Here is a 47,574-nt window from a genome sequence, read left to right as displayed (position 1 = left end):
AAGTTATCCCCAAAAGATCATCAAAAAGAGGTGTATTCTATAGCGAGATCTCAATGATCGCTATCCTTAAAAAATAATTATCCCCAACAAGATCATTCTATGGAGATATCCCCGATCATCAAAGATCAAATTCGATCCTTTTATTCAACAAATAGGGCAAATCCCGCTTTATTAAGCGATCCACATTGATCTATAATGGCGCCCCTTTGATCTCTTGATAGATCCCCTTCACTACTACATGTAGTGCCAATACACAGAGTTATCCACATCTTCTGGTGTATGCGGGAAATTGATCAAAGGATACACGGGCAGAAATAAGCCACTTGCTGACTTTCGTTGTTGACGGGGACAGGTAAAGTGATTACAATTCGGCCTCTTTTTTACCCTTACCTCTGTCACCAGAGATAAGGATATGTTCACTTATAACAAAGACGGATTGCCATCATGAGTAAACGTACTTTTCAACCTAGCAACCTGAAGCGCAAGCGTTCTCACGGCTTCCGCGCTCGTATGGCTACTGCAGGCGGCCGTAAGGTGCTTGCACGTCGTCGTGCGAAAGGTCGCGCTCGTTTATCTGCTTAATAAGTTAAGTAGGTAACTAGTTGACTAGCTATACCTTTACGCGGGAGTTACGCTTGCTAACTCCCGCGCAATTTAAATCTGTATTCTCCAATCCCATCAAAGCTTCTTCTGCTGAAATCACTCTGCTTGCCATTCCTAATTCGGAACAACATCCGCGTTTGGGTCTTACTGTAGCTAAACGCTATGTAAAACGCGCCAATCAGCGTAATCGCATTAAGCGAGTTATCAGAGATAGTTTTCGCCTCAATCAACACGACATCCCTCACCTTGATATTGTTGTGCTGGTCAGAAATGGGGTGATGGAAATGGAAAATGCAGAGATCAACAAGTTGATAGAAAAGCTATGGCGCAAACTCAGTCGCCGCTACAATGGCTAGCAACCACGTTTATTCGTGGCTATCAAATCTTCATCAGCCCCCTCTTAGGGCCTCGATGTCGTTTCAATCCCACATGCTCGCATTACGCCATTGAGGCAATAAAAGTGCACGGAACCGCGAAAGGTTGTTGGTTTGCATTGAAACGCATATTAAAATGTCACCCTTTGCATCCCGGCGGTAGTGATCCCGTCCCCTCTAAAAATGACAGGTGTAATAAATAGGCTATGGAATCTCAACGCAATATATTGCTAATAGGACTACTGTTTGTCAGCTTTTTGCTGTGGCAACAGTGGCAAGCAGACAAAGCTCCAAAACCCGTTGCAACCGAATCGTCTGTAGTGGCGAATGCAACCACAAATCACAGTGCTGATGTTCCAGAAGCAGACACAGGTGTCCCAGCAGCCTTAACGGCAACGCAAAATCTGATCACAGTTAAAACCGATCAGCTCGATGTACAAATCAACCCTGTGGGTGGTGACATCGTTTTTGCGGCTCTGGTTTCACACAAACTGGAACAGGGTAAAGACCAGCCATTTGTTTTGCTTGAGCAAACCAAAGATTTCACCTATATCGCTCAGAGTGGCCTGATTGGCCGTGATGGTATAGATAGCAGTGCTAAAGGTCGCGCCGCATTTGCTGCCAGCAAAACTGAATTCACCTTAGCCGATGGCCAAGACACTTTAGAAGTACCACTGACCTATGTGGCTGATAACGGTGTGACTTACACCAAAGTGTTTGTCTTCCATCGTGGCAAGTTTAACGTTGATATCGATTACAAAATCAACAACACCTCAGCTGCTCCATTGCAAGTTCAGATGTACGGTCAGATTAAACAGACCATCAAGCCATCTGAAAGTAGCATGATGATGCCAACTTACCGTGGCGCCGCGTTCTCGACTCAAGATGTACGTTACGAAAAGTACAAGTTTGAAGATATGAGCAAGAGCAACCTCAATCAACCGACTCTCGGTGGTTGGGCGGCGATGCTGCAACATTACTTCGTATCAGCTTGGATCCCACCAGCAACCGATAGCAACACCATTTTCTCGAGTGTCAGTGCTGGCGGTTTAGCTAACATTGGTTTCCGTGGCGCGGTATATGATATTGCACCAGGTGCGACTCAAGAAATTAGCTCACAGTTTTATGTTGGTCCTAAGGATCAAAAAGCGCTATCTGCGTTATCTGATACCTTAAACCTGGTTGTTGATTACGGTTTCCTTTGGTGGTTAGCCGTGCCAATCCACTGGTTATTGATGTTCTATCAATCATTTGTGGGTAACTGGGGTGTGGCGATTATTCTGATCACCTTAACCGTTCGTGGTTTACTGTTCCCGCTGACTAAAGCGCAGTACACCTCAATGGCGAAGATGCGTAACCTACAGCCAAAACTGCAGGATCTGAAAGAACGCTTCGGCGATGACCGTCAAAAGATGGGTCAAGCCATGATGGAACTGTACAAGAAGGAAAAAGTGAACCCTATGGGTGGCTGTTTACCTATCCTGCTACAGATGCCAATCTTCATTGCCTTGTACTGGGTATTGTTAGAAAGCTTCGAGCTGCGTCACGCGCCATTTATGTTATGGATCCACGACTTATCTGTACAAGATCCATACTACATTCTGCCGCTGCTGATGGGTGCGTCTATGTTTGTGATGCAAAAAATGCAACCCATCGCACCGACTATGGACCCAATGCAAGTGAAGATGATGCAATGGATGCCAGTGATCTTTACCGTATTCTTCCTGTGGTTCCCATCGGGTCTGGTACTGTACTGGTTAGTGGGTAACATTGTTGCCATCATCCAGCAGAAGATTATTTATGCAGGTCTAGAGAAAAAAGGCTTAAAATAAGCCCAAGCGCTAGATAAGAGCTAACGGCTCAGCATATGCAAAAAGGCGGCTTAATGAGCCGCCTTTTCCTTTAGATGATTTGATCGATATTAATGGGTATTTCCGTGACAACTGACACTATCGTGGCACAGGCCACCGCGCCCGGACGGGGCGGCGTGGGTATCATTCGTATCTCTGGTGATAAGGCAACCGATGTGGCCATGGCCGTATTGGGTCGTTTACCTAAACCCCGTTACGCCGATTACTGCGACTTTAAAAATGCTTCAGGCCAAGTGATAGACCAAGGTATCGCACTGTTTTTTAAAGGCCCTAATTCCTTCACTGGTGAAGATGTATTAGAGCTGCAGGGGCACGGTGGTCAAATCGTCCTCGATATGCTGATCAAGCGCGTATTAGAAGTCGAAGGCATTCGCATCGCCAAACCAGGCGAGTTTAGCGAACAGGCCTTTATGAACGACAAGCTGGACTTAACCCAGGCCGAAGCCATTGCCGACCTTATCGATGCCACCAGTGAGCAAGCCGCCAAAAGCGCGCTGCAATCACTGCAAGGTGAGTTTTCGAAGGAAGTCCATGAGCTGGTGGATCAAGTCACCCATCTACGTTTATACGTCGAAGCCGCGATTGATTTCCCCGATGAAGAAGTCGACTTTTTAAGTGATGGCAAAATTGCCAACGCGCTCTACAAAATCATCGACAAACTCAGCGCCGTCCAAGCCAGTGCCAAGCAAGGCTCGATTATCCGTGAAGGCATGAAAGTCGTGATTGCCGGTCGCCCCAATGCCGGAAAATCTAGCCTGCTTAATGCGCTCGCAGGTAAAGAGTCAGCGATTGTCACCGAAATTGCCGGCACCACCCGTGACGTATTACGCGAGCATATCCATTTAGATGGTATGCCACTGCATATTATCGACACCGCAGGCCTGCGTGACACCACAGATACGGTTGAACAAATCGGTATCGAACGGGCGTGGAACGAAATCAACAGCGCCGACCGCGTGTTATTTATGGTCGATGGCACCACTACGAATGCGGTCGATCCCCACGATATTTGGCCCGATTTTATCAATCGCCTGCCCGCCAATTTAGGCGTGACCGTTGTCCGCAATAAGGCCGATCTCACCGGTGAAAACCTCGCGATGACCGAAGAAAAAGGTTACAGCGTGTATAGGATCTCGGCCAAAACCGGTCTGGGCGTTGAGGAATTAAAGCAACACCTTAAATCCTTGATGGGTTATCAGAGTAATCTTGAAGGTGGCTTTATCGCCCGTCGTCGTCACCTCGAAGCATTAGATGTTGCCGCAAGCCATCTGCAACTCGGTAAGGAACAATTAGAGATTTACCTCGCAGGTGAATTGTTAGCAGAAGAACTGAGAATGGCGCAATTAGCCCTGTCTGAAATCACCGGCCGCTTCACCTCTGACGATCTACTGGGCAAAATTTTCAGCTCATTTTGTATCGGCAAATAATTTCGCTTTAGCGGTTAGTTAAACACGCTATAAAAAATCAGCCCACTAAGTTCGCTTAGGGGCTGATTTTTTTATTTAAAAGCGCTTTGTCTTAAATGGTTTATCTAGACTTGGCGATAATGGTCCTGCATTTGATAGGACCTAGCATAGAGCGCGAAGATGACCGCCGCCAATATAGCAAATCCTGCAAAGAAGAACATTTGGAATGCCGTCACACTCATCCCGGTTTGAATAATTTGTTCCGTCACCGCAGGGCTTTTTACACTCACATTGGCGAGTAATACCCAAAGGTTACCGACGGTAACCGATAAGGTCCAAAAACTCATAATCGTGCCCTTCATAGCCTTAGGTGCTTGGCTGTAGGCAAATTCTAAACCCGTCGCCGAAACTAATACTTCACCAAAGGTCAGTAAGGCATAGGGTAAGATCTGCCAGAAGATAGATAACGCCGAGCCACCGTCCATCATCAACTGAATCGTCCCAACCACAATCCAGCTTAAGCCAGTTATCGCGATCCCCGCCCCCATTTTACGAAGTGCAGTTAATTTCACGCCCATACGCTCAATAGCAGGATATAAAACGAAGTTATTGAATGGGATCAATAGCATCACTAACAGTGGGTTTAATGCCTGCATCATCGCCGGTTCAAACCACGAAGGTTTAACCATATCGTTAGCCTGCAAAATCCAGGTCGACGCCTTTTGATCGAACAATGACCAGAATGGTGTGACTAAGGCAAACAACACTAAAATACGCAGCACAGAACGCACGCCATCCACGGCCGCATCAGGATGAAGCCCTCTCGCGCGCTCAAGCTGCAATGACGCCCCAAGGCCAACAAATCCCATCAGCAGCACCATAGCGCTACACAAACCAGCCACAATCCCTAGGGTCGGAATATTCACCAGCGCATAAGCGGCTGAAACACCACCAATTAGGGCTAACACTAAACCGATATTAGCTTTGCCTTCGACCTTAGTAAGCAAGGCGCTGCGGATCACAGGTAAAAATCCATGGGGATCCTTAGGCTCTGGTGGCATATGCACATAACGTTTGCGGCCTAACCAGAAAAATACCGTGGCGATAAACATCAACACTCCGGGGATCCCGAAAGCCACTGCAGCGCCAAAATTCTTGAGTAACAATGGCATAGATAAGGATGCGAAGAAGGAACCGAAGTTGATCGTAAAATAGAACATATCGAAGGCTTTTTGCGCCAAAGACTTGTTGCTCTGATCAAACTGATCGCCCATAAACGAAGAAACTAAAGGCTTAATCCCGCCTGAACCTAAGGCAATTAAAAATAAGCCTGTGTAAAAGCCTTGCACGCTGTGCTCAAAAATCGCCAAAAACGCATGGCCCACACAGTAAAGTAAGCTTAACCACAGAATCGTGTTGTACTTACCAAAGAATCTATCTGCAATCCAACCACCGAGTAAGGGGAAAAAATACACCCCAATTACGAACGAGTGGAACACATCCTTGGCCACAGCTCCGCGAAGATCTTCGGGAATAGAGAGCAAAAGTGCCGTCATCAAGAATGGTGTTAGAATGTTGCGCATGCCATAAAAACTGAAACGCTCACACGCTTCACTGGCAATAATATAGGGTATTTGGCGTGGCCACTTTGGCGCATCGGCAGGAGTAGTCATCTGTTATCCTATTATAATTGTTATAAAAATTTACAGTCATAGGTTTAAAACCTCGATTGCAGCCAAAGATACTAGCAGACTGCAAATCAATAGTGAGTAAATTTATACAGCAAAACACTGTAAGTAGATGTAAGCCCCAAAAATGATAGAAATTAACGACCACAGAGAGCAGTAACAATGACCAAGATCGCGATATTAGTTGGCACCACCCTCGGCAGCAGTGAATATATAGCGGATGAAATGCAGGCCCAGCTCACTCCATTAGGCCATGAAGTCGATACCTTTTTGAGCCCAACATTGGATGAATTGCAATCATATCCCCTTTGGATCATCGTTTCGTCGACCCATGGCGCCGGCGATCTGCCCGACAATTTACAGCCATTTTGTAAAGAACTGCTGCTAAACACACCGGATCTGACCCAAGTTCAGTTCGCCTTATGTGCGATTGGCGATTCAAGTTATGACACCTTTTGCCAAGGCCCAGAAAAGTTAGTTGAAGCGCTGGAATACAGCGGTGCAAAAGTCATTGTGGATAAGATCCAGATCGATGTACAACAGGATCCAGTGCCAGAAGACCCAGCTTTAGCGTGGTTGGCACAATGGCAAGATCAAATTTAAGATCCTCTCTTGGAAAACATACCAAACCACCCACAGTTTAGATCTTATTTATCCACAAAAAACTACTTCAATGTATATTTTTGTGGATAAACTATTATTTAGATCTGATCAACCTCTGTGCTATTCACAACCTCATCTGCTTAAAGATCCACCTTGTGGATAAATAGCCGATCTATCCCCACCTTTTCTGGCAATAGATCTCGGCTAGATCACAAGAATAAAAGCTCGTTACTGTTTGATAAAAATAAGAAAATAACCTTACCCACAGGAAAGTGCGATCCTAATAGTAAACATAATAAGAAGATCTATATAAAGATCTTAAGATCTATTAGTCCCGATCCTATGGATCCATTTTCTAAAAATGATCATTCACCTCATTCAAAGCAAATGCTAAAATGATCGGCTCACGTTGGGTCTCTTAAGTTACTAAAGGTAGGGTCATGCATTTTCATGAACGGTTTGATGTTATTGTTGTAGGTGGTGGTCATGCCGGAACTGAAGCCGCATTGGCTGCAGCAAGAATGGGCTCTAAGACATTATTGCTGACGCATAATCTTGATACTTTAGGCCAAATGTCATGTAACCCTGCGATCGGCGGTATTGGCAAAGGTCATTTGGTAAAAGAAATCGATGCATTAGGCGGTGCAATGGCGATCGCAACCGACTATGCAGGGATCCAATTTAGAACTCTAAACTCGAGCAAAGGCCCAGCAGTAAGAGCAACTCGTGCTCAGGCTGATCGCGCTTTGTATCGTCAGAAGATCCAAAATATTCTGCAAAACCAAGCCAACTTACGTATTTTCCAACAAGCCGTTGATGATCTGGTTGTTGAGAACGATCGCGTAGTCGGCGTAGTGACCCAAATGGGCTTAGCCTTCGAAGCATCCGCTGTGGTCTTAACCGCAGGTACTTTCCTCAGTGGTAAAATTCACATTGGTTTAGAAAACTACAGTGGCGGTCGTGCTGGCGACCCACCATCTATCGCACTCGCCCACCGTTTACGTGAGTTGCCAATTCGTGTTGGCCGTTTAAAAACCGGTACGCCACCGCGTATCGATGCCAATACCATCGATTTTACCCAGATGACAGAGCAAAAAGGCGACACGCCATTACCTGTGATGTCGTTTATGGGCGATGTGAGCCATCACCCGAAACAAATTTCTTGTTGGATCACCCATACCAATGAAAAGACACACGATATTATTCGTGGTGGCTTAGATCGCAGCCCTATGTATTCAGGCGTGATCGAGGGGATTGGTCCACGTTACTGCCCCTCTATCGAAGACAAGATCCATCGTTTTTCAGATAAATCATCACACCAGATCTTTATCGAACCAGAAGGCTTGAACACAAACGAGATCTACCCTAACGGTATTTCCACCAGCTTGCCTTTCGATGTCCAGTTAAATCTGGTTCGTTCGATCCAAGGTATGGAAAATGCTGAGATTGTTCGCCCTGGTTATGCGATTGAGTACGATTATTTCGATCCAAGGGATCTTAAAAACTCGTTAGAAACCAAAACCATCAATGGCTTGTTCTTCGCGGGTCAAATCAACGGTACCACGGGTTACGAAGAAGCTGGAGCCCAAGGTTTACTCGCGGGGATGAACGCTGCACTGCAGGTTCAGGGTAAAGAAGCTTGGTGTCCTCGCCGTGATGAAGCCTACATAGGTGTATTGGTTGACGATTTATCAACCTTAGGGACTAAAGAACCCTACCGTATGTTTACCAGCCGCGCCGAATACCGCCTATTGCTGCGTGAAGACAACGCCGATCTGCGTTTAACCGCAAAAGGCCGTGAACTGGGTCTGGTGGATGATGCCCGCTGGGCCTCTTTCAGTGAAAAAATGGAATCGATCGAGTTAGAGCTGCAACGTCTACGTAGCCAATGGATCCATCCAAATTCACCATTGGTGCCAGTGTTAAATCCGCATTTAAACACGCCGATCTCCCGTGAAGCGTCGTTTGAAGAGTTGCTGCGTCGTCCAGAAATGGATTACAGCAAGTTGATGCAGATTGAAGGTTTTGGTCCAGGGCTTGCCGATCCACTCGCTGCCGAGCAAGTACAGATCCAAGTGAAGTACTCTGGCTATATCCAACGTCAGCAGGAAGAGATCAACAAAGCAGTACGCAATGAGAACACAGGTTTGCCATTGAACCTTGATTATAAAGAGGTTCCAGGGCTTTCAAATGAGGTGATTGCTAAGTTAAATAGCCATAAGCCCGAAACCATTGGCCAAGCATCGCGTATCTCAGGTATTACGCCAGCAGCGATTTCAATTCTGCTGGTGCATCTGAAAAAACGCGGTTTATTACGCAAGAGCGCGTAAAAGCTAGCTTAATCGCCAGTTTGGTCGCAGAAGGGAAGCATTCAGGCTTCCCTTCGACGTTTCAGGGCTTCATAATAGCCAGCGAGTTTATAATCGTATCTTTATTGAGGTTGTTCAGTGTTATCTGCCCAGTTAGAGGCCTATTTAGCCGAAATTAATCTGCCCGCCACGGCTGAGCAGAAAAAACAACTGCTTGATTTTGTTGGCATGCTCAACAAATGGAATAAAGCCTATAACCTAACCTCGGTCAGAGATCCTGAGGCAATGCTTGTTCGCCATATCATGGACAGCTTAGTGGTGTCGCCCCATTTGCAGGGCGAGCGCTTTATCGATGTAGGTACTGGCCCTGGGCTGCCCGGCATTCCCTTAGCGATTATGAATCCAGATAAAACCTTTGTGTTGCTCGATAGCTTAGGCAAACGTATCCGTTTTCAAAAGCAAGTGGCCTTTGAACTCGGAATCCACAATATTAGTTCGATAGAGAGCCGAGTCGAGGCCTATCAACCCGAGCAAAAGTTCGATGGAGTGCTCAGCCGCGCCTTTGCCTCAATCCATGATATGTTGACATGGTGCCATCACTTGCCTGCCGTGCATGGACAATTTTATGCGCTCAAGGGACTACTGAGTGATGAAGAGATGCAACAAATCCCCGCTGGATTTGTGGTGACCGAAACCATCGAACTCCAAGTGCCTAGACTCGATGAGCAAAGACATTTACTCAAAATAATCAAAGAATAACAGGCTTAAAGCTCCTCATTTCATATGGATTTTTAAGTAGGCAATAAACCAGAATTTACATACAGGGTGACATTGTGGGTAAAGTAATTGCCGTGGCCAACCAGAAAGGTGGCGTAGGGAAAACAACAACTTGTGTCAACTTAGCCGCCTCTTTAGCCGCGACTAAGCGTAAAGTGCTGCTGATCGATCTCGATCCTCAGGGCAATGCCACCATGGGCAGCGGTGTCGATAAATACGAAGTCGAAAACACGGCTTACGAACTGCTGGTTGAAGAAAAGCCCTTCGATGAGATCGTGGTCAAAGACACCACGGGAAAATACGATTTGATTGCCAGTAATGGCGATGTGACCGCGGCTGAAATCAAACTCATGGAGTTTTTTGCCCGTGAAGTGCGGTTACGTAATGCGCTCGCACCGATAAAAGATCAATACGATTATATCTTTATCGATTGCCCGCCTTCGCTCAACATGTTGACGGTGAATGCCATGTCGGCGGCGGATTCCGTGCTGGTGCCAATGCAGTGTGAGTACTTTGCACTGGAAGGCTTAACCGCCTTGATTGATACCATCACCAAATTAGCGGCGGTGGTGAATCCTGGTTTGGGTATTGAAGGGATTTTGCGGACCATGTATGACCCGCGTAATCGCCTGTCTAATGATGTGTCCGATCAGCTAAAACAGCATTTTGGTGATAAGGTTTATCGCACTGTGATCCCGCGTAATGTGCGTTTGGCCGAGGCGCCGAGCTTTGGTGCACCCGCCATGTACTACGACAAATCGAGTGCGGGGGCTAAGGCATATTTAGCGTTAGCGGGCGAGATGATCCGCCGTTCCGAACAGAAAACTCAGGCTAAGCGAGCGTAAAGGATAACCATGACGTTAAAGAAAAGAGGGTTAGGCAAAGGCTTAGATGCTTTACTGAGTAACAGCCACGCCGCGAGTAAAAAACACACGGAAGAAGTGGTTGTTGTCGATAAAAAAGAAGAACTTATTCATCTGGATCTCGACCTGCTACAACCGGGTAAATACCAACCTCGTAAGGACATGTCTCCCGAGGCGTTAGAAGAACTCGCCCATTCCATCCGCAATCAAGGCATTATTCAGCCGATTGTGGTACGTCCTGTCAGCGATAGCCAGTATGAAATCATCGCCGGTGAGCGCCGTTGGCGTGCTTCCCAATTGGCGGGTGTCGGAAAAATCCCTTGTATCGTTAAACCGGTTCCCGATGAAGCGGCGGTTGCTATTGCGTTGATTGAAAACATTCAACGTGAAGACTTAAATGCCATGGAAGAAGCCATTGCATTACAACGTTTGATGCAAGAATTTGAGCTGACTCACCAACAGGTTGCCGATGTTGTGGGAAAATCTCGCGCGAGTGTATCTAACTTGTTACGGTTAAACGGTTTAAATGAACCGGTTAAGCGTTTACTCGAGTATGGCGACATTGATATGGGCCATGCACGCGCTTTGCTCGCAATTGAGGGTGAAGAACAAACAAATCTGGCGAGATTAGTGGCTGCCAAGGAATTAACCGTTCGGGAAACTGAACGATTGATTAATCAAACCTTAAATCCGCCCAAACCCGTCGAAACTACGACTAAAGATCAAGATGTTTGTCGTTTAGAGCAGCAGTTAATTGAAAGATTAGGTGCCAAGGTTTCGATCGCTCATAGCAGTAAGGGGAAGGGTAAAATTGTAATTAACTATCAGAATCTGGCTGAATTAGACGGTATTCTTAGCAAAATTCGTTAATGTCTGTAGATTAACAGTTTTTAATGTAAATTTGTGACATATGTTAATTTTGGATTTTGACTGTTTTGGCGCTATATCACGTTAAAAGTGCTGTTTTTCCTTATCTCAAAGTTGCAATGAAGGCGTGAAAAGGTATACTTTCGCAAGCTTTTTGTGCATCGACAAAAATACGGATATTTGTCATCCGGTCATCGAAACAAAAAGTATGAATGCGGAGAGGATGAGTTGAGTAAGGTTTTAGCGCGTCGTGGCCGGTGGTCAGCCTATAAATTGGTGATGATGCAGGCGGCGGTGGCTGGGGGTGCTTCAATTCTCTTTTTCGTCGTGTGGGGAGTTCAGTTTGGCTATTCTGCGTTAGCAGGTGGTTCAATTGCTGTGCTCCCTAATTTTGTATTCGCGACCCTCGCTTTCTCTCATACGGGAGCAAGTTCAGCAGCAAAAGTGATTAAAACTTTTTACTGGGGGGAAGCGGTAAAGTTGCTGTTAACCATCGCAATGTTTTCATTGGTGTTTAGCAAGCTTGAGGTGGCATTTTTGCCGCTTTTTGTTTGTTATGTGCTGACGTTAATAGTGCATTGGACAGCTCCTTTATACTTCAAGCAAAGTTAAGTGGGATGAATCATGGCTGCACCTGGTGAAGCGTTAACACCGCAGGGCTATATCCAGCATCACCTTACCAACTTACATGTTGGTGAAGGTTTCTGGACATGGCACATTGATTCGTTGTTCTTTTCGGTTGGTCTTGGTGTTCTGTTCCTGTGGATTTTCCGTAGTGTTGGTAAAAAAGCGACTTCAGGGGTTCCCGGTAAGCTGCAATGCTTTATCGAGATGATCGTTGAGTTCGTTGATAACAGCGTGAAAGAAAGTTTTCATGGCCGCAATGCCCTGATCGCGCCTTTAGCTCTGACCATTTTTGTATGGGTATTCATGATGAACTTCATGGATATGCTTCCTGTTGACTGGCTGCCTTGGTTAGCAAGTTTAGCGGGCGTTCCATACTTGAAAGTGGTTCCGACAACTGACGTAAACATCACCTTCAGCTTAGCTATTGGTGTGTTTGTGCTGATTATTTACTACAGCATTAAGGTCAAAGGCGTGTCTGGTTTTGTTAAAGAACTGACGCTACAGCCCTTTAACCATAAGGCAATGATACCCGTCAACCTCCTATTAGAGACTGTTACTTTAGTTGCTAAGCCAATTTCATTGGCATTGCGTCTATTCGGTAACTTGTACGCAGGTGAGTTGATCTTCATCCTTATTGCGCTGATGTATGGTACCAACTTGTTATTATCTTCCCTGGGTGTGACTCTGCAACTAGGTTGGTTAATTTTCCACATTTTGGTTATCACGCTGCAGGCGTTTATCTTCATGATGTTGACCATTGTTTACTTAAGCATGGCGCATGAAGATCATTAAGGATTGCTGAAGAAATTTTAAACTAAATCATCAACTAATTAGATTTAGATTTTAGATACTGGAGATACAGATGGAAACGATTTTAGGCATGACAGCTATCGCTGTTGCTCTGCTGATTGGTATGGGTGCTCTTGGTACTGCAATCGGTTTCGGCTTATTAGGTGGCAAGTTCCTGGAAGGCGCTGCGCGTCAACCAGAAATGGCTCCTATGCTGCAAGTTAAAATGTTCATCGTAGCGGGTCTGTTAGACGCCGTAACAATGATCGGTGTTGGTATCGCATTATTCATGCTGTTCACCAACCCACTGGGTGCAATGCTGTAAGAAAACGCTTCTGTCTTAACTCTAAATAGGAGGCTGTTGTGAATTTCAACGCTACCCTAATCGGTCAGACGGTCGCCTTTATCATCTTCGTGTGGTTCTGCATGAAGTTTGTATGGCCCCCTTTGATGAATGCCATCGAAGCGCGCCAAAAAAGGATTGCTGACGGTCTAGCTGATGCTGATCGTGCGGTAAAAGACCTAGAGTTGGCTCAAGCGAAAGCGACTGACCAACTAAAAGAAGCCAAGGTGACTGCTAACGAAATTATTGAGCAAGCTAACAAGCGTAAAGCTCAAATAGTTGAAGAAGCTAAAGCCGAAGCAGACGCTGAGCGTGCAAAAATCATCGCTCAGGGTAAAGCAGAAATTGAAGCTGAACGTAATCGCGTGAAAGAGGATCTGCGTAAGCAGGTTGCTACTCTTGCCATCATGGGTGCTGAGAAGATCCTTGAGCGTTCTATTGATCCAGCCGCCCACAGTGACATAGTTAATAAACTAGTCGCTGAAATTTGATAAGGGAGTTTGAGTTATGGCTGAATTAACCACCATCGCTCGCCCTTACGCAAAGGCAGCTTTTGACGTTGCTGTTGAACACAATGCAGTGGATACCTGGGCAGAAATGCTCACGTTCGCCGCACTGGTGAGTGAAAACGAAACCATGCAGCCACTGCTAACTGGTTCTTTAGCCAGTACTAAACTTGCTGCACTCTTTATTAGTGTGTGTGGTGAGCAAATCAATGAGCAAGGTCAGAACTTGATAAAGGTAATGGCTGAAAACGGTCGCTTAAAGGTACTACCTGCTGTATCTGAGCTTTTTGCTCAATACCGTAATGAGTGGGCAAAAGAAGTGGAAGCCGATGTGGTTTCTGCAGCTGAGCTCAGCTCTGAACAACAGCAGCAGATCAGTAATTCTTTAGAGAAACGTCTCGCACGCAAAGTTAAGCTGAATTGCAGCACTGACGCCGCGCTCATCGCCGGTGTAATTATTAAGGCAGGTGACTTAGTCATTGATGGCTCTGTCCGCGGTAAGTTATCGCGTCTGTCTGAAAAGCTGCAGTCGTAATTGGGAGTTTGAGCATGCAACTGAATTCCACTGAAATCAGCGATCTGATTAAGCAGCGGATCGAGCAGTTCGAAGTCGTTAGCGAATCTCGTAACGAAGGTACTATCGTTGCGGTAAGTGACGGCATTATCCGCATCCACGGCCTGGCCGATGTGATGCAAGGTGAAATGATCGAACTGCCTGGTAGCCGTTTTGCAATCGCGTTGAACCTTGAACGTGATTCTGTCGGTGCCGTAGTAATGGGTCCTTATGCTGATTTAGCAGAGGGCGTAAAAGTTAAAACTACTGGCCGTATTCTGGAAGTTCCAGTCGGTCGCGGCCTGTTAGGCCGTGTAGTTAACACTCTGGGTGAGCCAATTGACGGAAAAGGCGCTATCGATAACGATGGTTTCTCTCCTGTTGAAGTGATCGCACCAGGTGTTATCGAGCGTAAGTCAGTAGATCAACCAGTTCAAACTGGTTATAAAGCCGTTGACGCTATGATCCCAATCGGTCGTGGCCAACGTGAATTGATCATTGGCGACCGTCAAACTGGTAAAACAGCGATGGCGATCGACGCAATCATCAACCAGCGCGATTCTGGCATCAAATGTGTGTACGTAGCAGTAGGCCAAAAGGCTTCTACTATCGCTAACGTAGTACGCAAGCTAGAAGAGCACGGTGCATTAGCTAACACTATCGTTGTAGTCGCAACAGCTTCTGAAGCTGCAGCACTGCAATACTTAGCACCATACTCTGGTTGTGCTATGGGTGAATACTTCCGCGACCGCGGTGAAGATGCTCTGATCGTATACGATGACCTGTCTAAGCAAGCTGTTGCTTACCGTCAGATCTCGTTACTGCTGAAGCGTCCACCAGGCCGTGAAGCTTATCCTGGTGACGTATTCTATCTACACTCTCGTTTATTAGAGCGTGCTTCACGCGTAAACGAAGAATATGTAGAGAAGTTCACTAAGGGTGCTGTAACAGGTCAAACCGGTTCTTTAACCGCGCTGCCTATTATTGAAACTCAGGCGGGTGACGTATCTGCATTCGTACCGACCAACGTAATTTCTATTACTGACGGTCAGATCTTCCTTGAGACCGATCTGTTTAACTCTGGCTTACGTCCAGCGGTTAACCCAGGTATTTCTGTTTCTCGTGTTGGTGGTGCGGCTCAGACTAAGATCATCAAGAAACTGTCTGGTGGTATCCGTACCGCTCTAGCACAGTATCGTGAACTTGCTGCGTTCTCACAGTTTGCATCTGACTTAGACGATGCAACTCGTGCTCAACTTGAGCATGGTGTGCGTGTTACCGAACTGATGAAGCAAAAACAATATGCTCCTATGAGCGTAGCCGCTCAAGCTGTGTCAATTTTCGCAGCTGAAAAAGGTTACCTGAAGGGCGTTGAGCTGAAAAAAGTTGGTGATTTCGAAGCCGCTCTGCTCTCGTACATGAACAGCGAGCATGCTGCTTTAATCAAGCTTATCAACGAGACTGGCGATTATAACGCCGATATCGAAGCTGAATTAAAAGCTGGCCTCGACAAGTTCGTAGCAACCCAAACCTGGTAACAATGATAGAGGTGTCTTAAGGCACCTCAGGTCCAGATTGGAGAGTAGAGATGGCCGGCGCTAAAGAGATTAAAACCAAGATCGCGAGTGTGAAAAACACTCAGAAGATCACGTCCGCCATGGAAATGGTGGCAGCCAGCAAAATGCGCAGAGCGCAGGAACGCATGGCTGCAAGCCGTCCATACGCGGAAAGCATGCGTAAGGTGATCGGTCACGTAGCGCAAGGTTCTCTCGAGTATAAACACCCCTACTTAGAGGTGAGAGAGGCCAAGCGGGTTGGTTACATTGTTGTAGCAACCGACCGTGGCCTTTGTGGTGGTCTGAACGTCAACCTCTTTAAAAAGGTTGTTTCAGACGTGAAAAGCTGGAAAGAGCAAGGTGCAGAATTTGAATTCTGCCCAATCGGTGCTCGTAGTGTTCAGTTTTTCAAAAGCTTTGGCGGTCAAGTATCTGCCCATGCTTCAGGTTTAGGCGATGCGCCAAAGCTCGCTGACCTGATCGGGACAGTACGTGTAATGCTAGATGCTTACAACGAAGGCAAACTGGATCGTCTGTACGTAGTGTTCAACAAGTTTGTAAACACTATGACGCAGACTCCTGTGATCGAGCAGCTGCTACCTTTGCCTAAATCGGAAGATGATGAGGTTGCTCATCGTTGGGACTACATCTACGAGCCAGATCCAAAAGCCCTTTTGGATACCTTATTGGTTCGTTATGTAGAATCTCAGGTTTACCAAGGTGTTGTTGAAAACATTGCTTCTGAACAGGCTGCCCGTATGGTGGCGATGAAGGCGGCAACAGACAACGCGGGTACACTGATTGACGATTTGCAATTGGTCTATAACAAGGCTCGTCAGGCTGCGATTACGCAGGAACTGTCGGAAATTGTTTCTGGTGCCTCTGCGGTTTAGGTTAGGTAACGAATACAAGTTTTAGAGGATTAATCATGAGCACAGGTACTGTTGTCCAAGTGATTGGCGCGGTTGTGGACGTAGAGTTTCCACAAGATGCCGTACCTCAGGTATATGACGCTCTGAAGATCACAGGTGAAGGCTCCTGTAATGGTTTGGTGCTGGAAGTTCAGCAACAACTAGGTGGTGGTGTAGTTCGTACCATCGCTATGGGTACTTCTGATGGTCTGCGTCGTGGTCTTGAGGTAGTAAACTCAGGTTCACCTATTTCTGTTCCTGTTGGTACTGCCACTCTTGGCCGTATCATGAACGTATTAGGCGACCCTATTGATGAAGCTGGCGCAATTGGCGAAGAAGAACGTTATGTGATTCACCGCAGCGCTCCTTCATACGAAGAGCAATCAAACACGACTGAACTGTTAGAGACTGGTATCAAGGTTATCGACCTTGTATGTCCATTCGCTAAGGGTGGTAAAGTAGGTCTGTTCGGTGGTGCGGGTGTTGGTAAGACAGTTAACATGATGGAACTGATTAACAACATCGCTAAAGCTCACTCAGGTCTTTCTGTATTCGCCGGTGTAGGTGAGCGTACTCGTGAGGGTAACGACTTCTACTACGAGATGAAGGATTCTGGCGTTCTCGACAAAGTAGCCATGGTTTATGGTCAAATGAACGAGCCACCAGGAAACCGTCTGCGTGTAGCACTGACCGGTCTGACTATGGCTGAAAAATTCCGTGACGAAGGTCGTGACGTTCTGTTGTTCGTTGACAACATCTACCGTTACACCCTAGCCGGTACTGAAGTATCAGCACTGTTAGGTCGTATGCCTTCTGCAGTAGGTTACCAACCCACTCTGGCTGAAGAAATGGGCGTTCTGCAAGAGCGTATTACTTCAACTAAGACTGGTTCTATTACCTCTGTACAAGCGGTATACGTTCCTGCGGACGACTTGACTGACCCGTCACCAGCAACAACCTTCGCTCACTTAGATGCGACTGTTGTATTGTCACGTCAAATCGCTTCTCTGGGTATTTACCCAGCGGTTGACCCACTGGATTCGACTTCTCGTCAATTAGATCCATTAGTGGTTGGTCAAGAGCACTATGACGTAGCTAACGGTGTACAAACTGTTCTGCAACGCTACAAAGAGCTGAAAGACATCATTGCGATTCTCGGTATGGACGAACTGTCAGACGAAGATAAGATGACCGTTTCCCGTGCACGTAAGATTGAGCGTTTCTTGTCTCAGCCTTTCCACGTAGCAGAAGTCTTTACTGGTTCTCCTGGTAAGTACGTATCTCTGAAAGACACTATCCGTGGCTTCAAGGGAATTCTGAGTGGCGAGTTCGACCACATTCCAGAACAAGCGTTCTACATGGTTGGTTCTATCGACGAAGCTGTCGAGAAAGCTAACAAAAAGAAATAACTAAGTAGTCATACTTAGTTTTTTAAGGAGAACGGGATGGCAGCCATGACAGTACAGCTTGATATAGTAAGCGCAGAGAGCAGCATCTTCTCAGGTCGCGTAGCTAGCCTACAAGTGACCGGTTCTGAAGGTGAGTTGGGCATCATGCATGGCCACGCTCCACTGTTAAGCTATATCAAACCTGGCATGGCGCGCATCGTCAAACAAGACGGCAGCGAAGAAGTGTTTTATCTTTCTGGTGGTTTACTGGAAGTACAACCTTCTTCTGTTTCTGTGTTGGCTGATGTGGTTATGCGTGCCAAAGATATTGATGAGCAGGCAGCATTAGAAGCCAAGCGTCGTGCAGAAGCCCATATGGCAACTGCGGGTGCGGACTTCAATTATGACGCCGCTATGGTTGAGTTAGCGAAAGCAATGGCTCAATTACGTGTTGTTGAAACCATCAAGAAAAACATTGCCAGATAAAGGTTATTGTTTGTGATAAAAGGCGGTTATCGAAAGATAGCCGCCTTTTTTGTTGGTTTTTTCGGAACGTTTTGATATCAGCCTTTCGCTTTGCTGCGCCTTTCCGTTAAAATTGCGCCATTAAATCGAGCTCAGTTTATCCCTTTGGGATGTTAATCAAGGATATGGCAATGGCATTAAATGTAGTGATCTTAGCGGCAGGAAAAGGAACTCGCATGCGCTCGGATCTTCCCAAGGTATTACATCCTATCGCCCACAAGAGCATGGTGCAGCATGTTATCGATACCGCCCACAGTATCGGCAGCGATGCCATTCAATTGGTGTACGGCTATGGTGCCGACAAACTAAAATCGGCTTTGGGTGAGCAGCAACTCAATTGGATGTTGCAAGCCGAGCAGTTAGGCACAGGCCATGCGGTCGCTCAGGCGATTCCCAATATCGATGATAATGACACTGTGCTGATCCTTTACGGTGATGTGCCTTTGATCCAAGCCTCTACGCTTGAAGCATTGCTTGCTGCGCGTCCCGATAATGGCGTGGCGATTTTAACCGTTAATCTAACCAATCCAACTGGCTATGGCCGTATCGTGCGTGAGCAGGGTAAGGTTGTCGGCATCGTCGAACAAAAGGATGCCAATGCCGAGCAACTCGCCATCAATGAAATCAATACGGGCATTATGGCGGTGCCGGGCAAGGCATTAAAAACCTGGCTTGGTCGCCTATCGAATAACAATGCTCAGGGGGAATACTACCTGACCGATATTATCGCCATGGCCCACGCCGACGGGGTTGAGATTAATACCGCTCAGCCACAGTCTGCAATTGAAGTGGAAGGTGCTAATAACCGCGTGCAGCTTGCACAACTCGAGCGCGCTTATCAGGCTCGTGAAGCGGAAAAGTTGATGATTGCTGGCGCAAATCTGCGTGACCCAAGCCGTATCGATATCCGTGGTGAAGTGACGGTCGGTATGGATGTGATGGTCGATGTGAACGTGATTTTCGAAGGCAAAGTGGTGATTGGTAATAACGTTAGCATCGGCGCTGGCGCGATTCTTATCGACTGTGAAATTGCCGATAATGCCGAGATCAAACCTTACTCTATTATCGAAGGCGCGAAGCTGGGCGTTGCCGCCAGTGCCGGGCCTTTTGCCCGTTTACGCCCCGGTGCTGAGTTAATGCAGGATGCCCATATCGGCAACTTTGTAGAGATGAAAAAGGCCGTTTTAGGTGTGGGTTCTAAGGCGGGTCATTTAGCCTATTTAGGCGATGCGCAAATCGGTGCGGGCGTGAATATTGGTGCGGGTACTATTACCTGTAATTACGATGGTGCCAATAAACACTTAACCGTAATCGAAGACAATGTGTTTGTGGGAAGTGATACTCAGCTGGTGGCGCCAGTGACCATTGGTAAAGGCGCGACGCTGGGTGCTGGGTCAACAATTACCCGTGATGTGGGTGAGGATGAGCTGGTTATCACCCGTGTTAAGCAAAAACATCTGACTGGCTGGCAACGTCCGGTAAAGATTAAGAAATAACGGCGCTGTACTCAGTCAACATAAAGCGGCTTATTGCCGCTTTATGTTTTTTGTCAAAGCTAAAAATCCTCACCAAATAAAAATTAGCCAAATTAATGTTGAGTTAATACTGTGGTGTTATGGCTAATTCGTTGTTTTTATTGAAAGTTGATCCAGGTCACGCTGGATTGTAAATTCGTGTAAAGATGATTAAATAAAAACAATTCTTATTTATATTGCCTGCAATTCTAAGACGAAAGGTCTACTTGAGGTGTTGGCAATGGTATTTAAATATTCAGTGGTTGGTTTGGCCGTAGGGTCTGCATTAATGGCGATGCCTGTTATGGCCGAGGCGCCAAATGATGAAAACATTGAGCGCATTAATGTGACAGGCCGTACGTTTAACGACTATAAAGTCGGCAGTGCATCCGGTGCTATGCGTGGTGATATCGATTTAATGGATACACCACAATCTGTGAATGTTATCCCCGACTTTGTCACCGATGAACAATTAGCGACTAACCTTGCGGAAGTCTTAGTAAACGATTCAAGTGTGACTGCGGGAACTACCCGTTGGAACCGCCAAGTCTTCAGTATTCGTGGCTTTGAATTAGATTCGGGTAACGGTTATCTGATCAACGGCCACCAGCAATGGTCCCACTACGTCCAACCTATCGAAACCCTGCAACAAGTCGAAGTACTGAAAGGCCCTTCTAGCATGTTGTATGGCCAATCTGGCCCCGGCGGTTTGGTGAATATGGTCACCAAGAAACCCACCTATGATTCTATGCTCAACTTAGGGTTTGATACCGACGGTTACGGCTCTACCCGCGCACAGTTAGATGCTGGTGGCAGTTTAAACGAGGCTCAAAGCATTCGTTACCGCGGTGTGTTAGTCAAACAAGACACTAAATACTGGCGTGAATATTCAACGACCGATGAAAACCAAGAGCGTGATCGTTGGTTAGGTTATTTGAACCTCGAATTCGATATCAGTGATGATCTGTTATTGTCGTTGAAATACGACCATACCCAAGATAAAACCGGTATCGATGCTGGCGGTTGGTTAGATAAGCAAGGCAATGTTGTTGGTCAGCGTAAAACCATCTGGGATGCCCCTTGGGCCTTTACCGATAACACGGTTTCTAACTTAGGTGCCGATTTAACTTGGCATATGAGTGACGATTGGAAAGTTAAACTGGGTTATAACGATCAACAGTTTAATCGCCAGCGTTTCGATTCTGCGCCGCAATATAATGAAGACCCATTCACCTCGGGATACAGCATTAGACCATTCGATCGTTACGATGATTGGCAGCATAAAACCGCCTATGTCGATTTTACAGGCGAGTTTGCATTAGCGGGTATGGAGCATCAGTTGCTGATTGGCGCTAACTATCTCGATTACTTCTACCAGCAACAAATCGCCCGTGGCGCAGCGCAAACCGTTATTCCTGGTCAGCCAGTGATTCAACCGGATCTTGATTACCATACAGGTAAGAAAGGCACTCCAAATGAATACAAATACTACGGTTTCTATCTGCAAGATTTAATGACCATCAACGAACAATGGAAATTGCTCGCTGGGGTACGTTATGACGAGCAGAAAAAAGATGGATTTGGTGAAAATAGCTATGCCGTATCGCCTAAATTTGGGGTGATCTATTCACCAATGACCAATGGCAGCATATACGTTAACTACTCTAAGAGCTTTACACCGCAAGGTGGTATTACCGACCCTCTAAATGTTAATCATGACACTAACCTCAAACCTGAATATGGAATTCAATATGAAGTGGGGACTAAGTGGGAACTGTTTGACGATAGCTTGTTATTAACGGCTGCGGTATTTGATGTCACGCTTGAGAATATCTCTATCAATGAGGTGCTGACAGCAAGTGACCCACGAAGTGAAGATGGAAAATACACTTCAATCACCACCCAAGGCGGTGAGCAAAAACACCGCGGCTTTGAAGTGGGCGCCCAGGGTAAGCTAGGCGATAGTTGGTTTGTGACTTCATCTATGATGTACCTCGATGCTGAGTATCAAACGGGTGATGAGCGCGAAGGTAAAACGCCTATCGATGCCCCTGAATGGTCGGCCAATATCTGGACTCGTTATGAAGTAACCGATAACTTTGCAATGAACTTCGGTGCTATCTATGTTGGCGAGCGTTTTGCTAACCTGGATAACACTATCAGTAAAGACGGTTATGTTCGCTTCGATATCGGTGCTGCCTACACTATGGATATTATGGGTAAAGACGTTAGCATCCGCGCGAACGTGAGAAACCTGTTTGATACCGATTATATCGATGGCGGCCAATACAATATGGTGACCCTAGGCCAAGATCGTAACTTCAGCGTGGCACTTGAAGCTAAGTTCTAACTTCACTTTCTACGCTTAAGTTTTAGCTCGTTTAAAGCAGTTCATCGATAGGTGAACTGCTTTTTTATTGCTTTTCATTGGGTTAATTTTAAAAACTCAACAACTACATCATTTTCACGCTAAAAACACCTTTCGAATACTAGCAAAAATGTTTCGTTTCTCTATAATATAACTTTCGAATCGAAAGTTAACTGAAAGGTTTTATGAATAAACGAAACACACAGCAACGACGTCACAGTATTATCAGCATTCTGAATGAACAGGGTGAAGTGAGTGTCGATGAGTTGTCATTACGTTTCGAAACCTCAGAAGTGACTATTCGTAAAGACTTGGCTGAGCTTGAAAAAACCGGACTGTTGTTACGTCGCTACGGTGGTGCTGTAGCCATTCCCGATGAAGTGACGCAACAGTTTTCTGCCAAGATTGCCCCTAACAAGTTATCCATCGCTAAAGCCGCTGCGCAGCTGATTAAAGATCACAATCGCATCATCATCGACAGTGGCACCACTACTTCAGGCTTGATTGCTGAACTTAACCACAAGCGAGGGCTGGTGGTCATGACCAATGCCTTGCATTTGGCTAATGCGATTCACGAACTGGAAAATGAGCCGACCCTATTGATGACCGGCGGAACCTGGGATCCCCATTCTGAGTCGTTCCAGGGGCAAGTGGCTGAGCAAGTATTGCGCTCCTATAACTTCGACCAACTCTTTATCGGTGCCGACGGTATCGATTTAGCGCGCGGCACTACCACCTTTAATGAGCTGACAGGTTTAAGCAAGGTGATGGCTGAGGTTTCCCGCGAAGTGATCGTTATGGTGGATTCGGACAAAATAGGTAAGCGGATCCCTAACTTAGAACTACCTTGGTCGCAAATCAGTGTGCTAGTCACCGATGCTCGCATCGAAGAGAGCGCCCTTAACCAAATTACCGAGCAAGGCGTGAAAGTTATCTTAGCACCCTACTCGCCTTAGGCATTTGCCCGTGATAAGCCTGAGCAAATGACTCAAACAACTTCATTTTTATTTTTCATTTTATAGGTAAAAACTATGTGCGGAATCGTTGGCGCCGTGGCGCAAAGGGATGTGGCCGAAATTCTGGTCGAAGGTTTACGTCGTTTAGAATATCGTGGATATGATTCCGCAGGTGTTGCCGTTATCCACAATGGTGAACTTAATCGCACTCGCCGTGTGGGTAAAGTACAGGAGCTTTCTGCCGCACTCGAAACCGACCCGTTAGTGGGCGGCACTGGGATTGCTCATACTCGTTGGGCTACCCATGGTGAGCCAAGCGAGCGCAATGCTCACCCACATTTATCTGAAGGCGATATTGCCGTGGTGCACAATGGCATTATCGAAAACCATCATAAACTGCGCGAAATGCTTAAAGAGCTGGGCTATCACTTTAGCTCGGATACCGACACCGAAGTGATTTGCCACTTAGTTCACCATGAATTGAAATCTAACGACACTTTACTGGCAGCGGTGCAAGCCACGGTGAAACAACTCGAAGGCGCTTATGGCACTGTGGTGATTGACCGCCGCGATAGCGAGCGCATGGTTGTGGCACGTTCAGGCAGTCCACTGGTGATTGGTTTTGGTTTAGGTGAAAACTTTGTCGCGTCTGATCAACTGGCGCTATTGCCTGTGACCCGTTCTTTCGCGTTTTTAGAAGAAGGTGACGTGGCTGAAGTGACTCGTCGCACTGTGAGTATTTTCGATGTGCATGGCAATAAAGTTGAGCGCGAAGTTAAAGAATCTGAAATCACCCACGATGCCGGTGACAAAGGTGAATATCGCCACTATATGCTCAAAGAAATTTATGAGCAGCCATTGGCGCTGACACGCACTATCGAAGGCCGCATCGCTAACAAGCAAGTACTCGACACGGCTTTTGGCGATAATGCTGCTGAGTTCTTAAAAGATATCAAACACGTACAAATCATTGCCTGTGGTACTAGTTACCATGCGGGTATGGCGGCGCGTTATTGGTTAGAGGATTGGGCCGGCGTTTCTTGTAATGTCGAAATCGCCTCCGAATTTCGCTACCGCAAGTCGCATTTGTTCCCTAACAGCCTGTTGGTGACCATTTCTCAATCTGGCGAGACTGCCGATACGCTGGCGGCGATGCGCCTAGCTAAAGAAATGGGTTATAAGGCGACGCTAACTATTTGTAACGCTCCAGGCTCTTCCTTAGTTCGTGAGTCTGACATGGCGTACATGATGAAAGCAGGCGCTGAAATTGGCGTTGCTTCAACTAAAGCCTTTACTGTGCAGCTAGCGGGTTTGTTAATGCTGACCGCGGTGATCGGTCGCCATAATGGTATGTCGGAGCAAATGCAGGCGGAGATCACCCAAAGCCTACAGTCTATGCCTGCCAAAGTGGAACAAGCTCTAGGTTTAGATGATGCGATTGCTGAATTGGCGGAAGACTTTGCCGACAAACACCATGCCTTATTCCTTGGCCGTGGCGATCAGTACCCGATTGCGATGGAAGGTGCGCTCAAACTAAAAGAGATCTCCTACATCCATGCTGAGGCATATGCCTCTGGCGAACTGAAACATGGTCCACTGGCGTTGATTGATGCCGACATGCCCGTCATCGTGGTGGCGCCAAACAACGAGCTGTTAGAAAAGCTGAAATCTAACGTTGAAGAAGTGCGTGCCCGTGGCGGCTTAATGTATGTCTTCGCCGATGTGGATGCAGAGTTTGAATCTGACGAAACCATGAAGGTTATCCCGGTTCCACACTGCGATATTTATATGGCGCCGCTGATTTACACTATCCCACTACAGTTGCTGTCGTATCACGTTGCCTTAATTAAGGGCACCGATGTGGATCAACCGCGAAACCTCGCTAAATCGGTGACGGTGGAATAAATCGGAAGCAATAAAAAACCGCCTAAATGGCGGTTTTTTATTGGGGCTTTATTAGAGTATATGCTGGTGGCTGAGTGTATTAAGCCGTTATTGCATTAAGCGCGTTTTGCTTTTTTGCCTCGAAACGTTTCCATACTTTATCGTGGAAATAAAACACGACAGTGTTTATCGCGGGCTCAACTAAGGCGACGGCACCACCGACCAAAACACTACCAGTTAATAAATAGGTAACGGTGAAGGCAACGCTGAAATGTAATACGGCAAAAGTTAATGTCTTGGTCATGATCCTATCCTCTAATGTTAGCCCCAATTGGGAATGATTAGATGATAACAATTCTCATTAAAATTTAAACCCGTATTTTGAGATTAGTTTAAACGGTTTTTTCTATCTATAAGCGCTAAAAAATATAAAGCCCTCAAATGAGGGCTTTATATGGCAATCAGCTTCGACTAGTAATGCCAAGGAAACGCTGAAAAGTCCTGGTCACGTTTCTCGAGGAAAGCATCGCGCCCTTCTTGAGCTTCTGCACTGGCATAGGCTAAGCGCGTCGCTTCACCCGCAAACAGTTGCTGACCGACCATGCCGTCGTCAGTCATGTTAAAGCCGTACTTCAACATACGCATCGCCGTCGGCGATTTGGAATTAATCTCTTTGGCCCATCTTAATGCTTCAACTTCGAGTTCGGCATGGGGAACCGATTTATTCACCATTCCCATGGCAAAGGCTTCATCTGCACTGTAGTTAAAGCCACAGAAGAAAATTTCTCGCGCACGCTTTTGGCCAATCATCTTGGCAAGATAAGCACTGCCATAGCCTGAGTCGAAACTCGCGACATCGGGATCGGTTTGTTTGAAGACGGCGTGTTCCTTTGAGGCTAAGGTCAAGTCGCAGACAACGTGCAAACTATGGCCGCCACCAACCGCCCAACCTGGCACGACTGCGATCACCACTTTAGGCATAAAGCGGATCAATCGTTGGACTTCGAGGATATGTAACCGCCCCATTCTGGCTAAATCAGCTTTGCCTTCTTCGGCGCCTTCATATTTATAACCATCTTTACCGCGAATACGTTGATCGCCACCGGAGGAAAACGAATATTGTCCTTTGGCCGATGGGCCATTGCCCGTGAGTAACACACAACCTACATCGGACCATTGGCGAGCGTGATCGAGGGCGATATACAACTCGTCGACCGTCTTTGGGCGGAAGGCGTTGAGGCAATCTGGACGGTTGATGGCGATACGCACTGTGCCGTGGGCTTTGGCTCTATGGTAAGTAATATCGTCGAAGTTAAATCCGCTGACTTCATCCCACAGTGCGGGATCAAAAATATCTGATACTGGTTTAGTCATGATACAAGGCCTATGTAATTGAAGCTCAAAGGCTAGGCGGAATCATGTCTTTGGTCAATCGCTTAAGCGCCATGCTTAGTGATGGGTTGCAAAATTCCGTTTGCCTGTAAGTTGGATTAGAGGTTATCGCAGATATAAAACAGGTTATCTCGGCTAAAGATTGGGTGCTCGGGCGCCTTAGTGCCGCAGTAGCTGTCTTTAAAATCGGCAATACCGTCTTCAGTGAGTGGGATTTTATTAAACTCTTCGACTTCAGGAGCCGATAGTCGCTCCAAAATGGCTGTTCGAGCCTTAGTGCGTTTCTGATCGATCTTAATAATTTGGGTGCCCGTCATTGAGCCCATTTTGTTTTCTATCTTCTGAACCATTTCCTCTGTTTTAGCTATAGGTGCATCTAATTTGTCTGTTTCGGTGTATAAGTAATATAATGCACCACACAGGAGCGCTAATATGATCCAACCTTTCATCTTTTAGTCCAACATAAGTGAATAACCATTAATAATATGGGTATAATAAGCCAGTTTTCGTCCAATATTAAAGCAGTAAAAGGCTGTCACGATGAACGCAGAATCTAATAACAAGGACTATTCGAAAACCAATCGAATTAAGATTCACCAGCCAGATGCAGATAAGGCTGATCGCTTTAACCCCCGCAACCGGATTTATGTCCGGGCCATCGATGGATTATGGAGTAGTGTACGCCGCCGTATGGGCTGGGTCGCAATGCTCTTCTTCCTAATCTTACCTTGGATCCCTTGGGGAGACCGTCAAGCCGTTTGGTTCAATCTGGCTGAGCAGAAGTTCCATGTCTTTGGTTTAACGATTTGGCCACAGGATCTGACCTTACTTGCCGCTCTCTTTATGATAGCCGCCTTTGCGTTATTTTTCGTGACAACCTACCTCGGCCGAGTCTGGTGTGGTTACACCTGTCCGCAAACCGTATGGACCTTTATGTTCATCTGGTTCGAAGAAAAACTCGAAGGTGCCCGTAATAAACGCATTAAGTTAGATCAAATGCCGTGGGGTTTTGACAAAATCTGGCGCAAAACGGCAAAACATACCGCATGGATTGTGCTTTCGCTCATCACGGCCATGACCTTTGTGTCTTATTTTGTGCCTAGCCGTGAAGTCTATGTCGATGTATTTACCCTTAATGCATCGGGTGCTATCTACTTCTGGGTTATCTTTTTTACCTTAGCGACCTACGGTAATGCGGGTTGGATGCGTGAAATCATGTGTATCCATATGTGCCCGTACGCGCGTTTCCAATCGGCGATGTTTGATAAAAACACCTATATCGTTGGTTACGATGCAAAACGCGGCGAGACCCGCGGCCCGCGTTCACGCAAAGCCGACCCCAAAGAAATGGGCTTAGGCGACTGTATCGACTGCGACCTCTGTGTCCAAGTTTGTCCGACGGGTATCGATATTCGTAACGGCTTGCAATACGAATGTATTAACTGCGGCGCCTGCATTGACGCTTGTGACCAAACCATGGAACGCATGGGGTACCCTCTAGGGCTGATTAGCTATACCACCGAAAATAAACTCGAAGGTATTAAAGAGAAGGTATTACGTCCTAAGCTGGTGGGCTATGGTGTGGTGTTGGCCGCCATGATCCTGATCTTTATCTATGCGAGCGCGACGATTGCCCCCGTGCGCATGGATATCATCCGTGACCGTAACCAACTCTATAGAGAAAACAATCAAGGGCTGATTGAAAACACCTTCACCCTGAAAATTCTCAACAAGACAGAACGAGCCCATGAATACACTATGAGTGTTGAAGGTCTCAATAACTATAAATGGTATGGACCAACCTCAGTGACTATTGCAGGGGGTGAAGTGCTAACTCTACCTATCAGTGTCGGGGTCGATCCGGTCGAACTTTCGCGCTCAGTGACTAACATCGAGATAAAAGTGAAAACCCATATCGATGGTGAAGAAATCGAAGTCGAGCAAGAATCGCGATTCTTCAGTCCATAGTTACTGTTTCGTTAACCAAATGAGTTTAAAAAGGGGCTGTTTAGCCCCTTTTTTATTCATGTTGCTGGATATCTAGGCGTCTAGATGATTAATCGTAATTTTCTGACAAAAAGCCCTTGCACAAAAGTTTTCGCTGCCTATAATGCGCATCCACTGACACGGCAGACAGCGAAAGCGAATGCGGTATCAGTGTGAATCGAATGCAAAATGTGCACTTGGTTCGAAAGCCTCAAGAAGTTTGCAAAAACGCCTTGACGCGACACGGGAAATGCGTAGAATACGCAGCCCTGACCCGCTGAGCGGTAACGCGAAAGCTGAGGTCAAATGTTCTTTAACAATCTAAACAAGAAATCTGTGTGGACACTCACAGGTGTTGAGTTAATCGAAATTACTCTGCCGTTTGGCGAGTAATCAAAATTTACATCAATGAATGAGTGTTCATAGCAATATGTACAAAGACTTATTAAGTTAAGTCGATTCAGAATTCATTGAGCCGAACCTTCGGGTTCACAAAACTTTTAATTGAAGAGTTTGATCATGGCTCAGATTGAACGCTGGCGGCAGGCCTAACACATGCAAGTCGAGCGGCAGCACAAGGGAGTTTACTCCTGAGGTGGCGAGCGGCGGACGGGTGAGTAATGCCTAGGGATCTGCCCAGTCGTGGGGGATAACAGTTGGAAACGACTGCTAATACCGCATACGTCCTACGGGGGAAAGGAGGGGACCTTTGGGCCTTCCGCGATTGGATGAACCTAGGTGGGATTAGCTAGTTGGTGAGGTAATGGCTCACCAAGGCGACGATCCCTAGCTGTTCTGAGAGGATGATCAGCCACACTGGGACTGAGACACGGCCCAGACTCCTACGGGAGGCAGCAGTGGGGAATATTGCACAATGGGGGAAACCCTGATGCAGCCATGCCGCGTGTGTGAAGAAGGCCTTCGGGTTGTAAAGCACTTTCAGTAGGGAGGAAAGGTTGTAAGTTAATACCTTGCAGCTGTGACGTTACCTACAGAAGAAGGACCGGCTAACTCCGTGCCAGCAGCCGCGGTAATACGGAGGGTCCAAGCGTTAATCGGAATTACTGGGCGTAAAGCGTGCGCAGGCGGTTTGTTAAGCGAGATGTGAAAGCCCCGGGCTCAACCTGGGAATTGCATTTCGAACTGGCAAACTAGAGTCTTGTAGAGGGGGGTAGAATTCCAGGTGTAGCGGTGAAATGCGTAGAGATCTGGAGGAATACCGGTGGCGAAGGCGGCCCCCTGGACAAAGACTGACGCTCAGGCACGAAAGCGTGGGGAGCAAACAGGATTAGATACCCTGGTAGTCCACGCCGTAAACGATGTCTACTCGGAGTTTGGTGTCTTGAACACTGGGCTCTCAAGCTAACGCATTAAGTAGACCGCCTGGGGAGTACGGCCGCAAGGTTAAAACTCAAATGAATTGACGGGGGCCCGCACAAGCGGTGGAGCATGTGGTTTAATTCGATGCAACGCGAAGAACCTTACCTACTCTTGACATCCAGAGAATTCGCTAGAGATAGCTTAGTGCCTTCGGGAACTCTGAGACAGGTGCTGCATGGCTGTCGTCAGCTCGTGTTGTGAAATGTTGGGTTAAGTCCCGCAACGAGCGCAACCCCTATCCTTATTTGCCAGCGCGTAATGGCGGGAACTCTAGGGAGACTGCCGGTGATAAACCGGAGGAAGGTGGGGACGACGTCAAGTCATCATGGCCCTTACGAGTAGGGCTACACACGTGCTACAATGGCGAGTACAGAGGGTTGCAAAGCCGCGAGGTGGAGCTAATCTCACAAAGCTCGTCGTAGTCCGGATTGGAGTCTGCAACTCGACTCCATGAAGTCGGAATCGCTAGTAATCGTGGATCAGAATGCCACGGTGAATACGTTCCCGGGCCTTGTACACACCGCCCGTCACACCATGGGAGTGGGCTGCAAAAGAAGTGGGTAGCTTAACCTTCGGGAGGGCGCTCACCACTTTGTGGTTCATGACTGGGGTGAAGTCGTAACAAGGTAGCCCTAGGGGAACCTGGGGCTGGATCACCTCCTTACCTATACGACTAACTCGATGTTTGTTGAGTGTTCACACAGATGGCTTGTTGAACTTCTCGAAAGAGGAGGGAGAGCGAAATGCACCGCTTGCCGGTAAGCATTGTTCTTTAACAATTTGGAAAGCTGATAGTAATTAATGCAATGATGTCTGTCGTTGTGTTAATACGAAAAAATTGAGTTCTTAAAACACTTTTTAAGTGTCTTGAATATTCAAGTCTAAGGCGAGTCCATTTCCTTGGTCGGAAATGAGACAAGTAAAACCAGCTGGTCGCAACGACCTAGGTGAGTGAAACTCATTTGGGTTGTATGGTTAAGCGACTAAGCGTATACGGTGGATGCCTTGGCAGTCAGAGGCGATGAAGGACGTAGTAACTTGCGAAAAGCGTTGGCGAGCTAGTAACAAGCATTTGAGCTAACGATGTCCGAATGGGGGAACCCAGCAGCATAAGCTGTTATCGTAACGTGAATACATAGCGTTGCGAGGCAAACGAGGGGAACTGAAACATCTAAGTACCCTTAGGAAAAGAAATCAACCGAGATTCCCCTAGTAGCGGCGAGCGAACGGGGATTAGCCCTTAAGTCAGAGGGGTGTTAGTGGAATGGTCTGGAAAGTCCAGCGGCACAGGGTGATAGCCCCGTACACGAAAACTAACCTTTGATGAAAACGAGTAAGGCGGGACACGTGATATCCTGTTTGAATATGGGGGGACCATCCTCCAAGGCTAAATACTCCTGACTGACCGATAGTGAACCAGTACCGTGAGGGAAAGGCGAAAAGAACCCCTGTGAGGGGAGTGAAATAGAACCTGAAACCGTATACGTACAAGCAGTGGGAGCGGTTCTTGAGACCGTGACTGCGTACCTTTTGTATAATGGGTCAGCGACTTACGTTTTGTAGCGAGGTTAAGCGAATAGCGGAGCCGTAGGGAAACCGAGTGTTAACTGCGCGTTTAGTTGCAAGGCGTAGACCCGAAACCCGGTGATCTAGCCATGGGCAGGTTGAAGGTTGAGTAACATCAACTGGAGGACCGAACCGACTAATGTTGAAAAATTAGCGGATGACTTGTGGCTGGGGGTGAAAGGCCAATCAAACCGGGAGATATCTGGTTCTCCTCGAAAGCTATTTAGGTAGCGCCTCGGACGAACACCTTTGGGGGTAGAGCACTGTTAAGGCTAGGGGGTCATCCCGACTTACCAACCCTTTGCAAACTCCGAATACCAAAGAGTGCTATCCGGGAGACAGACGGCGGGTGCTAACGTCCGTCGTCAAAAGGGAAACAACCCAGACCGTCAGCTAAGGTCCCAAAGTGTATGTTAAGTGGGAAACGATGTGGGAAGGCTTAGACAGCTAGGATGTTGGCTTAGAAGCAGCCATCATTTAAAGAAAGCGTAATAGCTCACTAGTCGAGTCGGCCTGCGCGGAAGATGTAACGGGGCTAAACATACCACCGAAGCTACGGGTGCAATCCTTTAGGGTTGCGCGGTAGAGGAGCGTTCTGTAAGCCGTTGAAGGTGAAGGGGTAACCCACGCTGGAGGTATCAGAAGTGCGAATGCTGACATGAGTAACGATAAAGGGGGTGAAAAACCCCCTCGCCGAAAGACCAAGGGTTCCTGTCCAACGTTAATCGGGGCAGGGTGAGTCGACCCCTAAGGCGAGGCCGAAAGGCGTAGTCGATGGGAAACAGATTAATATTTCTGTACTTCCGCTAACTGCGATGGAGAGACGGAGAAGGCTAGGCTAGCGCGGCGTTGGTAGTCCGCGTTTAAGGTGGTAGGTGGGTGACTTAGGCAAATCCGGGTCACTATACACTGAGAGCTGATGACGAGTCCCCAAGGGGATGAAGTAGTTGATGCCATGCTTCCAGGAAAATCTTCTAAGCTTCAGGTTAGCGGGAATCGTACCCCAAACCGACACAGGTGGTCGGGTAGAGAATACCAAGGCGCTTGAGAGAACTCGGCTGAAGGAACTAGGCAAAATGGTACCGTAACTTCGGGAGAAGGTACGCTGCTGTTGGTGATGGGACTTGCTCCCTAAGCTGACGGCAGTCGCAGATACCAGGTGGCTGCAACTGTTTATCAAAAACACAGCACTGTGCAAAATCGCAAGATGACGTATACGGTGTGACGCCTGCCCGGTGCCGGAAGGTTAATTGATTGGGTTATCGCAAGAGAAGCTCATGATCGAAGCCCCGGTAAACGGCGGCCGTAACTATAACGGTCCTAAGGTAGCGAAATTCCTTGTCGGGTAAGTTCCGACCTGCACGAATGGCGTAATGATGGCCACGCTGTCTCCAGCCGAGACTCAGTGAAGTTGAAATTGCGGTGAAGATGCCGTATACCCGCGGCTAGACGGAAAGACCCCGTGAACCTTTACTATAGCTTGGCACTGAACATTGACCCTACATGTGTAGGATAGGTGGGAGACTTTGAAGTTGGAACGCTAGTTCTGATGGAGTCGTCCTTGAAATACCACCCTTGTAGTGTTGATGTTCTAACTTGGGCCCCTAATCGGGGTTAAGGACAGTGCCTGGTGGGTAGTTTGACTGGGGCGGTCTCCTCCCAAAGAGTAACGGAGGAGCACGAAGGTTGGCTAAGTACGGTCGGACATCGTACGGTTAGTGCAATGGCATAAGCCAGCTTAACTGCGAGACAGACACGTCGAGCAGGTACGAAAGTAGGTCATAGTGATCCGGTGGTTCTGAATGGAAGGGCCATCGCTCAACGGATAAAAGGTACTCCGGGGATAACAGGCTGATACCGCCCAAGAGTTCATATCGACGGCGGTGTTTGGCACCTCGATGTCGGCTCATCACATCCTGGGGCTGAAGTCGGTCCCAAGGGTATGGCTGTTCGCCATTTAAAGTGGTACGCGAGCTGGGTTCAGAACGTCGTGAGACAGTTCGGTCCCTATCTGCCGTGGGCGTTGGATGATTGAGGGGAGTTGCTCCTAGTACGAGAGGACCGGAGTGAACGAACCGCTGGTGTTCGGGTTGTCATGCCAATGGCATTGCCCGGTAGCTATGTTCGGAATCGATAACCGCTGAAAGCATCTAAGCGGGAAGCGAGCCCCAAGATGAGTCATCCCTTGGACTATAAGTCCACTAAAGAGCCGTTCGAGACTAGGACGTTGATAGGTCAGGTGTGTAAGCGTTGTGAGGCGTTGAGCTAACTGATACTAATGACTCGAGAGGCTTAACCATACAACCCAGATGGGTTTTGCTAAGAGTACTTAGCTTGAATACAAACACTTAAGAAGTGCAACTCAAACCAGCTTTCCGAATTTAATTTACTGCCTGCATGAGATAAGACTGGTAGTAAATAACAAATTTGCTTGGTGACAATAGCATTGTGGTCCCACCTGATCCCATCCCGAACTCAGAAGTGAAACGCAATCGCGCCGATGGTAGTGTGGGGTCTCCCCATGTGAGAGTAGGTCATCGCCAAGCGCCTAATTTTCTCGTGAAGAGAGCAGAAAGCCAGCTGAATAAGCTGGCTTTTTTGTTTTCTATTTTATTAACTTATTTTCTATTCTTCACTTTATCGCTTCGCTCGCTAGCGGTTCTTTCAATCGATTAGCGTATTTAGTCTAAAATAACTCCACTTATGTTAAGTCTTTTTGCTTAGTAACGGGTTTCCCGTTAGCATACTGGGCGTCCATCTTTTTATTAAAGACATTTGGCTACCCATGCTTCGCAAACTCTCGCTCGCAGTATTGATACCTGTCTGCATGTTGGCACTTTATTTAGTGTTGGTTACGGCTGAGTATTTCTATGAGAGCGAGCTGGTACGTAATGAACTGGCCGATCGCCAGGTGAACCAGATAAAGCAGCAACTTTTACGTATGCAAACGATAGTGCAGTCGGCGCAAGCGTTACAAGATGTTGAACGTATCGAGCAGGAAGTCTCTCTGGCAACTTTAGATATGAATGTCATGGTTTATATCTTGCTGGATGCGAATAGCCGGATTCGATTTGCAAATCATACTGTTTGGCGTGATAGCAATGCCATTGAAGTGATTGATGGTTACGATGTGGTTCGGCATCATGCCGTGGTGCAATCTGGACAGGCGAGTGTTTCAATTAATCCAGACCGATTATCGATTCAAGCCTATTATCCCGTTGATGCTCAATATCCTGGAGCGACCGAGCTTATCTATCTTGAGTCTGATCTCGCGCCGTTAGTGGCTAAAGCTTCAACCGAATTACAACAACGATTTATGCGCGTATGGGGGCTCGGGGCGCTGCTGTTAATCGGTTTTACCTTCGTTCTATATTACCTCTTGATTCGTCCTTTCAAGATGTTAAGCGAATCGGCGAAGCATGTAGGCACTCCCGAGTTTTCGACTCAAGTGTCTTGGAGTGCCTCCGAGGTCTTGTCTCTACAAACGACACTGCAGCAGGTTCATGAACATCTAGGGCGTGCAGTTAAGCAGCTTAACGATAGTGAGCAACGTTGGTTGTTTGCGGTTGAAGGTTCACGCAATGGGATCTGGGATTGGAATATTCGTTCTGGCGAAGTGTTTTTGTCCGATCGTTGGAAGGAAATGATTGGCTATCAACCCGACGAGCTAGAGGAAGTGTTCCAGACCTGGGAAACGCGTTTGCATCCCGATGATAAGCAAGCCGTGTTGGACTGCCTGCAAGAGTATGTCAGCGGCAAGACTAAAGAATTTGAGAGTGTCCATCGCTTGCAACATAGAGATGGGCATTATGTTTGGGTATTTGACCGTGGCATGTTAGTCGACTGGGACCACCTTGGTCGACCGACTCGGATGATCGGTATTCATGTCGATGTCTCTGAGAGTGAGCGAAACCATGCTGCGATTGCCGAATTAGTGAAGCAATCTGTGGCAGGGCCTAAGATGCTCCCTGAAACCTTTATGGCGCAGTTATCCCAATACCTTAATCAGCGAACTAGTGCGGGACATTGGGGGGCTTTGTTATTACTCAATGTCGAAACCCTTGGGGCGAATGACACTCTTACATCCCATGAGCTTGAGCGATTGTTGTCGCAATTAAGTGCAAGGCTATCGAGTTATTTTGCTGAAAATATTGTCGTTGCTCATCTCGAATTGGGCCGGTTCGCCTTGTTAGCTAAGGAGTTGGCGGCCGATGCGAATATGGCCGGACGTCGAGCCTTGGCGTTGGCTACTGAGCTTAAACAAATCGCCACTCGTCCCTTCCATTATGGTGAACATGATTTTCGTTTAAATGCGAATATTGGGATTTGCTTATTAGATTCTGTGGATACGCTTGTGCCAGAACTCGCCGTGCGACGTGCAGAGCTCGCGATGCAGCATGCTCAGTCGAGTGAACACGCAGGTTGCGCTTTCTATCACCCAGATTTAGAACGCTCGCAGGATCCTGAGTCGTCTTTGTTGAACAGATTAGAGCGTGCAATTGCCGAAAATCAGCTGTCGTTAATGTTCCAGCCAGTGGTGGATATGCAAGGCAAGATAGTGTCGGCTGAGGTTTTATCCCGCTGGCATTTAGCGGATGGTGAAATTGTCCCGGTCGCTAAATTTATTGATTTAGCCGAGCGCCATGGTTTGATAGCATCGCTCGATTTAAATGTGGCTACGCGCGTTTGCCTGTTGGTTAAGCAATTGAAACAACAGGGTATTAACCTGCCACGTTTAACTCTGAATATTAGTACCTTATCTTTCTGCCAAGCCGATTTTGTCGAGCAATTAGTTGCGTTAACCCGTCGCTACGAGCTGGATGACAATCAGCTGGGTATTGAGTTAACCGAGAGTGCATTACTAACATCAGCCTCCTTTGTTCAACCGAGGATCAGTCTGCTCGCAGAAGCTGGGGTGGCAATAACCCTAGATAACTTTGGTGCGGGACAGGGCGCCTTGAGTTGCTTGCGTCACTATCTCTTGAGTGAGGTGAAGCTCGATTTACATTGTGCTGCTAACTTAACGACTGATACGAGCTGGAGCCAAGCGCTGATTCAGTCGGTACACCCCTTTAACTTGCCTATTGTGGCCAAAGGTGTCGAATCACCACAGCAACAGCAGCTATTTAGCCGCTTAGGCTGTACTCACTTCCAAGGCTACAATATTGCCCGCGCCTTAAGTGTTAATGACTTTAAACAGCTTGTTTGTCCACGTCCCTTGTTGCGTAGCGTTTAAAAAAGTCGAGTGCGTAATTCAGCGCTTGATTACGGTAGCTATCTTTCTCCATAAAAATCTCATGGGCAGCCCCTGCAATCACTTTTAATTGGCAATTTGAGCTTACCGCCAGATTTTGTGCGGCATTGTCGACAATCTTATCCTCACTGGCTTGCAGGATCAGAATGGGCGTACGGATATGTGCCGTGGCCAAGACACAGGCATCGGCCGCATCTAAGGATTCAGTCAACCAGCGGTTAGTCGGTGAGCCTAATTGCAGCTTTGGCGCCGCATCGTACAACTCTCTATAGGCTTGATAACGGCTCTGGCAGTGGGTGAGATCATTGCCCTTAAAAGGAGCGGCCTTATAGTTTTGCCCGCTGAGCACGTAGTTAGGTTCTCCACCATTGAGGCTGGCATCGAGCTTACTCGCAAGCCAACGGACAAACCCTTTTGGCATAGGTAACTTAATGCCATACATGGGGGCTGAGAATGCCGCCGCCGTAAACACATCTGGATGTTGTTTTAGATACAAGGTACCGATGGCGCCGCCCATAGAATGCCCGAGCAAGAATAATGGCGAAGTGGCATGTTTGAGTACAACGGTTTGCATAAACAGGGCAAAGTCGTCGATATAGTCGTTGAACCGCCGCACGTGGCCTTGATGGGGATTGGCCGTCATGCGGCTCGATAATCCCTGGCCGCGGTGATCGATAGCAAATACCGAATAGCCTTGCTGATACAGGTCAAATACCAATTCTTGATACTTTAAGTAGGATTCAACCCGGCCGCTGCTGATAACTATGCTGGCATGGGCCTTCGGGTGCTTGACCATCATATAGGCCAAAGTTAATCCATCGGGCGTTTTGAGTGTGTCTTGGACAACGGTCTGCCAGAAGGCTTGCTGTTCAGAAGTATTTAAATCGTGTTCCGTTGAAAAGGCTACCTTGGAAAACTCTTCCCTTGGAAAGTTTAGGGGCGTTTGGCTCATACTCTGTCGCACATCTCGGGCAAAAAGGTTTGCTAGAGTGTATCAGAGAACTGGGGCGGGCAGGAAAGGGAGCAGGAAAATACCCGCTCCCTTGGATGAGCTTAAATCGAGGCTTTTTGCGCTTCGATAAAGTCGTTTATTTGCTGCTCCAGCACCGACATTGGCACAGAACCATTTTCTAATGCCGCGTCGTGGAAGGCGCGAATATCAAATTTATCGCCTAAGGCTTGCTCGGCTTTCGCGCGCAGGCGTTTAATGGTGAGCTCACCAATCTTGTAGGAGAGTGCTTGCCCTGGCCAGGTAATGTAACGGTCAATCTCAGTCGTCACATTGTGGAGCGATAACGCCGTGTTGCTCGCCATAAACTCGATGGCTTGTTCTTGACTCCAGCCTTGGGCGTGCATCCCCGTATCGACAACGAGGCGTGCGGCGCGCCACATCTCATAGGTTAGGCGCCCAAAATTACTGTAAGGATCTTGATAGAATCCCGCTTCTAATCCTAAGTATTCGCTATACAATCCCCAACCTTCACCAAAGGCCGAAATATAGCTGTAGCGACGAAAATCAGGCAACGAGCTCAGTTCGGAGTTTAGTGAAATCTGCAGATGATGCCCGGGCACGGCTTCGTGCAGCGTGAGTGCTTCGAGTTCATAGAGCGGACGCTTATCTAAGGCGTAGGTATTGACCCAGTAGTAACCCGGCTCGTCGTCACGATTAGAGCCTGAATAACGGCCTGAGGTGTATTTGGGGGCGATTTCGGCCGGCACTGCTGCAATACCATAGGGTTTGCGTGGCAATTTACCAAAATATTTGGGCAACATGGCATCGGCTTTTTTGGCAATAAATGCCGCTTCTTTCAGGAGCTGATCCGCACTAGTAGTATAAAACTGGGGATCGGTTCTCAAGAAATGTAAAAAGTCGGCAAAGCTGCCTTTAAAGCCAACAGACTTAATGACTTGCTCCATTTCCTGGCGGATACGTTTTACTTCCTTTAAACCCAGCTCGTGCACTTCGGCCGAGGTCATATTTAAGGTCGTGTAGTAGCGAACGCGGTTCTCATAGAAGGCATCACCATCGGGTAAGCTGTTGGCGGCAATATTTTCCCGAGTGTTGGGCATATACTCCTGAGTCATAAAATCATAGAAAGCCTGATAGGTCGGGAGCACATTCTGTTCGACTGATGCTCGGCCTTCTTGGGTGAGCTGTGCTTTTTGTGCCTCGGTAAAGTGGCTAGGGTACTGAGTAAAAGGCTTGAAATAACTGCTCTTCTCTACCGGTAAGATGTAGGCACTAATGCTGTTTTCAAATCCCTTGAGCGTGGCTTTAGGCGGTGTAATCCCTTCCTTTAAGCCTTGTTTTAACCAATGGGTTTGCTGGGCAAAATAGGTCGGTAGCGCCTTGAGCTTACCTAGGTAGTTTTGGTAATCCTCTAGGGTATTGAACCGCCCTTGTGCAATCGAAGATATATAGGCGTGGAAGCCACTCTCTGCAGTGATTGGCAGGTAGTAATCCTTGTATTTATACAGGTCGACCTCATTTTGGATCTGATCTTCGAGGATTTGGGCGTTGATTTTATCCTCTTTACTCAGCTTGTTGCGATCCAGTGCTTTCAATTGGGCCAGAATGGCAATTTGTCCCTGATTGAGCTTGGCTAAGGCTTCTGGGGACAGATCTTGCAGTTTACCCGCAGCACTCTTGTCCCCCATTCCATAGGCCATTTCAGGGCTGGCACTGAGTTGGAGTTGCCAACTTTGATCCACAATCGCTTGCAGTGCGGGTGCCATAGTCTTGGCCGTGGACTGCGCAACGGCTACCGTTGTTTGTTTGGTGGATTCGATTGGGGGCTGAACCGCACTACAGGCACTCAGGGTGCAAATCAGTAAGCTTGGGGTAAAGAGTTTATGCATGATTTATCTCGGATATTTTCGTTGTTATTGAAGTCATTATGCCTGAGGTTTACCCCAGATTGTTGTATGCATATTAAGCAGAATTGTGACTGAATGTGAATTTAAATCCCGCCCTTGGCTAAGTGCCACCAAAGAATGCGTGTTAAACTTAGGGTCCGCCCTAGACCAAATAACAAAAGCATTGGCTGGGTAGTTCACATAGGGGTTAATTATGATCAATACATCCATTCCATTGGTGGATTTGCATCGTCACTTAGATGGTAACGTGCGAGTGAACACCATTTGGGAACTCGGACACCAACACGGCATTGCTTTGCCTGCCGATTCTTTAGAGACTCTCGCGCCATTTGTACAAATTCAGGGGAAAGAAACCAGCTTAGTCGCCTTCTTGAAGAAGCTTGACTGGATGGTGGCGGTTCTCGCTGATTTAGATGCGGTAAAACGTGTCGCCTATGAAAACGTGGCGGATGCGGCGTTATCTGGCCTCGATTATGCGGAGCTGCGTTTTAGCCCATATTACATGGCGATGAACCATAAGCTACCGATTGAAGGTGTGGTTGAAGCGGTTATCGATGGGGTGAAAGCGGGCCTGAAAGATTACCAAGTTAAAATCAATCTTATCGGGATTATGTCGCGCTCATTCGGCCAAGCTGCTTGTACTCAGGAGCTCGAAGGCTTACTCGCCCATAAACAACATTTAGTCGCGATGGATTTAGCCGGCGATGAGCTTGGCTTCCCTGGCGAATTGTTTAACGAGCACTTTAAGCGAGTGCGAGACGCGGGCTTAGCCATTACCGCCCATGCGGGGGAAGCGGCGGGTTCACAAAGTATGTGGCAAGCGATTCAGGAGCTGGGGGCGACACGTATTGGCCATGGCGTGAATGCGATTCACGATCCTAAGCTGATGGAATATCTCGCTAAACACCGTATCGGTATCGAATCTTGCCCAACCAGCAACCTGCACACATCGACTGTGTCTTCCTATGCTGAACATCCCTTCAGAACCTTTATGGATGCCGGTGTGTTGATAAGCCTGAACACCGATGATCCAGGTGTGAGTGCGATTGATATCAAGCATGAATACCGCATTGCCAAGTCTGAACTGGGACTAAGCGATGCAGAGCTGGCTCAGGTGCAACGCAATGGGGTGGAAATGGCGTTTTTATCCGAGAGTGAGCGCAAGGCGCTGTATGCGGCTAAAGCTTAAGTAAGTAGCTTTATTTCCCAATAAAAAAATCCGACATTTGAGTCGGATTTTTTATTGGAGATGCGTCAGTGTTAGATCACACGGGAGAACTGTTGTTGACGTGCTTTTTGACGGTAGTAAAGGTCGAAGCACATACAGATATTGCGGATCAACAGACGGCCTGTGGGGCTGATGGTGATCTTTCTGTCGGTGACGTCGACTAACTTATCGTCGATAAAGGTTTGCAGCAGTTTTAAGTCTTCGGCGAAGTATTCCTCAAACTTAATACCCAGTTTTTCGTCCATTTTTGCCATATCTAAATCGAAGTGGCAGATCAGTTGTTTGATCACTACACGGCGGATTTCGTCGTCACGGTTCAGACTACAACCTTTCCACAGTGCATGTCCGTCTTTGTCGATGGCTTCGTAGTAAGGACGAATATCCTTTTGGTTTTGCGCATAACAATCGCCGATTTGGCTGATTGAAGACACGCCCAGACCTAGTAGGTCGCATTCTTCTTGGGTGGTATAACCCTGGAAGTTGCGATGCAGTTTGCCTTCGCGTTGTAACTTAGCCAGCTCATCGTCAGGCTTAGCGAAGTGGTCCATGCCAATGTACTGATAACCTGCGCCAGTTAAGGTCTCGATTGTTTGATGCAACATCTCGAGTTTTTGTTTCGGCGAAGGTAAGTGTTCATCTTTAATCTTACGCTGCGCGGCAAAACGTGCGGGTAAGTGGGCATAGTTGAACACAGATAGACGATCGGGCGACAGGTCTAACACGCGCTGCATGGTGGCGGCGAATGTTTCGGGTGTCTGATGTGGCAGACCGTAAATTAAGTCGATATTAGTTGAGACAAATCCCATGGCCTTGGCTTTGGCCATTAAATCGAAAATAAATTGCTCGTCCTGCTCACGGTTAACCGCGACTTGTACTTCTTTATTGAAGTCCTGCACCCCGATAGAAATGCGGTTAAAGCCCGCTTCTTTTAAGGTATCGAGCATTGAAAGCTCAATCTCACGCGGGTCAACTTCGATAGAGAACTCACCTTCTGCGGCAAAGTTAAAGTTAGCCTTGATTAAGTCGGTTAACTTCAGAATTTGCTCAGGATTTAAGAAGGTTGGCGTGCCGCCGCCCCAATGCATTTGGGTGACAGTGTAGTGCTTAAACAGCGGAGCACGCTTGATAATTTCGTGGCTCAAATACTCGATATATTGATCGGCCTTGTGGGCGTGGCGAGTGATAACTTTATTACAGCCACAGTAGTAGCAAAGTTTGGCGCAGAAGGGGATATGAATATACAGCGACAGTTTGTCACTCTTACTGTTTTCAATCGCCGTTAACAGGTTTTGTTCAGTGAATGAATCATCGAACTCCAGCGCCGTTGGGTATGAAGTGTAACGGGGACCGCTGTAGTTATATTTTTCGATCATCGACTGATCCCAGCTTATTTGAGTGGGCTGCTTCAAGGCGTGTCCTCCGAGGGTAAATTAGCAACAAGCGAAGTATGCAAGGTTCTTAGCCAAATAACCTTGATCTAGGTTGTAAAAATGATGTCTGTCCTTTTAGAAGTTACGCAATATCTATGAAAAAGGAGCCAATGTCTGTTGTTTTTTGGAGGTTTTGTGCACAGGCTCACGTGAAGCCGTACTCTGTGTGGGAAAAGAAATGCGGGAGCGATTGTGCCTCAAAGCCAAGGCTTTGGCCTTGAGGCTAACGTTATCGGCTTAATGTGGGGCTTTTAACTGATAACTGGAGAGCTTTTTGGCATCGGCGGTAATGCCTTCGGCCAGTTCAGCTTCAGATTTCATGCGGACAAAATCGAGCTTCATGCGTTCTTGCTTCGGTAGGGCTTGGCGAGCTTCCATTATCGGGTGGTCTTTAATCAGCTCAAAGTGTTGGAAGAATGCCGGGAACTCAGGCGCAACCCGCTCGCTTAAGGATAAAATTTCAAATAAACGGCCAATTCTCACCACACCTTCAGAGATTTCGCAGCGGTCGTCAATCATGGCGGTGGCGATATAACGAATATCTTCTAGTACTTGGGCGCGCTTCGCGTTAGCCGCCGCTTCACGCTCGGCAGCGAGCGCCTGTTGGCGTTGTTTCTGTTGCTTGAGCTTGAGGAGTAAGAAAGTGGCGTAACTACTGAGGGCAACAATGATGATAAAACCAAGCAGGATAAGAGTGGTTGACACGTAAACTCCTTGTTTAGACTGCATAAAAACAAAGGCTGAGCGCTTTGTTTTTATGCATATTCTAAGATTTAAAACTTATCTTGATAATCTTTTAGCAGGTCGGCACCCGATTCAAAGCGATCGAACAGGTCATCATCTGAATCGACTTTAGATTTTTTCGCTGGCGCTTCATCTTCTAGCTCATCGCTGATACCCAATTTAATCATCAGGGCTTCAATCTTGTTCAGCTGCTGATCTAACCATTGCTGGTCGTCATTGCTTAGGTTACGGCCTTCTTCCAGCATATCGAGCAACTGGTTCAGTCTTGGATCTTCTTCCAGTTTCAGCAGTTTTTGCTCGTCGGTTAGCTTGGGTTGCTTAACCTTTGGTGTGGTAGGCTTTTCTGCTGCAGTTGGTAAGGCCAATGCCACAGGCTTTTTGCTGCCATGGCGAGGATCTTTGCTCTGCGCAGCCTTTTTCTGTGGTGCTTGAGCTTGGATCAGTGCTTCATTATGACGACTGCCAGACTTGTTGCCCTTTTCGGCGCGCTTGCCAGTGACTTCTGCACGGTCCTGCTTTTTCACTCTTGGCTGTAATTTAGGGCTATTCTCGCCGCCCTTGCGTGTTTTCTTGCTACGAGACATGATTTTCTCAATTGTTTACAACGTATGGCCTAGCCGATACGGGGTCGACTCGGTACTAAATTCGGTCGGCTGTTATACCAGATTATGATGTTTTTTGCATCAAAACGAGGTCTTTCGCGGCAAATAATAGTTCAAAATCGCTATTACTCGCTAGGTATTCAAAGGTTTGTCTTTGGTAAAAACTCACGTGAGTGAGATTGTTTTTATAATGCCATTTAGCAAAGCCTTCTAAATCAATTAATAAGGGAGTGCTAATCGCTAACCAGCCGCCCGATTTAAGTAAACGGGTCAGTAGACTCCATTCTCTGCTGGGATGCTGAAAATGCTCAAAAACTCGGTAGCAGCAAATAAAATCATACTCTTGCTTAAGCGTTTCGTGGTCTGGCGCGAAGAAAGGATCATACTGCTTGAAAGTGTGCCCCGCCGATTCAATGGTCGCCAGACTGGTTTGATCTAACACGCGGCCAAAATTTAAGCCCGTAAGGCTACCTTTTTGCTGCAATTGTATTTGTGTCAGTAGCGGTAAAATAAATTGCGACAGTTGGCGCTGTTTGGCGGCAATCCGCGAACTGCCATAACGTTGTTTTTCTGCTGCGGGAGGAAGATGACTATTTGCGTCTGCAAAGGTGAGTCCGCATGTCTGGCAAACATAAAAACACCGTTTCTTGTCCTGAAGGAGCAACAGTGTTTGTGTGCTATGACAAAGGGGACATCTGCGCATTGAGTCAACTAGAAAAGTATTAAGGCCTTGATTGTAACAATTATATTGCGGAAGTGCACTTTCGGAGCTGGATGTATGCTGGTGGATTATCACAAAGAAAAAAGGCGGCAGTTAAACTGCCGCCTTACAAACGGTGCATTTTGCACCCTATTCTGATTCCAAGTATCCTTACTTGCTATGCGACTTTCCCGGTCGGTATCCTTCTTTTTTTTACTGCTTTCCCTGCATCATTTTAGTTATCGGTCTTCCAGACACTTAATTAGTTTCTGTCGCCATCCAGACCACAGTTTCCGTAGATGGTCTCAAGACACATCTTTATTACAGCGTCATCAATGACGTTAAGTTAACCATCCATGTTGCTTGAAGTACCTTCCAGTGATAACAAGCTTCCAGCCAGTGCATCCAAAGCTATTAGCTTCCTTTGCTACAGATTGAATCATTCAAACTGTGTCCTGATGGGGCAAGTTACCCTGAGTGTAAGGCGATTTGCTTATCGCAAATTGGCGTTATCGGCCATCCCTTACAAAAATGTACTGACCGGGATTTCAAGGCGAAATCACTGCTCTTATTATTATTAGAGAGTGGTCTTAGTTATATTATTGTTATTGAGAGTCTTTATTCTTATATCTTGAATGTTAATTATACCGAAATCTGCAAGTTATTATTAATTTATTTGTACAAACAGATGGGTTTATCTCGGTACGGGGCTTATTAAACCCAAATCTGTGATCTATGTCAAGCATGAATCTTTATCAGTTTACGTTAACGTAAACTTTGTGGCGATAAAAAAGGGTGACTATGCACCCTTTTTCATCGCTAAAACCTATTTCAGGCTAGCAATATATTTAGATAATGCTTCGATATCACTGTCGCTTAACTTTTTCGCGACATCTTGCATCATGCCGTTGAGGTCATTGTGGCGACCCGCATCACGGAACTTAGTCAGTTGGATCTTGATGTAGTTAGCGTGTTGACCGGCTAATGCAGGGAAACCTGCTGACTCAGCACCTTTACCATCTGGACCGTGACATGCCATACAAGCTGTGATGCCGCGTGATACATCGCCACCTTTGTAAAGTTTTGAACCTAGCTCAGGAACATCTTTCGCCTCAGCAACTTGGATTGCTTGGCTAGAGAAATAAGCGCTGATATCAAGAATATCTTGATCGCTTAGAGGCATTGCCATACCACTCATGATAGGATCCATACGACCATCTTTACCGCCAGATTGCGCCGCACTACGGAAATCATGTAGTTGCTTTTGGAGGTATGTGGCGTGTTGGCCCGCAAGCTTAGGGTACATATCGATCATACTGTTACCGTCCATGCCGTGACAGGCAGAACAAACGATAACTTTAGTTTTTCCCGCTTCAGCATTACCTTCAGCAATCGCAGGTGAAGATATGGCGGCAACTACAACAGACAGCGCAAGAGCTAACTTTTTCATGGCGTTCCAACTTCTGGTTAAGATTATTATCCTGAGCTTACTAGGGTGACCCGCAAGCGTGGTAAAATATGTTTAATGTGATCGGGGTAATATTTTACACGAAAACGTGGAAAAGTAAGCAATTCTTCATAAATTATGGTATTGCGCAGTAAATATATTGGAGTAAATAGTGACTGAATCTCATATAGATTTTCGCAGGGCGAAGTTTTTAATCAGTGCACCTGACATTGCACATTTGGATCAATATCTGCCCGGCGACGTTGGTGTTGAGATTGCTTTTGCTGGTCGCTCCAATGCCGGAAAATCGAGTGCACTCAATGCATTAACTGAGCAGAAAAACTTAGCGCGTACCAGTAAAACGCCAGGTCGCACTCAGCTGATCAACGTATTTGAACTCGATGCGCGGCGCCGATTAGTCGATTTGCCGGGTTATGGTTTCGCCCAAGTGCCTTTAGCGATGAAATTAAAATGGCAACAATCCCTCGGCGAATATTTGCAGAAGCGTGCGTGCTTAAGTGGCGTTGTGGTATTGATGGATATTCGTCATCCGTTGAAAGATCTGGATATGCAGATGATCGAATGGGCGGTTGCGAGTGAAATTCCAGTACTCGCATTACTGACTAAGTCCGATAAATTGGCGCAAAGTGCGAAGATGAAAACCGTGAACGAAGTGCGTAAAGCGCTGGTTGAATTTGGTGATTGGGTTCAGGTTGAGCCTTTTTCTGCGCTCAAGGGCACGGGCAAACCTAAAGTGCTGAGTATCTTAAATGAATGGTGTCATCCGCAATGGTTGGCCGATGAGTTAGAAAACCAAGACGACGCCGAGTAAGTCTTTTGCTTTATGGTCGGATGCCTCGAGTGCATTCGGCCATCTTCCCCTGCGATATCTCCCTATAAAGCAATCTATTTCTCCCCCCTTAAATTTTGGGCAAAAAAATAGCCGATAACATTAGTCACCGGCCAAAATTTTAGCTCTTTTGGGGAGAAGCTAAATTCAACAAGACTCAAGCACCATCAAATTACCTTCAATGGTTCTCAATGAAGACAGCATACATCGAATTTACCTTTTATTAAAGTAAATACTCTAAAATTTGCTCGCCTTTGTTGAAATCATCCCTAGGCCGAAAAAAGAGCAAAAAAAAGCCCCAGCAAACAAGTTGCTGGGGCGCCAGAATTTGGCTCGTCACTATTAGTGAAATAAAGGTCTGAAAGATAGAACATCTTAACCTCTGTACCCTACGCAGAGAATAATACGCTATTTATCTTTAAATGGAAAACAGTTTTTTTGAAAAAGTGATAATTGTGTGCGGTAGATCTCAACTTTTAGGTGAAAAAAACAGCTATGTTTGATCTGATATTTTCACAAAAGGCATTAAAGTCACTGATTTAGCTAAATTGACCGTATTTTTAGTACAGAATTGATCAATTTTTCAGATTTAATGTTTTTACTCTATTTTGGTGATTGTTCTTGGTTGTATCCATCAGCGAACGATTGTTTAGGCTTGCGTGGATTGTCACGCGGATAGAAGGTTGTAGTTATGGCGGCGTTGAAGCATCGAGAATTGAGGTGGAGGATTGCATTTGGTGACTGAGAGCATTGTACGGAGAGTCAAATGCTGTTTCCCGCTCTTGAGGCGGCTTAGCCATTAAGGTTTTCGCCTGCGTAAGCAACTTCTCGTTATGT

General features: G+C 46.9%; 38 protein-coding genes and 3 rRNA genes. 30 read left to right on the top strand and 11 right to left on the bottom strand.

What is annotated here, in order from left to right; genetic code table 11:
• Positions 1 to 444: 444 nt before the first annotated feature.
• The 5 genes from rpmH (at position 445) to mnmE (ending at position 4,275) form a co-directional block, all read left to right on the top strand.
• Positions 445 to 582, top strand: coding sequence for a 50S ribosomal protein L34 (gene rpmH / locus K0H59_RS21155; protein WP_011070423.1), 138 nt, complete (start codon positions 445 to 447; stop codon positions 580 to 582).
• Between the two features lie 20 nt (positions 583 to 602).
• Positions 603 to 959, top strand: a complete 357-nt coding sequence (gene rnpA, locus K0H59_RS21150; protein ID WP_007652336.1) for a ribonuclease P protein component — start codon at positions 603 to 605, stop codon at positions 957 to 959.
• The gene (gene yidD, locus K0H59_RS21145) at positions 926 to 1,180 is read left to right on the top strand and encodes a membrane protein insertion efficiency factor YidD (RefSeq protein ID WP_220054294.1); all 255 of its coding nucleotides are present in this window, start codon (positions 926 to 928) and stop codon (positions 1,178 to 1,180) included. Before rnpA ends, yidD begins: the two co-directional genes overlap by 34 nt.
• Positions 1,181 to 1,183: 3 nt before the next feature.
• Positions 1,184 to 2,809, top strand: a complete 1,626-nt coding sequence (gene yidC, locus K0H59_RS21140) for a membrane protein insertase YidC (RefSeq protein WP_086903525.1) — start codon at positions 1,184 to 1,186, stop codon at positions 2,807 to 2,809.
• A 104-nt stretch (positions 2,810 to 2,913) separates the two neighbouring features.
• On the top strand, positions 2,914 to 4,275 hold the full coding sequence (mnmE, locus tag K0H59_RS21135) for a tRNA uridine-5-carboxymethylaminomethyl(34) synthesis GTPase MnmE (RefSeq protein ID WP_220054293.1): 1,362 nt from the start codon (positions 2,914 to 2,916) through the stop codon (positions 4,273 to 4,275).
• A 104-nt stretch (positions 4,276 to 4,379) separates the two neighbouring features.
• On the opposite strand, the gene K0H59_RS21130 is transcribed toward mnmE, so the two are convergent.
• A complete protein-coding gene (locus tag K0H59_RS21130) occupies positions 4,380 to 5,927 on the bottom strand; it encodes a POT family MFS transporter (protein WP_088212847.1) in 1,548 nt (515 codons plus the stop codon).
• Between the two features lie 177 nt (positions 5,928 to 6,104).
• Between K0H59_RS21130 and mioC the strand changes: the two genes are divergently transcribed.
• From mioC to glmS, 18 genes are all read left to right on the top strand, one after another.
• Positions 6,105 to 6,545: an FMN-binding protein MioC gene (mioC, locus tag K0H59_RS21125; RefSeq protein ID WP_109287712.1), complete on the top strand. Its 441-nt coding sequence runs from the start codon at positions 6,105 to 6,107 to the stop codon at positions 6,543 to 6,545.
• A gap of 440 nt (positions 6,546 to 6,985) precedes the next feature.
• Entirely contained in the window at positions 6,986 to 8,875 is a 1,890-nt protein-coding gene (gene mnmG / locus K0H59_RS21120) for a tRNA uridine-5-carboxymethylaminomethyl(34) synthesis enzyme MnmG (protein WP_220054292.1), read from the top strand.
• Between the two features lie 117 nt (positions 8,876 to 8,992).
• Positions 8,993 to 9,613: a 16S rRNA (guanine(527)-N(7))-methyltransferase RsmG gene (gene rsmG, locus K0H59_RS21115; RefSeq protein ID WP_220054291.1), complete on the top strand. Its 621-nt coding sequence runs from the start codon at positions 8,993 to 8,995 to the stop codon at positions 9,611 to 9,613.
• Between the two features lie 74 nt (positions 9,614 to 9,687).
• Positions 9,688 to 10,476, top strand: a complete 789-nt coding sequence (locus tag K0H59_RS21110) for a ParA family protein (RefSeq protein WP_011718840.1) — start codon at positions 9,688 to 9,690, stop codon at positions 10,474 to 10,476.
• Between the two features lie 9 nt (positions 10,477 to 10,485).
• Positions 10,486 to 11,364 (top strand): ParB/RepB/Spo0J family partition protein, encoded by an 879-nt coding sequence (locus K0H59_RS21105; protein WP_220054290.1) that lies wholly within the window; start codon positions 10,486 to 10,488, stop codon positions 11,362 to 11,364.
• A 225-nt stretch (positions 11,365 to 11,589) separates the two neighbouring features.
• Complete coding sequence (locus K0H59_RS21100; RefSeq protein ID WP_011718838.1) at positions 11,590 to 11,973, top strand: ATP synthase subunit I; 384 nt, start codon at positions 11,590 to 11,592, stop codon at positions 11,971 to 11,973.
• A gap of 12 nt (positions 11,974 to 11,985) precedes the next feature.
• On the top strand, positions 11,986 to 12,780 hold the full coding sequence (gene atpB, locus K0H59_RS21095; protein ID WP_011718837.1) for a F0F1 ATP synthase subunit A: 795 nt from the start codon (positions 11,986 to 11,988) through the stop codon (positions 12,778 to 12,780).
• Between the two features lie 70 nt (positions 12,781 to 12,850).
• Positions 12,851 to 13,102, top strand: coding sequence for a F0F1 ATP synthase subunit C (gene atpE, locus K0H59_RS21090; RefSeq protein WP_006083840.1), 252 nt, complete (start codon positions 12,851 to 12,853; stop codon positions 13,100 to 13,102).
• A gap of 38 nt (positions 13,103 to 13,140) precedes the next feature.
• A complete protein-coding gene (gene atpF, locus K0H59_RS21085) occupies positions 13,141 to 13,611 on the top strand; it encodes a F0F1 ATP synthase subunit B (RefSeq protein ID WP_011624650.1) in 471 nt (156 codons plus the stop codon).
• 16 nt (positions 13,612 to 13,627) lie between these two features.
• Complete coding sequence (atpH, locus tag K0H59_RS21080) at positions 13,628 to 14,161, top strand: F0F1 ATP synthase subunit delta (protein ID WP_011718835.1); 534 nt, start codon at positions 13,628 to 13,630, stop codon at positions 14,159 to 14,161.
• A 14-nt stretch (positions 14,162 to 14,175) separates the two neighbouring features.
• The gene (atpA, locus tag K0H59_RS21075; protein ID WP_011718834.1) at positions 14,176 to 15,717 is read left to right on the top strand and encodes a F0F1 ATP synthase subunit alpha; all 1,542 of its coding nucleotides are present in this window, start codon (positions 14,176 to 14,178) and stop codon (positions 15,715 to 15,717) included.
• A 50-nt stretch (positions 15,718 to 15,767) separates the two neighbouring features.
• Positions 15,768 to 16,628, top strand: coding sequence for a F0F1 ATP synthase subunit gamma (gene atpG, locus K0H59_RS21070; protein WP_011718833.1), 861 nt, complete (start codon positions 15,768 to 15,770; stop codon positions 16,626 to 16,628).
• A gap of 35 nt (positions 16,629 to 16,663) precedes the next feature.
• Positions 16,664 to 18,055, top strand: coding sequence for a F0F1 ATP synthase subunit beta (atpD, locus tag K0H59_RS21065; protein WP_011718832.1), 1,392 nt, complete (start codon positions 16,664 to 16,666; stop codon positions 18,053 to 18,055).
• Positions 18,056 to 18,091: 36 nt separating this feature from the next.
• Complete coding sequence (locus tag K0H59_RS21060; protein WP_011624645.1) at positions 18,092 to 18,520, top strand: F0F1 ATP synthase subunit epsilon; 429 nt, start codon at positions 18,092 to 18,094, stop codon at positions 18,518 to 18,520.
• A gap of 170 nt (positions 18,521 to 18,690) precedes the next feature.
• Positions 18,691 to 20,055 (top strand): bifunctional UDP-N-acetylglucosamine diphosphorylase/glucosamine-1-phosphate N-acetyltransferase GlmU, encoded by a 1,365-nt coding sequence (gene glmU, locus K0H59_RS21055; protein WP_220054289.1) that lies wholly within the window; start codon positions 18,691 to 18,693, stop codon positions 20,053 to 20,055.
• A 259-nt stretch (positions 20,056 to 20,314) separates the two neighbouring features.
• Positions 20,315 to 22,423, top strand: a complete 2,109-nt coding sequence (locus K0H59_RS21050) for a TonB-dependent siderophore receptor (protein ID WP_220054288.1) — start codon at positions 20,315 to 20,317, stop codon at positions 22,421 to 22,423.
• Between the two features lie 203 nt (positions 22,424 to 22,626).
• Positions 22,627 to 23,397, top strand: coding sequence for a DeoR/GlpR family DNA-binding transcription regulator (locus K0H59_RS21045; protein ID WP_011627710.1), 771 nt, complete (start codon positions 22,627 to 22,629; stop codon positions 23,395 to 23,397).
• A 75-nt stretch (positions 23,398 to 23,472) separates the two neighbouring features.
• Positions 23,473 to 25,302 (top strand): glutamine--fructose-6-phosphate transaminase (isomerizing), encoded by a 1,830-nt coding sequence (glmS, locus tag K0H59_RS21040; protein ID WP_220054287.1) that lies wholly within the window; start codon positions 23,473 to 23,475, stop codon positions 25,300 to 25,302.
• Between the two features lie 79 nt (positions 25,303 to 25,381).
• Here the strand turns inward: glmS and K0H59_RS21035 are convergent, their stop codons facing one another.
• The 3 genes from K0H59_RS21035 to K0H59_RS21025 form a co-directional block, all read right to left on the bottom strand.
• On the bottom strand, positions 25,382 to 25,585 hold the full coding sequence (locus K0H59_RS21035) for a DUF2061 domain-containing protein (RefSeq protein ID WP_169548704.1): 204 nt from the start codon (positions 25,583 to 25,585) through the stop codon (positions 25,382 to 25,384).
• 167 nt (positions 25,586 to 25,752) lie between these two features.
• Positions 25,753 to 26,655, bottom strand: coding sequence for a 1,4-dihydroxy-2-naphthoyl-CoA synthase (locus K0H59_RS21030; protein WP_011627707.1), 903 nt, complete (start codon positions 26,653 to 26,655; stop codon positions 25,753 to 25,755).
• A 116-nt stretch (positions 26,656 to 26,771) separates the two neighbouring features.
• Positions 26,772 to 27,122 (bottom strand): hypothetical protein, encoded by a 351-nt coding sequence (locus K0H59_RS21025; protein WP_088212839.1) that lies wholly within the window; start codon positions 27,120 to 27,122, stop codon positions 26,772 to 26,774.
• Between the two features lie 91 nt (positions 27,123 to 27,213).
• Here K0H59_RS21025 and ccoG point away from each other — a divergent pair, with 91 nt between their 5' ends.
• From ccoG to K0H59_RS21000, 5 genes are all read left to right on the top strand, one after another.
• Complete coding sequence (gene ccoG, locus K0H59_RS21020) at positions 27,214 to 28,641, top strand: cytochrome c oxidase accessory protein CcoG (protein WP_220054286.1); 1,428 nt, start codon at positions 27,214 to 27,216, stop codon at positions 28,639 to 28,641.
• Between the two features lie 519 nt (positions 28,642 to 29,160).
• Positions 29,161 to 30,703: ribosomal RNA gene (locus K0H59_RS21015) — 16S ribosomal RNA — on the top strand.
• Positions 30,704 to 31,012: 309 nt separating this feature from the next.
• Positions 31,013 to 33,905 (top strand): 23S ribosomal RNA (locus tag K0H59_RS21010).
• 130 nt (positions 33,906 to 34,035) lie between these two features.
• Positions 34,036 to 34,151: ribosomal RNA gene (rrf, locus tag K0H59_RS21005) — 5S ribosomal RNA — on the top strand.
• Together the 16S, 23S and 5S rRNA genes form the textbook arrangement of a ribosomal RNA operon.
• Positions 34,152 to 34,390: 239 nt before the next feature.
• Positions 34,391 to 36,841 (top strand): EAL domain-containing protein, encoded by a 2,451-nt coding sequence (locus K0H59_RS21000; RefSeq protein ID WP_220054285.1) that lies wholly within the window; start codon positions 34,391 to 34,393, stop codon positions 36,839 to 36,841.
• Here the strand turns inward: K0H59_RS21000 and K0H59_RS20995 are convergent.
• Positions 36,798 to 37,811 carry an alpha/beta fold hydrolase gene (locus K0H59_RS20995; protein WP_011624635.1) on the bottom strand — a complete coding sequence of 338 codons (1,014 nt, stop codon included), beginning with the start codon at positions 37,809 to 37,811 and terminating at the stop codon, positions 36,798 to 36,800. The two genes, K0H59_RS21000 and K0H59_RS20995, sit on opposite strands and share 44 nt — an antisense overlap.
• Positions 37,812 to 37,912: 101 nt before the next feature.
• Positions 37,913 to 39,718 carry a DUF885 family protein gene (locus K0H59_RS20990; protein WP_220054284.1) on the bottom strand — a complete coding sequence of 602 codons (1,806 nt, stop codon included), beginning with the start codon at positions 39,716 to 39,718 and terminating at the stop codon, positions 37,913 to 37,915.
• A gap of 211 nt (positions 39,719 to 39,929) precedes the next feature.
• Between K0H59_RS20990 and add the strand changes: the two genes are divergently transcribed.
• Positions 39,930 to 40,925, top strand: coding sequence for an adenosine deaminase (gene add / locus K0H59_RS20985; protein ID WP_011718822.1), 996 nt, complete (start codon positions 39,930 to 39,932; stop codon positions 40,923 to 40,925).
• 71 nt (positions 40,926 to 40,996) lie between these two features.
• On the opposite strand, the gene hemN is transcribed toward add, so the two are convergent.
• The 5 genes from hemN to K0H59_RS20960 form a co-directional block, all read right to left on the bottom strand.
• A complete protein-coding gene (hemN, locus tag K0H59_RS20980; RefSeq protein ID WP_084796735.1) occupies positions 40,997 to 42,373 on the bottom strand; it encodes an oxygen-independent coproporphyrinogen III oxidase in 1,377 nt (458 codons plus the stop codon).
• A gap of 258 nt (positions 42,374 to 42,631) precedes the next feature.
• Positions 42,632 to 43,099: a DUF2489 domain-containing protein gene (locus K0H59_RS20975; RefSeq protein WP_208660695.1), complete on the bottom strand. Its 468-nt coding sequence runs from the start codon at positions 43,097 to 43,099 to the stop codon at positions 42,632 to 42,634.
• A 68-nt stretch (positions 43,100 to 43,167) separates the two neighbouring features.
• Positions 43,168 to 43,722: a Der GTPase-activating protein YihI gene (yihI, locus tag K0H59_RS20970; protein ID WP_220054283.1), complete on the bottom strand. Its 555-nt coding sequence runs from the start codon at positions 43,720 to 43,722 to the stop codon at positions 43,168 to 43,170.
• Positions 43,723 to 43,804: 82 nt separating this feature from the next.
• Positions 43,805 to 44,443: a class I SAM-dependent methyltransferase gene (locus tag K0H59_RS20965; protein ID WP_220054282.1), complete on the bottom strand. Its 639-nt coding sequence runs from the start codon at positions 44,441 to 44,443 to the stop codon at positions 43,805 to 43,807.
• 823 nt (positions 44,444 to 45,266) lie between these two features.
• Positions 45,267 to 45,890 (bottom strand): cytochrome c, encoded by a 624-nt coding sequence (locus tag K0H59_RS20960; RefSeq protein ID WP_088212757.1) that lies wholly within the window; start codon positions 45,888 to 45,890, stop codon positions 45,267 to 45,269.
• A 169-nt stretch (positions 45,891 to 46,059) separates the two neighbouring features.
• Between K0H59_RS20960 and yihA the strand changes: the two genes are divergently transcribed.
• Complete coding sequence (gene yihA / locus K0H59_RS20955) at positions 46,060 to 46,719, top strand: ribosome biogenesis GTP-binding protein YihA/YsxC (protein ID WP_088212758.1); 660 nt, start codon at positions 46,060 to 46,062, stop codon at positions 46,717 to 46,719.
• Positions 46,720 to 47,574: the final 855 nt, after the last annotated feature.

Source organism: Shewanella sp. FJAT-51649 (assembly GCF_019457435.1).
Classification (GTDB): Bacteria; Pseudomonadota; Gammaproteobacteria; order Enterobacterales; family Shewanellaceae; genus Shewanella; species Shewanella mangrovisoli.
Note: the sequence above shows the minus strand (reverse complement) of the source record. Positions and strands in the feature narration are given on the sequence as shown.

Coding starts and splice junctions, on each gene's coding strand:
- atpB (WP_011718837.1), top strand. CDS start 11,986: ATGGCTGCACCTGGTGAAGCGTTAACACCGCAGGGCTATATCCAGCAT.
- glmS (WP_220054287.1), top strand. CDS start 23,473: ATGTGCGGAATCGTTGGCGCCGTGGCGCAAAGGGATGTGGCCGAAATT.
- yidD (WP_220054294.1), top strand. CDS start 926: ATGGCGCAAACTCAGTCGCCGCTACAATGGCTAGCAACCACGTTTATT.
- atpE (WP_006083840.1), top strand. CDS start 12,851: ATGGAAACGATTTTAGGCATGACAGCTATCGCTGTTGCTCTGCTGATT.
- atpG (WP_011718833.1), top strand. CDS start 15,768: ATGGCCGGCGCTAAAGAGATTAAAACCAAGATCGCGAGTGTGAAAAAC.
- K0H59_RS21050 (WP_220054288.1), top strand. CDS start 20,315: ATGGTATTTAAATATTCAGTGGTTGGTTTGGCCGTAGGGTCTGCATTA.
- K0H59_RS21130 (WP_088212847.1), bottom strand. CDS start 5,927: ATGACTACTCCTGCCGATGCGCCAAAGTGGCCACGCCAAATACCCTAT.
- atpD (WP_011718832.1), top strand. CDS start 16,664: ATGAGCACAGGTACTGTTGTCCAAGTGATTGGCGCGGTTGTGGACGTA.
- K0H59_RS21000 (WP_220054285.1), top strand. CDS start 34,391: ATGCTTCGCAAACTCTCGCTCGCAGTATTGATACCTGTCTGCATGTTG.
- K0H59_RS21035 (WP_169548704.1), bottom strand. CDS start 25,585: ATGACCAAGACATTAACTTTTGCCGTATTACATTTCAGCGTTGCCTTC.
- mioC (WP_109287712.1), top strand. CDS start 6,105: ATGACCAAGATCGCGATATTAGTTGGCACCACCCTCGGCAGCAGTGAA.
- K0H59_RS21105 (WP_220054290.1), top strand. CDS start 10,486: ATGACGTTAAAGAAAAGAGGGTTAGGCAAAGGCTTAGATGCTTTACTG.
- K0H59_RS20965 (WP_220054282.1), bottom strand. CDS start 44,443: ATGCGCAGATGTCCCCTTTGTCATAGCACACAAACACTGTTGCTCCTT.
- mnmG (WP_220054292.1), top strand. CDS start 6,986: ATGCATTTTCATGAACGGTTTGATGTTATTGTTGTAGGTGGTGGTCAT.
- atpA (WP_011718834.1), top strand. CDS start 14,176: ATGCAACTGAATTCCACTGAAATCAGCGATCTGATTAAGCAGCGGATC.
- yidC (WP_086903525.1), top strand. CDS start 1,184: ATGGAATCTCAACGCAATATATTGCTAATAGGACTACTGTTTGTCAGC.
- atpH (WP_011718835.1), top strand. CDS start 13,628: ATGGCTGAATTAACCACCATCGCTCGCCCTTACGCAAAGGCAGCTTTT.
- ccoG (WP_220054286.1), top strand. CDS start 27,214: ATGAACGCAGAATCTAATAACAAGGACTATTCGAAAACCAATCGAATT.
- add (WP_011718822.1), top strand. CDS start 39,930: ATGATCAATACATCCATTCCATTGGTGGATTTGCATCGTCACTTAGAT.
- K0H59_RS20960 (WP_088212757.1), bottom strand. CDS start 45,890: ATGAAAAAGTTAGCTCTTGCGCTGTCTGTTGTAGTTGCCGCCATATCT.
- K0H59_RS21045 (WP_011627710.1), top strand. CDS start 22,627: ATGAATAAACGAAACACACAGCAACGACGTCACAGTATTATCAGCATT.
- rpmH (WP_011070423.1), top strand. CDS start 445: ATGAGTAAACGTACTTTTCAACCTAGCAACCTGAAGCGCAAGCGTTCT.
- K0H59_RS20990 (WP_220054284.1), bottom strand. CDS start 39,718: ATGCATAAACTCTTTACCCCAAGCTTACTGATTTGCACCCTGAGTGCC.
- K0H59_RS21030 (WP_011627707.1), bottom strand. CDS start 26,655: ATGACTAAACCAGTATCAGATATTTTTGATCCCGCACTGTGGGATGAA.
- K0H59_RS20995 (WP_011624635.1), bottom strand. CDS start 37,811: ATGAGCCAAACGCCCCTAAACTTTCCAAGGGAAGAGTTTTCCAAGGTA.
- K0H59_RS21025 (WP_088212839.1), bottom strand. CDS start 27,122: ATGAAAGGTTGGATCATATTAGCGCTCCTGTGTGGTGCATTATATTAC.
- glmU (WP_220054289.1), top strand. CDS start 18,691: ATGGCATTAAATGTAGTGATCTTAGCGGCAGGAAAAGGAACTCGCATG.
- K0H59_RS21060 (WP_011624645.1), top strand. CDS start 18,092: ATGGCAGCCATGACAGTACAGCTTGATATAGTAAGCGCAGAGAGCAGC.
- yihI (WP_220054283.1), bottom strand. CDS start 43,722: ATGTCTCGTAGCAAGAAAACACGCAAGGGCGGCGAGAATAGCCCTAAA.